A 57671-nucleotide genomic window follows, 5' to 3' on the forward strand; every position below is an offset into this window, starting at 1 on the left:
AAAGCCGTGGTAAAAACCAATGAGGATTGTCAACGGGTACAGCGCAGCCGGGGGGGATTTAACGGCGCTGCCGGTTTATGCGAACGGGGAGGGACATTCATCAATTTCATCTGTTTCTGGCAAGTTGTTGGTGTTTATTGGGTTAGTTCCTCCACAACACGCGAGTGAGAATAAGGAGGTCTTGTCGCGGATTAGTAAACGCGGCAATGTGATGTTAAGGACGTTAAGGTAAAACCTGAGGTTGATGAGGCTAATTCATGCGGTGGCTCGGTGAAGCCGCATATACGTTCTTTTCGTCAAAACTGATTGTTGACAACAACCCTGGGGCCATATACGTATAGACCAAAGCAGAATACGGGAAAATAATGATCTCGTCTATCATCCCCGTATTTCACTGCGCTTCATACAGGCTACGGCTTCGTGAAATTGCCTGCGCCTCAAAGGTTGAGATGTGTGGATTAATTTTACCTTAACAAAACTTGATTAACTTGATTGTAGTGTAATTAATACTTGAGAGTAAAAGAGGTTTACTATGTCGCGGCAAGGAACAGATTCAAAAACACTAAATTTATCGAAACTTTTAACCAATTTTATTGAGCAATGGAATCAGGCAGTGGAGCACCTTGAAATCGCTGCCGACTTCTGTTCTATCTATAAAAGAAAGATTGAAAGAATGTGAAGCAAATGAATCATACCTGAGGGCAGCTTTTCAAAAACGATCGCTTAACTCTTCGATTGAGAAGCTTAACGACCGAAGTCACAAACTTTCCTCCAGTGAATTAAGGACAATAGCTTATTAAGTTTGTAATGAATTTTATCCACCTTCCCATAACTTGCCAACAGCTTTAAATGCCTTGGCCATGATGGAAAATCTTCCTTTTCAACCTCGTAATAAAGATCTTTTTAACTACATTAAAGAATACATCGAAAAATTGCGGAACTGTTGTTATTGATTGCCTCTTAAGCTTTTGTCAGATTAAATAAATTTTTCACTGGCCCGAGCTATTTTCGAGTCTAAAAGAACACCTTGGATACATAGCCCAACTACTGTGTTAGTTTTTATATAATTGCGCCATGCAAATGCCTACCCATGATGAATTGGAAAGAATGGGAAGTGCTCAGCAATAATGATGAAGGTGGTGTGTAATTAGAAAAGGGGCGGCAGAGGAAGAGAAACCAGGAGCGTCGATGACGCGTTTAAAGCAGCAATAGTAAAGAAAACGAAGACTCTTGTGATATCCGGCGATGGAAGATCGTAAAAAGAGAAATCAGGCAATGGTGCAATGCGAAACATGTAGATTTGGAGTCAAGGAAGGAAGAAAAAACGCTTCTCCTTTTTCGTCTATGCGAGTGTTAGATTTTTATGCACGGAAAAAAATCTATTTATTGGAAAAATCTTTAAAAAGAAGATAACGAATTTTAAAAAGAAGAGGACGACAATCAACAAAAAACAGTTTAAATATTTACATACAAGCGCTCAATAGTAATTGGAAGACTAAAACATCCGCGTTATGACAACCAATTTTTATCTACATTCACTAGGAAAGTAGAGGGCTATCTTAAGCAATTAGCTGAATGTTCTTTATCAGAAAATGCAATAGTTCATCTCCAAAATGAAGCAGACAACCTTATTATGTCATTTTTGGATGACTCATTTAAGACAACGCCGGAAATCGCTGCTTCGAGGATTTATGCATTTTTATCTGTTTGTGGAGAAAACGGAGTAATTCTACCTGCTTATACTATAGAATAATGGTGATCTCTAAGCCATACAACGAAATTAGGCGACACTAGCTAGACAAATAAGATTCGAAGGCTGTCTTTGCAAAAGGTCTTGCGAGACTTGGGGGCTCTTAATAGATGTCAAAGTAATCGCCCTCTATCAGCGTAAACTCGGGATACGTTGGCGAAATACGCCGCTTAGGCAGGCATTGCGGATGTTATCTTTGTTTGCTAAGCAACAACTAAAGATTCTCACTCATCGCGACGCCGAAAGACAAAAATCATGCCCTCACTTCTTCCTTCCCAAGGGCAAGCAACAACGAGGCGTCTCAAGGAGGAAAATGAGAATTTTTTTACTTAACCCAAGCCTGTTAATTTTTACTTATTTTTTAGACTAAATCGTATATTAATAGTCAATTCTACCTGATCCGCTACGTGCGTGGCTAGTAGGCCGCCAAAAGGAGAAAATCGAAAGTGCTATTCGTTAGGTTATTTATGAAAGAGTTCGAAACTTTTATTACTCTCTGGAATAGACAAGCTAACTAACTAATATTTAGGATGTCCCTATATTCATGATCTTTATGATAGACGACTTGAAGAGAGTGGGCTGTTGATAAAGGAGAAAGGATTGGATTTAAAGCGATTAGCTGTAATTTCTCTAAGCAGGTGCTCGCTTGAAAATTTTTTTGTCAAAAAATAAAAGTGATCTTCTCTCGTTAACAAAATTGTGTGAGTTGACCGAGTCTGTCTGTAAGATCTTTGAGTTACCTTCTGCGGAATCAAAAAACTTTTATCAATTCTTACAAAGATTGGATTAATTATATGAGCAGTTAGATAAATTCAATGGGCGTTTAGAATAGGGGTCCGTTTTTTCCTCCTATGTCAGGAAATTATAAGAATGCGATTATAGAATGCTAAGCTTAGACGAAATAGCTGCATTGACTAACCAAGTCGTTTCTCTTGCTGAAGAGTTGAACAAGCTTCAACCCGACCACACCGCCCTGGAAAATTTCATAGTTACTTTGTCAATTTTTAATTTTAACTACAGAAATCGAGGTGATTTTACTCGATTTGAATATGAAAGAATGGAAGATACTAAGTAACAATAATACAAAAACATGGTTAAACCTCGAGAGTAGAAGGAAAGCAAGAAAGACAGTTGATATGGGGTCTGAAAATGCTGTTTCCTGTAACAATAGCCAGAGCTAGCGACAACTCTTAGAAGAAATAAATGCCTGGGTCACTCTAAATAAAGATTATGCTGGATTGGCGTAATTAAAGAAAAAAATCTTCTCGCTCGCTCGCCATGTATTGTTTACAGTTATATGCTTCAAAAAAACACATTATAACTACTGAATTTGAAGAGAAGTTAAGGGAGAAAACAACGAAAGTTAATCAACACCTTGTTGGGACGTCAACAAGAAAAAAAGACTCCCGATAAAAATAAATTTTTTGTGCCTGAATAGCTGTTATCTCGGGCAGAAGTCGAAGAAAAGGAGCAGATGATTCGGCTAGACAGTGCCATATCCTTCCACAAGCGGTAAGGGCTAAAAACTTAAACTCCCTCATTCCGCACAGGCGGGAGTCTAGCTCGCTTTTATAACCCAGCGCACGTGGGAACGAAACCAAAACCAGATGTTTATAAAGGTTTTATAGCTATTTCCAAGGCCTGCATAAACCATGGAGTGAAGTGGCTGGGGTTTTCTTTAAGTTCGTTTTTAAGTTCTGAAATGCGAATCCAACGGACGGCACTGATTTCTTTTTTATTGAAATCAATGGCGTCGGCATCGGTGAATCCGATGAGAACGTGGTCGTATTCGTTTTCAATTAGTTGGTTGCCGACCGTGGTTGTATAACGAAATTCACCAACTCTTTTTAAAGCAATTTTCAAGCCTGTTTCTTCGAAAAGGCGTCTTTCGCCAGCGGTAATAATGTCTTCGTCCGGACGAGGGTGACTGCAACAAGTATTTGTCCATAATCCACCGCTGTGATATTTCTCAGGATGGCGCCGTTGAAGCAATAACTGCCATTCATTATTTTTACGAGAAAAAATAAAAACAGAAAAAGCGAGGTGTAGTTTGCCTTCTCGGTGTGCTTTTATTTTTTCTTCAATGCCAAGGCGGCGGTCATTTTCATCGACTAAAACAACGTGTTCTTCCATACTTGTTTTAAAAGGAGAGATAATTTCAATTTCCGGAAAAGATTTTTTTATTTCTTCTTTGTTTGACTCTAAAAATAATAATTTAATGTTGGGCCCTGCGTCTTGTGTGAAATAAATTTCTGTTCCAGTTTCGCGAAGAGACCATATTTTTTGCGTCACTATAATAGTTTCCTGTGAAGAATATAATAACGGTGGCCAAGCAGCGAGCATGGTGGCGTGCATGGCTAAGGCGTTTGATTCAGCCGTTTGTCCTAAAAGTTTGAAATCTTTTTTTGCGATGGCTTTTTTCAGTTGCGTAAGATCGCGGTTCGCTTTTTCCGGCCAAGCAGAGTAAAGTGGGGAAGTGGTAACCGTGCGCCTCATTCCTTCGCGAGAACTCACCGTTTTTGGCTTCTTGTTAAGGATGCAAAGCCCAATGCAGAGCTCAGGCCAATCTTCTACTAATGGTTCGGCATAACTATCCATGCCGTCGAGATCTTTTCCACAATGCCACTCGACGAACCCATTAAAAACAGAACGACAAGCACTGCCGCTGCCCAGGCGCGCTAAAATAGATAAAGATTTTCTATCCAATTGCCATTCGAAAAAATTATCCAACGCTTTTACAATTGCTGCGTAAGCGCATGCCGATGAAGCAAGGCCAGCCGCGAGCGGAATATTGAAATTTAATTCTAAGTGGTATTTGACACCGAGAAAATTAAACGTCTCTAAAAAAGCTAATAATTGTTTGACGTGGGTCGATTGTATCGCTACCGATTGGTTGTTAATGATCAGTTCATGTTGATTGCTAGAAGAGGGTGAAATTGCTGCTGTTGCGCCTTTATTACCGAGAGAAATCGATAAACTGGATGTGACCGGTAAATTAAGTTCTAAATTTCGTTTCCCCCAATATTTGCATAAAGCAATATTTGAAGTGGCAAACGCGCAGCCAGACGATCGGGGCGATTTTAAGCGGTGTGAAAGTAATTGGTCGAAAATCTGGTTACGCATCGACAGTGACTCCTTCCGCCGCAACGCTAAGGACGATTTGTTTAACACCCAATTTTTTTTCGGTATTATTTCGCGGAAATCGATCGGATTTTAGTGTACCGATGCCAATGACACAGTCGCCTAGACCAGCACCGGATATTTTGGCGCCGAAAATTGTCGGCTGTTTGCGTAACCCTTCAATGAGAGACTCTAAAATTTCATTACTGACGCCCAAAGTGGTCATCAGTTCTTGCCCTAAATTTAACAAGCCCCCCAGGGCAGGCCAATTTTTTGAATTTATTATTTCAATGGATTGTACAGTTAATTCATTTATGCGTTCATCGATTTGTTGATAAAAATCCGGTTGTTTTTTTCGGCATTGGTTAACAATGTTAATCGCTCGTGCGGTTGTCAATTTTTTGCCAGAATAAATAGCGGTAATCGGCGGTCTTGACTTGAGTGAGGTAACAGAAAAGGGTAGGTTGGAAAAAGCAAGCACACCGCCGTAAATACTCGCCGCACAATCAGCGCCCGATCCTTTTCCTTGTACGGTTTTGATGACAGTTAGGGCTTGTTGCCATAAGTCGTTTTTTGTCATTGACATTTGGAGCCATGCGTTTAATGCTGTTAATAATGCAACGGTGACCGCGGCAGAACTTCCTAAGCCGATCGCCGGGGGTAAAGTAGATTTAATATTAATATCGCATCCGCTCGGTAGTTTTTTTGAAGCTAGCGTCGCGAGGACAAATTCAAAAGGGGGAGAGAGTTTAATAGATTGACAATCCAAAGTTAGGTTTCCGAGTGGTGAGTCGATATTAATTTTTTCATCACGGCGCGGACTAAGGGATATTGAAATAAATTTATCTATCGCAGCTACAATCGCTATTTTTCCTTGCAACACCGCGTATTCCCCCAACAACATTAAACTGCCCGGGGCTTTGGTTTTATAGATCACGCTAATTTTTCTCTTTAATTTTCTGCATCACAAATCAAAGTCCTTTCAATTTTAGGCTTCGCCATTCTCGCGCAGCGGGGATGACGGGTTTAAGCTGTTATTCGATAATACAAGTCCCTTGGCTGTCGGTTTGAATCGGGATGATGGAGTAGCCGTACTGTTTTGCTAAATCCGTAATGAGATCATCGGCGATGACTAAAACAATACCCCCATTATCGCCAACAACGCTACCAGCACCACAAATTTTTGCAGCACCGCCGAGTTTTTCTACGTCAATGACAAAGTCATTAATTTTATCGGGGACAACGCCAATCGTTCGCAATAGTCGATGATTTTCTCGAATGCAGCTTTTAATGCTGCTGTTATTGTGATTTTGTAAAGCTTGATCAAGAGCATTAGTCACCGCAGAAAAATCTTCGCCAATTTTACCACTCTTAAAAGAAGGAGTGGCCTGAGAGATGCATTCACCGGTACTGCTTTGTGGGCAGCCCGTTTGTATTAATTGCATGGGGAAATTAGGGATAGGACGTTTTTCAAATTGCCCTTTTTCATAACGCAGGCAACCACCGTGATAGACGGTATGCACATCGAGACCGCTTGAATAGCCATGCTGCAAATTTTCTGATTCCACACCGAGGGACAAATAGTCCTCCAAATGTAAATCCATCCCAAGAAATTGGGTCAGTGCATAGATCAAACTTACAACGCTGGCAGCGGAGGAACCCATTCCACAACCGACGGGAATGTTGGAATCAGTGCTGATATCAATTCCCGTTGGCAATTTATTTTTTAATCGATCAAGAACGTTAATGAACGTGAAAAGCGACAATTCAAAAGGTTTTTGCAGTACTTCCCGAATACTCAAGTGACCCAAGCTGTATTTATAGTATTGCTTTTTGAGTTTTCTTTTTAAGTTGCGAAGTGCCTGTAAAGTGACTTCCCGGCGAAAATCAATTCCCATAAAATGAAAAGAAAAATGCAGCGGTAAAGACCAGCGCACCGTGGCTTCCATGTAACGGTTAATAGCCAGTGAAAGCGCGGGCTGACCGTAAATCACGGCATGTTCGCCGGAAAGAATTAATTTCGCGGGTGTTCGGGTTTTTAAAAATTCTTTTTTCATGTGACATTTGTGGCTAAGGAACGCTCAAATTTTTCATGCGCGCGCATTAATTCGCCTGGATTTGTTTGGGCGGCCAACAAGGACAGTTCTCCGCACCATACGGTTGCAGCAACGATAATAGCTAAGCGTCGGGCGCTTTGGCCTGGGATTTGATTATCCAGGCAACCTAAAAGGTGCAGGTGCTTTTTTACAAAATCGTAATGCTTACCATTGCCTATTGTTCCTACAATGATATTAGGCAACGTGACGGAAAAATAAAGGTCGCCATTGCGAAATTCAGCATGCGTAAATCCTTGGGAACCTTCGACAATGTTAGCGACATCTTGGCCAGTGGTGAGATAAATTGCGTAGAGTAAGTTAGCAAAGTGGGCGTTTGCCGTGCGAAGAGCGCCGGAAACAATCGACCCCATCAGATTTTTTTTGACGTGAAGATTAACGATGGCTTCGGGTGTGGTTTTTAAACGTTCTTGACAAACAGCGCGAGGAATTAACATGTCGGCGATGACATATTTTCCGCGTCCCAAAATTCCGTTAATAGCGGAGACTTTTTTATCCACACACATATTTCCTGAAATGGAAACATAGCGAAGACCGGGATATTTTTTAAGCATCCAGTCGATGACGGCATCGGCAGCTTTGGTGAGCATATTGTGGCCTGACGCATCGCCCGTGGTCGCTTCTAGGCGCAAAAATAAGAGAGTTCCTACGATTTGGGCGTGCCAACTCACGTTCCGGCAAAAACGGCTGGTGCTTGAAACCACTTCAGTCAAGGCGCCGTGGCGGTTAAGGTCATCAAGAACCGTCTTAACTGAATAAGCATCCACACCTTCGAGTAGGACGGATCGTGTCATACGATCATCAAGGACTAGACAATGAAGCCCAGCGCAACGCCGTGTGACGCTCGCACCCCGATTAGTTGATGGCCACATCGGTGTTTCAAATGTCGCCAGTGGAACTTCAACTTCAGCGTTGACTTCAGAACCGATAATCTTAATCGGACCAATGAATTGTAGAGGTATTGGGATCGTTTGCATGCTGGAATGATACACAAATGGGAAGGGCATTGCCACTTGCGCTCAGCTAAATTAACTGTAGCCAGTATTCGGCTTCCCTATTATGGATAATCATAAATCGGGTGTTATAATGCCTGCTCATTTAGGGTCCTGAAGGGACGACCTGAAACTCTACAGCAAAATTGGGAAAAAAGGTACCCCCTATCATGAAATTTCGTAAACGTTTTCTGTTCGTTATTACCTTTATCATTTTTTGTATTCCTTTCACTTTAACCGCCTACGGTTTTGTGGCCCGTTTTATTCAAGTCCAAGGATTAAAACGTATTTCGGCAGATACCGTTCGCAGTTATTTGCCCATCCATGAGGGACAAGAATACACGGCACAACGGGGTCAACAGATTCTTCAATCGTTGTATCGAATGGGCTTTTTTGAAACTGTGCGATTAGCCCGTCGCGGGAACGCGTTAATTATTAGCGTGAAGGAGCGCCCAATTATTAGTCTCATTCGCATCAGTGGCAATAAAGCCATCAGCACAAAAAAATTGCGACCTATCTTAAATAAGCTAAATATTTCAGAAGGACGCCCCTATGACCCTGCAAAACTCCATGAAATTCAGGTCGGATTAGAGCAACAGTATGGTGCGATGGGTTATCATGCGGCGATCGTTTTTACTCGGGTAGTGAAAGAGAGCAAGAATCGAGTAGCGCTTTGCATCTATATTGATGAAGGCGGTATTGCCAAAGTAGCTTCCATTCAATTTGTAGGTAACCGGGCCTTTAGCGCGAGAACGCTGCGTAACCAATTCAAACTCACTACACCAGGGTTATTTACTTGGATCTCTCATCGTGATCGGTACTCTCAAGTTAAATTAAAAGAAGATTTGCAACATTTATCAGAATTTTATTTAAATCATGGTTATTTGCGTTTCCGCGTGGTTTCACACGATGTGCAATGGTCGCCGGATAAAAAACACGTTTATATTAGGATCCATTTAGTGGAGGGCCCTATTTATAATCTGAGTGGCTACACTATTACCGGGGAAATCCATGGATTTAACGATCAATTGTACCAATTAATTAAATTAGAAAGAGGAGATGTATTTTCTCGCCAGGTGATCATTGATACGAATAAAGCCATTGGAGATTTCCTGGGTGATAGAGGTTACGCTTTTGCTCGAGTTAATGTGATCCCGACCATCGATGACCAGCAACATTTAATGCATTTGACTTTTAACGTCGCGCCGGACGAACGCGTGTATGTTCGCCGAATCAGTTTTTTTGGTAACCAGCGTACCAACCAAGAAGTGTTGCGTCGGGAAATGCGGCAATACGAAGGCAGCCTTTATTCTTTGTCTAAGATTGAAGAATCAAACCGGCGACTCGAATTATTAGGTTATTTATCGGATGTAAAATACACGCCGCAAATCGTCGCCAACTCCCCCGATCAAGTGGATTTAAATTATTACGTAAAAGAAATCGCTGCGGGAAGGGCGAGTATCCAAGGAGGTTATTCCGATGTTTACGGGTTCTTGTATGGCGCGAGCATTTCAGAGACCAATTTTATGGGGACCGGAAAATATGTATCGATTGGATTCCAAAATAGCCAATACCAACAGAATTATTTTTTCGCGTATAACAATCCGTACCACACGGCGTGGGGATTGCAACGTGGATTTTCGATCTATTATTCACGGGTGAAACCAAATACGAAATTTAATCTCTCCTCCTATGTAGAAGACGGTTATGGGGGAGATGTTACCTACGCTTATCCCGTTTCGGAACGGAATTCTATCGGCTTTGGTTACGGTTTTGAGCATATCAAAATTAGCCAGGTTGACCCGGCCATTGCAGTGCCAAGTGTGTTAGCGTTCTTGGGAACAACCAACGGCGTTCAGAATACCAGTCGAGACTATAACCAATTTAAATTAAACGGCGGTTGGACATACAACGGCCTTGATCGGGCTATTTTCCCCAGCAAAGGATTATATATGGGTATTGGGTTGGAGATCGGTGTTCCCGTGTTAAAATCGAGTTTAGGTTATTACTTGGCGACTTATTCTGCCAAGTATTATCAGCCGATTTGGCATGGCTTTATCCTTAATCTACTAGCCACGGTGGGTTACGGTGATGGCTTTGGTCACGATCGATTACCGTTTTTTAAAAACTTTTATGCGGGAGGTATTGGATCGGTTCCTGCTTTTTCACCTAACTCGTTAGGACCTAAAAACCGTTACAATAGTTTTGGTGCTATAGGTGGTAACTTGGAAACTATTTTCGGTGTGCACTTGATATTGCCGCAATTTATTAGTAAAAGGGTACGTACCGCCATTGTTTTTGATGCTGGGAATGTGTTCCAAGTGCCATGTTTCCCCGGAGATATTGCTGTCCCTGCGAGAGCAACTATCACCGATCCAGAGGCCGCTACGCGTCCGCAGATTATTCAAGACGATCGTTTTTCGTTGAAGAACCTGCGTCCCTCCTTGGGGCTTGCTGTGGAATGGTATACGCCTTTGGCGCCGATCGACCTCACGTTGGCATTCCCATTGAACCACCGGCCCGGGGATGATTTCCAAGCATTCCAGTTTTCTTTTGGAGTGAGCTTGTAAAAAAACGGTTTGAGAAAGGTTGGTTTAAACAAAAACCTGAACTATAATGACGCCTACTTTTTTTAAGGAGAACCTCATGATTAAACGCTTGTTATTTGCTATCTGTTTATCTGTAGCCATGATTTGGAGTGTAGCTGCTGTTGCCCAAACGGTTGGGCTTGTTGATATGCGTCAGATTTTTCAAACCGCACCGCAGATTAAGGACATTAATATGCGATTAGAAAAACAATTTTCGCCGCAGCGAGAAAAAATGACTAAATTAACTCAATCACTGCAACAGAATCTTCAAAAATTAAAGCGCGATGAGGTGGTGATGAGTAAAAAAGAGGCTGGAAATTTGCGTAAAGAAATTCAAAATGATGAAAGTACGCTTCGCCAGCAACAACAACAGTTTCAACAAGAACTGTTCGTGGCGCAAAATAAAGCCATGTCTGGCTTTATGTCTAAGGTTAACGGTGCGGTAAAGAGGGTGGCTGAGAGAGAAAATCTCGATCTCGTTTTGCCTAAAGATACTGTACTTTATGCTAGAAATAGTAAGGATATTACTTCAAACGTTGTATCAGCATTGAAATAAAAATAGTTAATGACAAGAGCCTTAACTTACTCGTTAACTGAATTAGCAACCGCCATTGGCGCTACTGTCCAAGGCGATGGCGATTGCAAAATTCACAATGTTGCTCCTATTGCGGATGCTAAACCAGGTGAAATTAGTTTCGTAACGGATCGTAAGTATCGAAAATATTTAACGCAAACAAAAGCCTCTGCTATTTTGTTGGATGAAAAATTAGCCTCCCGGTGCCCGGTTAACGCTTTAGTGATGTCCAATCCCAAATTGGGTTTTGCCAAATTGTTAATTTTATTGCGACCTCAATCAGTTCCTACGTGCGGCATTCATCCGACGGCGGTGGTAGGGGAGAGTTGTCAGATCGATCCAAGCATTCACATCGGCGCTCAGGTGGTCATCGAAGAAGACGTGGTCATTGGGCCGCGTACTTTGATTGGTGCAGGCGCTAGCATTGGCCGTGGAAGCCAAATCGGATCGGATTGCTGTTTGTACAGCCGGGTTACACTTTATTCTCAAACGAGAATAGGAGATCGAAGTATTATTCACAGTGGGGCTGTTATCGGGGCTGATGGCTTTGGTTTGACCCAAGACGAGAAAGGGGAATGGCTGAAAATCCCCCAAGTAGGCCGTGTAATCGTTGGAGACGATGTGGAGATTGGTGCCAATGCGACTATTGACCGGGGGGCATTGGGTGATACGGTTATTGGTAACGGAGTAAAGATAGATGATTTAGTGATGATCGCCCATAACGTCTGCATCGGCGATCATACCGTCATTGCCGGTTGTGCTGGCGTTGCTGGCAGCACGACGGTTGGGCGCCACTGCATGATCGGCGCTTCCGCCGGATTAAATGGCCACATTGAAATTTGCGACAACGTTATTATTACCGGGATGGGCATGATTCAAAAATCGATTACCAAACCGGGCATTTATTCTTCAGGAACAGGGATGCAAACTAACCGAGAATGGCGCAAAAGCGTCATTCGTTTTTGGCAACTGGATGAGCTAGCAAAACGCTTAAAACGATTAGAGAAGCTGATACGATGAACGTCATGAATATTACAGACATTAAAAAATACATTCCTCACCGTTATCCTTTTCTGCTCATTGATCGGGTAATCAAAATAGAAAAAGATAAATCCCTAGTTGCCATTAAAAATGTCACGGTGAATGAACCATTTTTTACGGGACATTTTCCTGTGCGACCCGTCATGCCAGGTGTTTTGATTATTGAATCGTTGGCACAAGCCGCTGGCATTTTAATTGTTAAATCGTTAAATTTTCCAGAAGACCACAAAGACATTTATTTTTTTGCCGGAGTAGATAATGCTCGTTTTAAGCGCGTCGTTGAGCCTGGAGATCAATTAACTTTAGAGGTGAAAGTATTAAAAGTTCACCGCGCTCTATGGAAGTTTGAAGGGAAAGCGACAGTGGACGACCAGCTCGCTTGTAAAGCCGAGTTGATGACCATTAAGGGATAAAAGTGTGATTGATGAACGAGCCATTATTCATCCGAGCGTGACGATCGGTTCAAACGTCACCATTGGTCCTTGGACGCTAATCAAAGAAAATGCCATCATTGGCGATGGCACTGAAATCGCAGCCCATGTTATGATCGACCGGAACACTATCCTCGGTAAGAAAAACAAAATATATTCTTATGCCTCCGTTGGTTCTGATCCCCAGCACCTCGGTTATAAAGGCGAAGAATCTTGCCTTGAAGTGGGTGATAATAATATTATTCGTGAATTTGTAACGATCAACCGAGGGACAAAAGAAGGTCATTCTGTAACGCGCATTGGTGACAATAATTATTTAATGGCTTACTCGCACGTGGCTCACGATTGTGTTGTCGGAAGCAACGTTATCTTCGCGAATACTGCCTCTATTGCGGGTCATGTTTCTGTGGGTGATCATGCAATTTTAGGTGCTTTTTCAGGGGTTCATCAATTTTGTCGTGTTGGCGCTTATTGTTTTTTAGGGCGTGCCGCCAAAGTTTATCAAGATATTTTGCCTTATATGTTGGTAACGGGGAACCCGGGCGCGCCTTCAGGATTAAACACAGTTGGCCTGCGTCGTCATGGTTTTAATGGGAACACTATGCGTTCCCTGAAGCAGGCATTTCGTTTGATTTATCGAGGAAATCTAGGGTTAGAAGGTATTCGCCTTGAGCTTGAAAAATTGGCCAAAGAAACGCCCGAGGTCAGTCACTTATTGAATATGATTAATACTTCCAGCCGTGGTTTCGCGCGCCATACAAAATGAAAGACGAATGCGTGTGTAAGCGGTTTTTTTATCTACTCAAGATGCTCCTCAAAAAACGCGCCTGTTTAAAACAATTTCTTTCAAACTCAGATTATTGCTTGAGCCACATTGAGGATTTATCTCCCTCATATTTAATTCTATTTCACATTAAATTAGTAGCATTGGATTTTGACGGCGTTTTGTCAAGCCACGGACAGGCGCAGCCAGCGGAATCTGTTATGGTATGGCTAACTCAGCTTGATAAAGAATTTCCCTTAAAGCAAGTCTGTATCTATTCGAATAACCTTTTTGATCAGCGGATTCAATACCTTGAAAACACTTTTCCAAATATCGAAATCATTCGGTTTACTAAAAAAAAACCTTATCCTGATGATTTATTAAAAATCGCTGAAAAACGGCAATTGAAACCAAAAGCTATTTTAGTGATTGATGACCGCTTAACTTCAGGTATATTATCCGCCTGCCTCATAGGAGCAAAAGCGTTATTGATTACTAAACCCTTCATCAACTACCGTGCAGCCGCCATTAAAGAACTATTTTTTACTGCTATTCGTTTCATCGAAATGAAGATTATCCGATGGTTATGACCTTTATGGCGCTGCGCACGTGTGCGTTGGATCCCGGCCTGCGCTTCCAAATGCAAGTTGTTCCACAGACGAGCTCGCGGGAGAATGACAGCGTCGATGACGGTTTTTAAGTGGAATAAAACTTATCCCCGCCCATAGTAACAGGAGTTTATGTAGCCCGTATGGAGCCCAGTGCAATACGGGTTTTTGAAAATCTCAGTCGCTTGCAACCGAGATTTTCCCATTTTGAATTTCGCCTGGGCGACCCTCGCTAACGGCAGCTAAAGGGGAACATTGCATTACTCTCCTTTGGAAACCCCTTCCCTCTTGTCCCTGGCGCCAGCGCCAGAGATTTTCTCTTTAAAATAATATGGAAACAAACTTTATTCTCGTCCATAAATAGCAAAATTAGCAATGGTAGTCTGATAATGATAAGCCCGCTGCAAATGAGCAAATCGCGGATCGTGGAAAAAATAACGAATATAATCAAAAGAAATGCCAGAGAGATATTTCTTGGACGAAGCAATATCCAGCAGAACGAGTTTAGGCTTATAACGACTAAAACCTTCAACCACCATATTGTTTAAGCGTTGTTTTTCTTTATTTGATTTTTGTTTTTGCGTAGGATTTAAGCTTTTATTTTTGCGCTCAAGAATTCCTGGCAACATCCAAAAGCCAGCAAAGCGCGAGCCTGAATTAACTTTAGCATAAGTAATTAATAATCCCGCCGCTGTAACTGTCGTTGAAAACACCATAACGGATTTACCTTCCGCGCGTTCTTGAACGTAAGTTAAAATTTGATTAATTCCATTATGAGGATTCGATTTTTTTCCAATTCGAAAAACTAAGCTGAGCAATAGTAAAAATTTGCAGTCCCATGAGTAAAATACATAGAATAATTGTCTTGCTAGAGTGTCTTAATCGGAGTTGCTGATTTTAAGCTAAAAATAAAGCTAATAACAAAGTCGAAAAGCTGATCCTGGGAGGCCTGGATGGTAATACCATATTTTTCAAGTGAATAAAAATAACAGACATCGTCGCGGCAAGAAAAAACTAAAAAAAGCGGTTGATAGCGGCTTTTTCCAATCACTAATAAAAAATAGAAACGCAGCTAACTATGAAAATAACGCGGTGCTATCCGCTAGTGTGGGTAACGAATCATTAAATGTGCTTGTATAGAGGGAAATTATGAGAGGCAATACCTGCGTAATGTAATCTGGGAAAAACAAGTAAATGATGAGCAAATAAAAACAGCGATTATCATGAGTGATTCGACTCGAAAAACCAAAGCCTAGCTCTTTATTAAGTAAAATTCAAGCACGATAAATAAAATAAAAAATTGTAGATTTAATGAAAATCCCAATCCCGCTAAAAGACCAACCCATACGATCAAAAAAGGAGGCAGCAATAAATCTTTGTGCTGTGCTTGCGTGCCGATAGCTAATAAATAAGGCATAATTAATAGCATTACAAAAGGATCACGATGATCCAATTCAGAGACTGGTAAAAGCAGGTAAACCACGGCAAGCGCCAGAAGCAGCATTCCGTGCATCAGCCGATCTTTAGTACCAAACAGTCGATGCCTGAACGAAAAACAAGTAAGAAGCGAAAGGAAGGATATTAAAAATAGATAAACGCGAAAACTTAAAATAAGATTGTCTTGAAATCAATGCTGTATTAATAGCGGGGGGGTAATAAATAAGAAATTATAGGAGAAGAACGTCTAAAAAATCTTGGCTGTATGTGCCTTCCTTTAAAAGTCGTTCTGTGGCGAGTAAATGCCAGCCTACATCTCGACTCATGAAAATGTGCCATTGAATGATGGCAGCAAGCGTAAACACAGCCAAAACAATGAGCTAAAAACAGCGTTTTTCTGCCTGCAAATGCTCAGCTTTCATTGACAATCTCAGGCTAACGGCAATTGGCTTAGAGAATCGCTTAACGTGAGTTAATAGTTTATGGATGGGTTTTTCATAACCCGAATAAAGGATAATCGTGATAATATTGGTTAATAGGGACCCGGCGGCAATCACCCACTAGGAATGCGCAGGAGCAACGGTGAATTAATAATCCCCGATGATAAAAGCCATTACCAAAAATTGTAATGAATGAAAAGCATAAGAAGCTTTGCCTAAAAGCTGCATCAGTCGTGTTGGCAGAAAGCGTGTAAGTGTATTTTTTTCGAGGATTAAACCGGCTAATAGTAACGCTACAGCTAGTGGCAGTACCCAGTTGGCTAACAGCATACCTAATGGTGTATCGAAACCGAAGGTAAAGTGCCCTCTATTTTTAAATAAAAGTATTTGAATAAGAATAATGTTGAAGAATCCCACGTAGATTTTTGCTGGTAGGTGTTGTAACCAATGCCAGTACGAGAGGTTGAGGGCAAGCAACATCCCAAGAATAAATTCAAAAAGTCGGCCAGAAAAAGTATAAAACCAAAACAAATTCCAATCACCTAAAAAGTGGTGTCAACCGAGTTTTGCCGCGAGAGCAAATAATAATAAGTCACTTACATATCCGATTATTATGCTTAACCACTGTGTTTTTTTGATGAAAGAAGATAAACAGTAGTGGAGCCGAAATATAAAAAGTAAATTCTGCAGTGAGAGATCAAGTTTGGGGAATGCCCATAAAAAGAGAATTAGTAAAATAACCCTTGAGGAACGTGAGTTAAAGAAACCACCTTTTCCGAGGGTGAGCAAAGAATTGCGGATGCGCTTGCCTTAAATGAAAAACAAGCAGCAGCGCCGTTGCTAATAAGATTAATAGATAGACGGGATAAATTCGCGCGAAACGCCGCCACCAAAGACGCCAACACCAGCTGAAGGAAGGGTTAAATGACGGATAACAATTATAAGCGATTAAAAATCCATTCAGTACATAGAATAGGCTGACGTCGATATAATCCTGCGAGAATATTCACTGTAAAAAAGGGCGTGAGCCTTTAATTGGAAAATGCAAAAAACATCAAATGCCGCTAACGCTCGAAGTCCAGTTAACGGCTGAATAAGGTTATGGTTCACGGTAAAAGACGAGGGTTTAGGGTAGGAGGGTTATTGCCATCAGAGTACGTGTAGCTACCGACAAAGGGAAAATTAGTTTTCCAAAACCCCTCATTAGAGTTTATTGCGCCACCTGCGCAAGCTGTACCAAAGGTTTTAGCCGTTGCAGTGGTTAAACGTAGAAGGCTTTCCTTGAAAGTTAGATTTGTTCTTGCTGGTGCTAGCGCATTGGAGTATCACAATGTTATTACATTTAGGCTCATCAGAGGCGATGTCAAAAGTGAAGTTGGTTAACCTTGTATCAAGGCCGCAGGCCTTTCCCACAGGAGAAAGCCCCCGTACACAAGTACCGCCAAGTGGTCGTACCATTGTATCCCATTACTCAATCCAAATGGGCAGTTCCTGCGTCCGGATAGTCAGTCTTTCCAATAGGATCGTAAGTGTTAGCCCATACCAAAGAAAACGACAATGCAATCAAGCGAAAGTCAGCTAGTAATTTTTTCATAAAAACTTACATATATTCATATGGTTAAAAAAAGTAGCCCATATGAAGCGAAGCGGAATACGGAGGAACGATGCCAATTCCCGTATTTCGCTGCGCTCCATAAGGGCCCCTCCTATTTTCAGGGAAGCAGCCTTCCCCAATAAGCCAAAAACCTTAAGAAAAGATTAAATTATGTGCAACCTTAGCCACGTTTTGGGCGGCGTTCCCACGATCTAATCGGGGCCGCAGGCAGGCTAACTTCCCAATAATCGATCGACGATAATCGTGATTATTTAGCAATTGGAAAACTTCATCGGCGATGGCTTGAGGGGTAGCGTCCTGTTGCAACAATTCAACAGCAACAGGTTCTGGGGAGACTAAATTGCAAAGTCCGATAAAAGACAAATGGATTAATTTTTTCCCCAACCAAAACGTCAGTGGCGCTACTTTATAAATTACAACCAACGGAACTTGCTGCAAAGCAATTTCTAACGTCAGCGTTCCTGAAGCTGCAACGGCCGCATGAGTGATGGCTAATACGTGAGAAATATCGTTCTGGATCACCTTTATCTCAGGCGATAAAAAGGGACGAATTTTATCAAGCTCTAAATTCAATGCGAGCGGTAAGATAAACTGCACAGTGGAGATTTTCGCCTGAATGAATTTAGCGGCCTGAACCATCATAGGGAGCAGCTTATTAATTTCTTGCTTTCGGCTGCCAGGAAATAAAGCCACAATGGGCTTATCGGGATCCAGATTAAATTGCTTGCAAATTTCATTTCTGGAGAGCGATGGAGTTGGCATATTTGCCAAAGGGTGTCCCACAAAACTGACGGGAACGTTTTCCTTTTGATATAGTTTTTCTTCAAAATCGAATAATACGGCCATATGATCGACGTATTTTTTAATTTTTTTAATCCGCCCATAACGCCAAGCCCAAATTTGAGGACTGACATAATAAAGCACTTTAATTTCCGCTTTTTTCGCTTGTTTTGCCATATGTAAATTAAAGCCGGGGTAATCAATAAAAACCACCAAATCAGGTGGTGTTTTTTTAAAATACCTTTTCAAGGTTTGCATCGCGTGGCGAATATCCCTGAACTGCCGCAATATTTCAAGCAAACCGACCACCGCTAATTTGTCTGCATTAATAAAAACTTCAACGCCCGCTTCACGCATACACTTGCCGCCCATGCCCGCGAGTTTTAGGTTGGGTTCAAGAGATTTTAATGATTGAGCTAGATGAGCGCCCAGTAAATCCCCCGAAGGTTCACCGGCGATGAGCAGAACAGATTTATTCGACATTTTCAGCACTGAGGGATGAAATTGGAAATTGTTCATTGGTACGTCGCACGATTAACGAAATCTCAAGCGCAGTGGCCAGGGCGCGTTTACCTTCTTCTCCGGAAATGACGGGAGGCTTGTTATGGATGATCGAATTTAAAAAAGCCGAAATTTGATCCATCAACGCATCCCCTTTATGGAATCGCTCCACTTGGCGGGTGATTTCAGGAATGCCTGGAAACATCTCATGCGTCCCTTTACGATGAATGGCCATTTTTTTGTGATCGAGATCGATAGCGACATAATTGTCATGTTGAAAAATACGCAATTTACGCTCTATTTTCAGACTCACCCGGCTTGCTGTCACGTTAGCCACACAACCGTTTGTGAATTCAATACGCGCATTAGCGATATCGACGTATGGCGAGAGAACAGAAGCACCGCTCGCGGAAATATTCTGGATATCCGATTTCACAATGGATTGAATAATATCGATATCGTGAATCATTAAATCGAGCACGACATTAACGTCAGCACCGCGGAGCCGAAAGGGCGCCAGACGCAACGATTCAATAAAGCGCGGATTAGAGATAAGCGGCTCAACAGCCTTAACTGCGCTGTTAAAACGTTCCAAGTGACCGATTTGCAAAATCACCCAGTTTCTTTTGGCGGCTGCAATAAGATCATCCGCTTCTTCCAGCGTCGTTGCGATGGGTTTTTCAAGCAGGACGTGGATGCCGTTATCCAAAAAAAACCGCGCCACGGCGTGATGTAAGGGGGTAGGAACAGCAATACTAACCGCGTCAACTAGGCCAATTAGAGATTGATAGTTAATTACGGCCTCCGCACTCAATTCCTTAGCCTTTGCGTAACAGCGTTCGTGATGAATATCACAAACCGCCACCAGCTCAGATTGAGACAGCGCGGAATACTTCTCTGCATGGTAGCTGCCCAAATAGCCTACGCCAACCACAGCGGTTCTAATTTTTTCCATTGTGTTTTCCACACTCTCTTATACTTAGGATAAATCGTAATGGTGGCATTTTTTGTTCGGGGAATCAATACGAAAGCCTTGGCGACGCGCCTTGTCAATATTGACTATTTTGACGATAATAACTACGGTTCGTATTTAGAGAATGAAAAATTATAACTTTGAGGAAAGCCTTAGCATTTCTAAGCATTAAAAATGACCGACGAATTATTTATGCACGAAGCTTTAGTTTTAGCAAAAAAAGCTAATGAAAATAACGAAGTGCCGATAGGCGCGGTTTTGATAAAAGAGAATGAAATCGTTGGCCACGGCTTTAACGAGCCTATTACCCTAAACGACCCGACTGCCCACGCCGAAATTCTAGCCCTTCGCAATGCCGCCAAACAAGTCGGCAATTATCGTTTAGTAGACGCTACGCTCTACGTCACCCTAGAACCCTGCGCCATGTGCGTAGGCGCTATAATCCAAGCTCGCATCAAACGCCTCGTCTTCGGCGCATTCAATCCCCGCGCCGGCGCAGTCGAAAGCGTTTTCCCATTACTGAACAAACCACGCCTGAATCACCGTATTATTTGGACGGGCGGTGTGATAGCGGAGGCCTGCGCAGAACTGCTGAAGGCCTTTTTTCGGGCCCGACGCTAGAAAATTGATCCTTATAAGGTAAAAAAGACGATAATGGCGGCAGTCTCGCGAAAAACATAACGAAATCATTGTTTGTCCTATTCCGCAGGTGTTAATGGAATCACCCGATATTTTGAGTAAAAATTGACCTTCAAAGGCTAGAGCGAAGGCGGTGTACATCTAATGCTTCATCAATATTTAATTTTAGGATAAAGCAATTACTCATGTGTCATTTAATGGCTAAAATCACCGGTTTTGTAGAATAGGTGAGTTTATCGAAAGATTAATTAACCCTTTAAAAAACCTTATTCTATTAAGAATTCCTTGATAAAATTTTTGGCAAGCTATGAGAAATTAAAAGGAACTTTGATAGCCATGGATACAGCGATTTCAAATCAATTATTGCGCAAGTTTGACGATTACTCACATCATATTAAAACTACAGTATTATTATCACATGGATTTAGTTAATTTAGTGGATATATTCGAAAAGAAGTAAGAATGGTTCATATAGATAAAAAAGGCAAACTGTATGAAAGAAGAAAACCTAGATCACGAGTTATTAAAATCGAGATTATCCATTGTATTTGATGAAAATAGATTTAAAAAAGGTGAGAGATCGGCAGTAGAAGAGCAAGTTAAAATTTTTAACAATTTTTATCTCCCAGCCCTTGATGATGTTTTATTTGATTGTCATTTCCATTTAAAGTCGGAGAGGGAATTTACCAAATGGGTCAAGCGTTATCTTCAGAAAGCTTTATTTCTATTTTTTGCTGAATCGTCCCGCATTAATCAATTGTCAGAATGCTTTAAGGGGAATCTGCCTTTTGATTTCGATAAAATAAGTGATCAGAAGAAAAGAATAAGTATCGTGAAAAGAATTTTTTCTGCTCACGCTATTCAATTAGTAAGCAGATTTCAGGACTTTTCCTCGAGAAGGGAGTAAAGCTAATAAAAAGCGTATTTTGGGGTTACAACGGTATATCCAACAATATGTTCGAGGATTTCCTCTCTGTAAGGACAAAGAATTAAAGCAGGCTTTAAAAACGGCGGTAGTTAATTTTACCGTAAATATGATGAGTTAATCCGATCAGAAGATTTTCAAACGGTAATTGCAGAGGCTTACATTGAGGATGATCCAAGATGAAATAGGGTGATTAGAAAAGCAAAAAAGTAAACAAAGAATTGAAAAGAGACTTTCTGAGGTTTTAGCAGAAACTTGCCGCGATTGTCTGCATGATGATGATAATATCTCAAGACTTTTTCTAGCGCGAAAAATTTTTCTTTCAATACTGTCTATTTTTCACTGTGAAGATAAAGCTACGTATGTAAGAATTGTAAATTACGTAAGATAGAAAGAATTTAAGCTGAGCGGCAGTACTTTTTGTTTATTGACACCAAAAATGCCGGCAGGAGATATACAACTCAGTTTGAAAGAAATTTTTGCCTCGTAAAATAAGCAATTTCAAATCTTTACAAATTCTCCACAATGGGAAAAGGGAAAATATAATCTTCTTTTAGAAGATTTATTAAAAGCTGTCGAAAAATATTTAAAAGAAAGGAAAGCAGGGTATGATTTGGAAATCTATCGCTCTGGTTGCATTACCTTAGGAGCACACTATTATCAAAATGTAGAGACAGCGATTAAAATGAGAAAAATTCTTATAGCAGCACTCGAGCCGACGGCGGGTCTAAAGGAGAAAAGTGAGGCGTTACGTCTTTTCTTTTGTCAGAATAGTGCTGGTAGCGTAAAATACATGAAGTCATGCCTGATCTTCCTTTGTAGATTCGTGAGTCTATTACTCTCCCGGCAATAGACAGGCTGGCCGCACGAGCTAACCTAGTAGAACCTAAAAAAGAATTAATTAAATGGATGTTAAAACGGCTAACAAATCATAAAAACTTAATTTCTTCAGTAACTGATAATCTTGTTGCTAGGTTAAACTCATTCTTAAAGTTAGTTGAAGATCCTTCTTTTGAGGCTGGTGAGGCTTTACCAGTAATGAGCGCAGCGATTAACAAATTTGAGGGTTTGTACAGAATACGATGGAGAATTCGTCAACACCGTGGAGAAGAATATACGGACAAAGATTTTATCTTGCTGAGTTGTGAGAAAATAGTGGGCGGCATGGGGCAGTAACCATCTGCATTTTATGAAGCGGTGTATGAATTATTTACAAAAGATAAAGAACTAAAAAGTAAATTAATTTAAGAGAGAACAAACTGGAGCAAGAAGAATTCCTTGGTAGAGTGTTGCAAATTGCTCTAGGTTATCGATTAACAGGAGATGATTTTGAAGCTTATTTAGAATTTACTAAACTTTATGAAACCCCTTTAATGTTTCATAAAGTTTTAGGTCCCAAAAGACCAGCAGACGTAGTTTTATTTTTGGAAAAAGTTCAAAAAGATAATTGTAATAGGGATGATCTGCAAGAACGCATTTTTAATCGTAAGAAAGCTAAAAGATCTTCTGGGGCATTATTATTCAGCCTTCACCAGTGTACTCTACCGAATCCGGCTCAGGCTCAGGCTTCTGGTTCGGTTCCTTCTTCTCCTCCGGACTATGAGCTTCCCCCAGCGTTTGGTGTTAGTGATAGTTATACGTCTTTTGTCCACTAGCCTTCTCCTCTAGTTCGCTATAGGCACTTTTAGTTCGACAATTTTCATCAAAATATGTTGATAGGATTTATTGCAGCAAATTCCCAATACCGATGTTTGGGCAATCCCTGTCTGGCATTTGTTAGCCTGTGCAAATCCAGATATACTATCGTCCATTTAGAAATGAGAATACCCAATTCCTCCTCGGTGGAGGGTGTTGTTGTAATCGTACCATTACCACAAGCGGTAAAGGCCAAAAAACTTAAAGCCCGTCATCCTGCGAAGTCGGGAACGACGAAGTTTAAAAAAAATTAAACTGTGCTTTAAAAAGCGTTAATAATTAGGGGGACCTATGACATTTCCTGTTTCAGCCGGTAAAGGCATTGATGATTTTAATGTGATTATCGAAATACCCGCCAACGGGGGAGAGGTTAAGTACGAATACGATAAAGAATTGGGATTTTTGACGGTGGATCGGTTTATGCCGACATCAATGCGTTATCCGTGTAATTACGGGTTTGTGCCAAGTACGTTAGCGCAAGATGGGGATCCGTTAGATGTTTTAGTCCTAACGCCTGTGCCAGTTCAGCCGGGAGTGCTAATGCGTGTTCGAGCGGTGGGGATGATGAAAATGGAAGATGAAGCTGGAGAAGATAGCAAGGTTTTAGGCGTACCCGTTGTTAAAGCTTGCCGAGCTTATGAAGCTATTCAGTCTTTAAAAGATATTTCTCCCTTATCATTAGACGCCATTTCTCACTTCTTTGAACGTTATAAAGATTTAGAGCCAAATAAATGGGTTAAAGTGAAAGGTTGGGAAGATAAAGAGGCCGCGAAAAAAGAATTTGAGGAGAGTATTGTTCGTTTTAAAGAAAAGAAATGAGAAGTAGCCCGTATGAGCAAAGCGAAATGCGGGAGCAATACCGTGCATCTCCCCGTATTTCACTTTGCTTATACGGGCTACGCCGCGGGAATCAAAATTAACTTCTTGATGAGGATATATGACTGATACTCACTTGCTTTTTTTTGAAAAAGCGATAGCGCAAAATGCGATCCGACCGTCGTTAAATAAAACCTATCGAATGGATCAGACTACATGCGTTAACCACCTTCTGAAAACAATCGCTTTTACTCCCCGGTTGGAAGCAGCTGTCAGTCGTTTGGCCAAAGAGCTGGTAACGGCGGTGCGGGAACAAGAGAGTGAAAAGGGCGGTATCGAAGGTTTCATGATGCAATATGATTTATCCACTGAAGAAGGCATTTTATTAATGTGCTTAGCAGAAGCTTTGCTGCGCGTGCCGGATAAAGAAACCGAGAACCTTTTAATTCGGGATAAATTAACGAGTGCAGAATGGGATAAATACGTAGGTGCTAGAGAATCTTCGTTTGTGCATTTCGTGATGTGGGGACTTGCATTATCGGGAAAAATTTTAAAGACAGGAAAAGATGGACAATTCAAAAATGTTTGGCGTAATCTCGTTCGCAGAAGTAGCGAACCGGTCATCCGTAAAGCAGTTCGTGAAGCAATGAAATTAATGAGCGAACATTTTGTTTTGGGACGAACCATTGAAGAAGCTATCAAACGTTCACAAAGCGCTATAAAAGAAGGCTTTCGTCATTCTTACGATATGTTAGGTGAAGTGGCGCGCACCCAAGAGGACGCCGATCGTTATTATGATTCCTATCATCGTGCTATTAATGTTTTAGGAAAAAGTCATTCCACGAAATCCATTCATGCGGCGCCTGGCATTTCCGTTAAATTATCCGCTTTATACCCTCGGTACGATTTTAAAAAACGAGAATTAGCAGTGCCTTTTTTGATTGAGCGAGTAAAAGAATTGGCATTGCATGCTAAAGAACAAAAAATCGGCATGACCATTGACGCGGAAGAAGCGGATCGCTTAGATATTTCTCTCGATATTTTTGAAGCGCTTTTTACGGATGAGGTGTTTAAAAATTGGCAAGGGTTAGGGCTTGCTGTCCAAGCTTATCAAAAACGAGCCTTTTATTTAATTGATTGGTTAATTGATTTAGCCCAACGACAAAAGCGTCGCATTCCTGTTCGTTTAGTAAAAGGAGCTTATTGGGATACCGAAATAAAATTAGCGCAAATGGAAGGACTCAGTGGCTACCCGGTTTTTACCCGGAAAGTAAATACAGATATTTCTTACATTGCGTGCGCTCAAAAAATGTTGAGCGCACAAGACGCCATTTATCCGCAATTTGCAACGCACAATGCGTATTCCGTTGCGGCAATATTAAATCTTATGGATAACCGTTACGATAATTACGAATTTGAATTTCAGCAATTGCAGGGTATGGGTAAAGCGCTCCATCATTACATTGTCACTAAACTTAAATTACCGTGTCGAGTTTACGCACCTGTCGGCCATCACGAAGATTTATTGCCTTATTTAGTCCGACGATTACTTGAAAATGGTGCGAACAGTTCGTTTGTTAATCGTATTGCTAACAAAAGCGTGCCCGTTGATCAGCTTATTGAAAGTCCAGTCAAAAAAATCGAAGCCTTTGCTGATATTCCCAATCCGAAAATTCCTTTACCTAAAGGTATTTTCAAAACGCGGATTAATTCAAGTGGCATTGATTTAAGTAATTTGGCTGAATTAATGCTTTTAAATGAGGAAATTCGTCATGCTTTGGAAAAAGCATGGGAGGCAGCGCCGTTTTTACAGGAGATTAAAGATGGTAAACCTGTTTTTGATCCAACAGATAATCGTCGCCAAATTGGGGTAATTGAACTTGCGAATGAATCTGATGTAGAGAAAGCGATACAAGCGGGTCATTCAGCATTCCCAAACTGGGATCAAAAAGGGATTTCCGAACGGGTGACTATTTTAAGAAAAATGGCCGATTTATTAGAAAAACATAAAGCGGAATTAATGGCAGTGGTGGTTCGCGAAGGTGGAAGGACGCTGCAAAATGCACTCTCAGAAGTTCGAGAAGCGACAGACTTTTGTCGTTACTATGCTGAGCAGGCGGAACAGCATTTAAGTGATAAGATTTTGCCGGGTTACACGGGTGAAAGTAATACCCTGCGGATGAATGGACGTGGAATTATTTTATGTATTAGCCCTTGGAATTTTCCCATTGCTATTTTTACAGGGCAAATTGCCGCCGCTTTAGTGACTGGCAATGCCGTTATCGCAAAACCCTCGGGACAGACGCCTTTAACTGGCGCGCTGGTGACGCGGTTGTTTCATGAAGCGGGTGTGCCGAAAGAAATTTTGCAGTTAATGCCGGGTTCGGGCAAAACCGTGGGTCAGGCGCTTATCGAGGATACCAAAATCAGTGGCGTGATATTCACGGGTTTAGATGCTACCGCGCGACATATTCAAAAAACATTGGCCGCCCGCCCGGGCCCGATCGTGCCCTTTGTAGCAGAAACCTCCGGTATTAATGCCATGATCGCAGATTCGACCGCTTTACCCGAGCAGTTAGTTAATGACGTCATTGTTTCTGCCTTTGATAGTGCTGGACAGCGCTGTTCAGCACTTCGAATTTTGTATATTCAAGAAGATATTGCGGATGATGTTATTAGGATGCTAAAGGGCGCAATGGCCGAAATTAAAGTGGGCGACCCCCTGCTCCTATCCACGGATGTCGGTCCTGTTATTGATGCTAGCGCGCAAAAAACGCTGCAAAAGCACCAAGCATTGATGCAAAAAGAAGCGAAATTAATTTATAAAGTGGATTTGCCTCAGGAAACCGATTTTGGGACTTTCGTTGCGCCACAAGCCTACGAATTGCCTAATTTAGGACTGATTACTGAGGAAGTATTTGGACCTATTTTGCATGTTATTCGTTATAAGCGAGAAAATTTGACTAAAGTTATCGAAGAAATCAACGGGTTGGGTTACGGTTTAACCTTCGGCATCCAAAGCCGCATAGATGAAACAGTTGATTATATCCAGCAGCGTATTAACGCAGGAAATATTTACGTTAATCGGAATATGGTTGGCGCCGTGGTAGGGATGCAACCTTTTGGGGGTAGTTGGTTGTCTGGTACAGGTCCCAAAGCGGGTGGTCCTCATTATCTTCCCCGTTTTTGCATAGAAAGCATACTGACTATCAACACGACAGCAGTCGGCGGAAATGCTTTGCTTATGGCGATGGAGGATTAGCAGAAAGATGGATTCTCAAGCTTTCCTTGTTAAGATGGACGTCATTAAACTCATAATTCAGGAGATCTCTGATGATAAATGGGGGACTGTGTTTGACAGCTCCTATAAATGCGGGCAACCGGCGACGTTCCCCTAAAAGGGGTTATTAAAGGCTGGCAAGAAGCATTAACTCGTATGAAACCAGGGGCAATATGGGAAATTTACGTGTCGCCGCAATTGGCTTATTGTGAACAAGGCGCACCGGGAGTTATTGAGCCGAATGAAGTTTTAATTTTTAAAGTAAATTTAATTTCTGTAAAAAAGAAATAAAAATCCAGTAGCCCGTCTAGAGCGAAGCGGAATACGAGATTGCAATATTATTTCCCGTATTCCGCTTCGCTCTAGACGGGCTACTGGATTTTTGTTAAAATACGATGATTTGGGATCACTTATGCTGTTTTTGCAAGGCTCTCACGTTTATACTACCTTTCGACAGCAACAAATTCTTTCCCGTCTGAAACAAAAGCAAAATACAGTTCAATCCGTTGAAGCAACCTACGGTTATTTTATCGATGCTGAAAAACGCTTAAGTCGCGTTGATCAAGAACGTCTAGAACACTTATTGCCTAAAGCTTATTTTTCCGATTATCCAGAGTCTCCTGAAAATTTTTCAGCTTGGGTGACGCCTCGGTTGGGCACGATCTCACCGTGGTCATCTAAAGCAACGGATATCGCTCATAATTGCGAAATTCCCATTAATCGAATTGAGCGCGGTATTTACTTTATTATTGAAGGCGTTACCAAACGCGATAAAAAAGCCATTGAGAAAGTCGCTTCTGAATTATACGATCCTTTGACGGAATCGCTTTTATTCGATGCGGAAGATTTAGCTCAATTATTTCAACATCCCGCGCCAAAAACTTTCAATGAGATTCTAGTATTGGAAAAAGGAGAAGCGGCATTAAAAGAAGCCGATCAAAATTTTGGTCTCGCGTTAAGCGAGCATGACATCCATTATTTATTACGTGCTTTTCACCAATTAAATCGTAATCCCACTGAAATCGAATTGATGATGTTTGCTCAAGTTAATTCTGAACATTGCCGGCACAAAATTTTTAACGCTCAGTGGATCATCGATGGAAAAGAAAAAAAAGAATCTTTATTTGAGATGATTCGCTATACTTATAAAACTCATCCTGAAAAGATATTAGTGGCTTACAAAGATAATGCCGCCGTGATAAAAGGCTTTAATTGCGAATCCTTTTTTATTAATCCCAGCAATTATTCGTATCAAAAACAAACAGAGTGCCTCCACACCGTTCTAAAAGTAGAAACGCATAATCACCCCACCGCCATCGCACCTTTCGCAGGAGCTGCTACTGGCAGTGGCGGAGAAATTCGTGATGAAGCGGCCACCGGGCGTGGCGCGCAAAGCCTAGCGGGTTTAGCCGGTTTTTCGGTTTCTCATCTAAGAATTCCTGATTTTTTACAACCGTGGGAAGAAGAGTACTCAAAAAAATCCCTTCACTCGGACTCCAAGCCAAAAACATTGGCGTCGGCATTGGACATTATGCTCGAAGGACCAATTGGGGCTGTGTCGTTTAATAATGAATTTGGACGCCCGAATATTTGTGGCTATTTTCGAACGTTAGAGCATTTATCTTCTAAAAATTTGAAATGGGGTTATCGCAAACCCATCATGATAGCGGGTGGTATCGGACACATTCGCGAGTCTCAAATTGAAAAACAACCTTTTACGAGAGGGGCTTTGTTGATAGTGTTGGGAGGCCCTGCGATGGCCATAGGTTTAGGTGGCGGCTCTGCCTCATCTCGTACAAGTGGAGAATCAACAGAGGCATTGGATTTTGCCTCCGTTCAACGGCCCAATCCCGAAATGCAGCGTCGAGCGCAAGAGGTTATCAACGCCTGTTTATCTCTAGACGATGATAATCCCATTTTAAGCATTCACGACGTCGGTGCCGGCGGATTATCCAACGCCTTTCCCGAATTGGTTCATGCGACGGAATGTGGGGGTGAATTTGAATTGCGTCATATCCCGAATGCGGAACTGGGAATGAGTCCTCTAGAAATATGGTGTAACGAGGCCCAAGAACGTTTTGTATTAGCCATCAAGCCTGAATCTTTGAAAGTTTTTAGTGGTATTGCTGAGCGAGAGCGCTGTCCTTTTGCAGTAGTAGGGTGGGCGAAAGAGGAAAAAAAATTAATCCTCAACGATGCACATTTTCATAATCGTCCTATCGATCTCCCGCTTTCTTTTTTGTTTGAGGACATGCCGTCGATGAAGCGTGAAGATAAACTTGTTTTTTCGAGAGAAATGGTGTGGAATATTTCGAAAATTAATTGGGCTGATGCAGTCAAACGCGTTTTACAGTATCCGTGTGTTGCGGACAAAAGTTTTTTGATCACGATTGGTGATCGAACTGTTGGAGGCATGGTAGCGCGCGATCAAATGGTGGGGCCTTGGCAAATACCAATTGCTGATGTTGCTGTCACTACTCACAGTTTTACGAGTTACGAAGGGCAAGCATTGGCGATGGGTGAACGTTCACCCATCGCGATTATCCATCCTGCTGCTTCTGCTCGAATGGCAGTAGGAGAAGCGATTACTAATATTTCAGCCGCCCCGATTAGAGCTATTTCAGATATTGTTTTATCGGCTAACTGGATGGCCGCCCCCGATCAACCGGGGGAGGGCGCGGGTTTATATGAGGCTGTGCAAACCGTGGCAAAAGAATTATGCCCCGCTTTAGGCATTTGTATTCCGGTAGGGAAAGATTCTTTGTCCATGAGGACCTCATTGGAAAAAGAAATTATCACTGCGCCCTTATCATTAATTATTACCGCTACCGCGCCGGTTAGCGATGTCCGCCATGCGCTAACACCACAACTACAAACAGATATCGGTGAAACAAGATTGTTATTAATCGGCTTAAGGCAAGGCGCTAATTTCCTTGGCGGCTCTTGTTTGGCCCAGACGCATAATTTATTAGGAAAACAACCACCGGATGTCGATGATCCTCTATTATTGCGCGGTTTCTTTGAAGCGATCCAATCACTCAACCAAAAAAATTTATTACTTGCTTATCACGATCGTTCCGATGGCGGATTATTAGCAACGCTTTGCGAAATGGCTTTCGCCGCTCATGTTGGTATAACTATAAAATTGGATTCTTTAGGCGATGACGCTTTAGCCAGTGTTTTTAATGAGGAATTGGGCGCGGTGATACAGGTCAAAGAACAAGATATTGATATCGTTTTTGAAATTTTAAAATCGTATAAATTACAAGCCCACAGCCATGTTATTGGTGAATTAAATCAATTGGATGAAATTATTTTTAATTTCTGGGGTCAAACGCTTTACCAAGAAACTCGCACAACCTTGCAACGATGGTGGAGCGAAACGAGCTATCGTTTGCAATCCATTCGCGACAATCCCGAGTGTGCCAAACAACAATATGATGGTTTGCTAGATAAAAAAGACTCTGGATTATTTACAAAAATAACTTTTGATAATAACGAAGATATTGCGCTTCCCTATATTAATGGCGGTAAACGACCGCGCGTTGCAATTTTACGAGAACAAGGTACGAATGGTCATCGAGAAATAGCAGCAGCGTTTCATTTAGCTGGTTTTGAAAGCGTTGACGTTCATATGAGTGATTTATTAAATGAACGCGTTAATTTAATGGATTTTAAAGGAGCGATTGCCGGTGGGGGTTTTTCTTATGGAGATGTTTTAGGCGCTGGGCGCGGATGGGCGCAAGTTATTTTAATGCATCCCAAAATACGCGATAAATTCAGTCTATTTTTTGAAAGCAAAGATCGTTTTGCGCTAGGGGTTTGCAACGGCTGCCAGCTCTTTTCTCATTTAAAATCACTTATTCCCGGTGCTGGACATTGGCCGGATTTCCAACGAAACGCTTCGGAACAGTTTGAGGCGCGATTGTCGATGGTAGAAATCCCGCAATCGCCTTCTCTTTTTTTTCAAGGGATGGCTGGGAGCCAGTTACCTGTCGCCGTAGCGCACGGGGAAGGCCGTGTTGTTTTTGAGAAAGGTACACAAGAATTTGAAAATAAAGAACTTATTGCTTTGCGCTATGTGAATTATGCCGGCCAGCCCACCGAAAATTATCCCGCTAATCCCAATGGCAGCCTCAAAGGCATTACTGGGCTTACTATTCCTGACGGGCGCATCACTATTTTAATGCCGCATCCCGAACGCGTTTTTCGCACCGTCCAATTTTCTTGGCACCCCAAAGAATGGTCCGAAATGAGTCCCTGGATGCGAATTTTCAAAAACGCGCGAAAGTGGGTGGGTTGAGAGAGCAGGGTGGGATTTTGATTTTCTATTCAACCCAGGTTGCTCTCATTGTTATTCGCGTTTATTCACCCGAATGGTGATCCACAATAGGCTTATCCGTAAAAAGATATTCTCGCAGCTCTTTATCGAATACAGGGTTGTGGGGATGAATCCATTCTAGCACCATTGCGGCGTGTTTTTTTCTTCATCATGATTGTGGGATAAATATGAAGGAAAAAACTCAAGTCCTTGATGAGGGCTAAAGGCTAAAAATATTGAAGGAACGAAAAGTCCGAGTTTTATTAATTGAAGACGATAAGTTATCAAAAAATATCGAAAAAATATTTTTAGAAGAGTTTGGCTATAAAGTTGACACCGCCTCAAACGCCAATGAAGCTTTAGTAAAGTTTAATGAAAGCTATGAATTAATTTGTACGGATATTGGCTTGCCTGATAAAGACGGGTATGCTTTAGTTCGTGAAATTCGCTAAATGGCGAATAGCCAGAAACTGGTTCCAATTCTAGCAATGACGGCGCACGTATTTGATCGGGAGAAAAATAAATGTCTCAAGGCCGGCATGAATGGTTTTATTACTAAGCCGGTAACCGTCGAAGAAATTAGAAGAGCACTTTTAGATTATCTATTTTAATTAGAGAAGGAGATAAATATGCTAGAGGAAAAAGAGGAGGACGTTATGTACGTTGCCCTACCGAAAATGAAGGACGGTCGGACGTTCATTTCGATCCTTCATTAGGTGTAAGTGACCCTTATGTGGCCGCTTTTCTAAGTTGGATAAAAACGGCAGGAATTTTTGATCGATCTTCCTCGCAACCCGTGAGTGCAAAAATAATCCTGGCTATTCTTTATATCGTTAGCTTTGCAGGGTCAGTCGTGACAATTGAATTAGGATGGCGTTTTGGTGATACAGCCGTTGGCTTATTAAATAAAGTGTTTAATAAAATATTTAAAACAGACGTTTCTTTCGGTGATTCTGAGGGCTGGCCCTCGAAATTTTTAGGCGGTATTTTTGCTTGTACCTCTTATATTATCATATCCGGTTTAAGTGTATTTGCTTGCCATCGGCTTGTTCAGCATTGGAATGCCCGAAAAAGCGAAAAAACTGATGGAAGAGGATCATCGCGTTGTGAGGTCAACCTTAGGTGGTTTTAATAATTTTATTAACTCTCCGGCGAGTTCGCTGGCGCAAGTTTTATTCTCGCTGAAATATCTACCTTCTCCCTGGAATATGGTTTTTGCGTTCTCTGCTTTTGTATCATTAACGGTTTTGAACCGCGAGGCTTTTAACGAACTGATTAACCGCGCGGTGCGTTGGTGTTTTGCGGATGATCCTCAAATTAACAAAGAACGTAATCAATTAAAGACTCGTTTTAAAAGGGCGAGGGAATTGCAGTGGACGAGCGCGGAAGAAGCTCTTTTTTGAGCCTCAAATACCTTTGCTAGAGAAGTTAAAATACTTATAGGAAAAAGCGTGTGGAGAATGGGAAACAATTGAATCTCCGCAAAGTGAGGTAGAGGAAGGAACTCCGTTATTGTCAAACGCTTCCGAAGGCTCGCGCGCTGGTGAATGGGTAAATAAAATTATTAAAGGGAGCATCGTGGCCATGAGTCCTTCGCCTGCCTTGGTTTATGTGCTCGTTGTTTATGAAGAATTAAACCATCGTCTCGGGAAAGGAATTGCGATTTCAGCAGCAACTTTAACTGGGACAGGGAGTTTTGCATTATTTTCCGTTCAAATGCTAAAAGCTTTGTACGGTGAAAAATCAAAGGTCGATAAGAAAGTGGAATGCGTATCAACTCTTATGGGGTTCTGTGCAACTAGTCTATTGCTTTATGTTCTGATGCAATATGCATTGCGCGTTCCAGTACTATGGGTTTTTGTTCTGTTCTTAGCGATCGCTTCTACGGCAGTAAGACGTCACGGCGCGAAACAATTGTTAGACGCAACAACAGCCACCCTAGCTACTCTACTATTCGCTATTATGGCATGGAAAACTCCTACCTTGTTTCAATGGGTAATTTTAATTACAAATGCAATTTTGATGCTTATCCAGCAACGGTTAATTTATCTGGCATGCAGCAGAGAAGCGGTGAGTCAATTGAGTATAACTACTTATAGTAGCGCGTTATTTTCTCGGTTATTGTAGGGTGGATATTGTGGAAAGAAAACATTACTCTACTGACAATAATCGTAATTTTGCTGGTAATTATTGGCAGCTATCAAGTTGTTCTAACTAAACCCTCGGAACAAAGAATGCTTTTACGGAAAAAATTAATATAGTTCTGTAATTCATGGGGGTTACAGAAGACTAAAGCCTTTTTGTAAGCCATTAAAGAAATCACGTTGGGCTTTTGCTGCCATTAAGGCACCCTTTCGTAATAATTCTCGATTTATCTTACTTTCTTTTAAGTGGGGGACTAAGCTTTGTTTTAAGTTGTTTCCATGCTCTTTATCTAGAACCGAATATAATTTAAAGTGATAAAGTGATTCTTCAGTAAATCGGTGTTGATTTTGTAATCCTTTATAAATGTTGTAACTATAATGGATTAGGGCATTTTCTAAGCCGGGTAACATACACCCCATGCTTCCATAAAAGGAGCGTGGATGAGTAAATTTTCGATCTTGTTGAGAGTTTCGTTCGTATAATCATGAGGATAAGAGTTTTTTTAAATCGACTTCATTGAGACCAACAACTTTAGCAAATTGAATAAACATATTCATATGAGATTGTTCAGGGTCAATGTTCTCCGAACTGATGATACCAAGCTCATCAATTAAATTACTAGCGACAGCGGATCGTATTTTATCATCGAACGACCGCCATATACTAATCCCTAAAAAACGGGAAAAATGGTAGCCGTAGTAATAAAATTGTTGGGCAAATATTTGTAGCTCTTTATCATTAAGACGGTCAAATTGATAAATCAGAGGAGTTTCTATAATAATTTTTATAGTCTCTTTTTCCAATTTTTCAAAAAAATCATCGGCGGTCGACGTTGTGTCTACCAGCAGCTCCGTCATTATTAGGAGAAGTAAAGTAATTAGTAATTTTTTGTTTCACGGGAAAACTCCTCTGATCAGTTTTGACAGAGTTACACGTATAACTGGACCTCAGATATTAAATTATGAACTAATTTTAAGAATTTTTAAAAAAATTTATAAGCTTTAACCCCTATTTATAACAGAAGTCGATTAAAAAATTAAGTGAAAATTAAAAAAAATTTTATAAAAGAGAAAGTTCTTATTTTATAATTTACAGAATTAAAAAATAAGAAAATTTTATTCCTCATAGTTTTTATAAACCTCTTCCTATCGAGACATTTAATATTATCTTTCTTTATTTCCAGAGAAATTTTTTGAAACTAAAACAGATTGTTTAAAATTTTCTCTTTTTTTAAACGCTTTAATTTTTTAGAAAGCTGGTGTCGCTGATTATATAGAAAATAGCCCAGCGTTATGAATTTCTATCGCTGTAAAATCAGGAAGCTTTTTCGAGCGAATCAATTAGCTGCTTTAAAAACCGGGCGATTTCGCCTCCTGTAATTATTCGATGATCGCTTGTTACTGAAAGCGGCAATATCCGATGGACAGCGGGTTTGCCATCAACAGGCACGATTTCATCCCGGGTGCGGCCAACGCCGATAATGGTCACCATAGGTGGTAAGAGAATAGGATTGGCATAACGTCCCGCAAAAGTGCCAAAATTGGAAAGCATGATCGTAGCGTCGCGCAGATCTTCCGGTGGGAAACTGCGGCTTTGAGCGAGTTCTTTGAAGCGATTGATTTGGTTTCGAAGCGCTGTATCATCCTGGTGGCTGACGCCTTTTGATACAGGAACATACAGTCCTTGAGGGGTATCCACGGCTATTCCAATATTAATCGCTTCATTCAGTTTATAACTCAGAGTCTCACCGTCGAAATGAGCGTTCATAATGGGCATTACTTGGCAAGCCGCTTCGATTGCGCGGATAATCCGCAGGGTGATATCTTGTTCGCCTTTCCAGGTAGACAAATCGGCGTCATCCACCAAGCTCACGGGAACGACCTCTCGATGGGATTGAGACATGCTTTGGGCCATGGCTCGCCGCATGGGGGGTAATGGAGTAAGTTCTCCTTCAATTTTAGGGCTCTTGACCGTTTTAGTAATTTTGGCGGCTTGCTTGACTTCTTCGGCAGAAATTAGTGAGCCTTTAGGTATGATCGTGGTAAGATCAACGCCCAATTGTTTGGCCAACATACGAACGGCGGGGGTGGCTTTAAAAATTTTTTTCTCGGCCGCTTTTTTAACGGGGATACCCGCGCCTGATTCCTCCAAAACAGTGTGGCCTGTTTCAATAGCTCCAACGACAGTGGCGGCATCTTTAGGTTCTTCGGTTTCAGCTTCGCCTTCAAATCCAATCAAGGGGCTTCCCGTTTCAATAACATCGCCAACTTCACCAAATAATTTTTTGATCTTGCCAGCAAGGGGAGAAGGGACGTCCACCAATGCTTTTGCTGTTTCCATAGCCAATAAAGGCTGGTCGATCTTCACTTCATCCCCCACGGTGATATACCATTCTCGAATGGTGGCATCGGGCAATCCCTCTCCAAGGTCAGGTAATTTAAAAATTTTCATTAAGAAAACTCCATTAATGATTGGACGGTTTTGATAATTCGATCTGAGTTCGGCATGTATTTTTTTTCGAGCTTAAAATAAGGCATTATCGTGTCATACCCAGCGACTCGCTTTACGGGAGCCATTAGAGATAGCAAGCCGTGTTCAGCGATACCTGCAGCGATTTCGGCGCCCACCCCGCCAGTAAGCGGAGCTTCGTGAATGATAACGCAGCGGCCGGTTTTTTCGACGGATTGTAATATCGTATCCATATCAATTGGCTTGATCGTAGCGACATCGATGACTTCAGCCTCGATACCTTGCTCTTTCAATTGTTCGACCGCTTCCAATGTTTCTTTGATCATTGCTCCCCAAGTGACGAGAGTGATGTCGCCACCTTCGCGTAATAAAAAGCATTGATCCAACGGCAGCGCTTTCCCATCATTGGGAACTTCTTGTTTTACTAATCGATAGATCCGTTTGGGTTCAAAGAAAAGGACAGGGTCAGGGTTGCGGATAGATGCTAATAGCAAACCATACGCCCGAGCGGGTGAAGAAGGAATGACGACTCGTACGCCGGGAATGTGCGCAAAAAGCGCTTCCATACTTTCCGAGTGATGCTCCGGAGCATGGATGCCACCGCCAAAAGGGGCTCGATACACAATAGGACAATGGAGACGTCCACGGGTTCGGTTACGTAATCGGGCAGCGTGACTTAAGATATGATCGAGGGCCGAATAAATAAATCCCTCAAATTGAAATTCAGCGACGGGTTTTAAACCTTGAGTCGCCATCCCCACTGAAATACCGGCAATCATGCTTTCGGCTAATGGCGTGTCCAAAACGCGGTGTAGCCCGAATTTTTCCACCAACCCAACGGTGGCGCGGAAAACCCCACCATTAATCCCGACATCTTCCCCGAGAACGATAACGGAGTCGTCTTTAGCCATTTCGTAGAATAAGGCCTGATTGACGGCTTCAACCAGTGTGATTTTATCCATGGTGTGCCTCTCTGTTTCATATCATTACCCACGTCCTACATCCTACAGCCTTTCAATTTTAGCTTCGTCATAGCAAGGCGGGAATCCAGGCGCGCCGAAGGTGCACTGCGCACAGGTACGCCAGATCCTCGCCTGCGGCGAGATGACGGAGTTTTTAAGTTTTTTGCCTTACTCTTTGTGGGTAATGATATGCTCTATTTTTAACCCCCTCTCCCTAATTCTCTCTCCTGAGGGGAGAGGGAGAGCAGTTAATTAAATTCCCTTTCCCGCTTGCTAGAGGGGTTAGGGAAAGGGTTTATTATCAGCCAATTCCTCCCGCTGTTTTTTTAACGATACCGGAAGTTCTGCATAAAGATAATCAAACATGTCCGTGGCTTTAGGCGGCGGTATAGTTAAAAATTCTTCTACCACCCGGTCAACTTCTTGCGCAAGTTCTTTTTGTAAAACGGCTTCTTTTTCTCGTGACCAAAGACCTTGGGACTCAAGATAATACCCTAACCTCGCGATAGGTTCTTTTTGCCAAGCGACTTTCCATTCTTCTTGTGAAATATACCGGGTGGCATCATCGACAGTGGTGTGATCGCATAACCGATAAGAGAGTGCTTCAATTAGGGTCGGTCCTCCCCCATCGCGGGCTTTTTCTAAAGCTTTGGAAACGGCGTGGCGGACTGCGATTACGTCGTTCCCATCCACTTGCCAGCCTTCAAATCCCCCGGCGATTGCTTTTTGAGCTAATGTTTGGCAATGAGTTTGTTTACCGCGAGCCACTGAAATTGCCCATTGGTTGTTGTTGATAATAAAGACTAAAGGCAAATGCCAACAACCGGCTAAATTGATGGCCTCGTAAAAATCGCCTTTGGAAGTACCGCCATCCCCGCAGATGGTCAGGACCGCACGCACTTGTTTGCGGTATTTCACCGCGTAGGCTACTCCCGCGGCGTGAAGAAGTTGTCCAGCGATAGGGACACAGTTCGGAAAATTGTCTTTAACGTCGGGATTCGCGTACCGGCTGCCCCGTTCATCCCCCCCCCAATAGGTTAGAATTTCGGATAATTTGACCCCATGTTCAAATAACGCTCCTTGGTCCCGGTAATAAGGGCAAAAAATATCTTCCTTTTGCATGGCACTCCCCATCCCGATGCCCACCGCTTCCTGTCCGCGGGAGGAAGGGTAGGTCCCCATCTTTCCGGTTCGCTGTAAATTAATCGCTTTGTTGTCCAATTGGCGAATCAAAGCCATTCGGCGATATAAATAAAGCAGCGTATCAGGATCGGCGAAGTCGGGAAAGGGTTGGGTAGGATTGCTGTTAGCATCAAGAAATTGTAAATGCCGAATGGTGAAATTGGCGACGGTCGTAGTTTTTGGGGTCATACAGTTTCCAAGTAATCAGTTGTGTCGGCCAATTTTTCTTTTGCAATTAAATCAACTACCTCGCTTGTCGGCTTATTCTCTTTGGCAGCACGTTCAAATAATTCTAAAAGACGATCGTACAGTTTTTCGATGAGTTGATTAGCGATCTCGATGTTATGGTAGTCGTGGATGGAGGCTGCTTGAATCAATCCTCCGGAATTGACGACGTAATCAGGCGCGTAGAGAAATCCCCGCTGTTGCGCGATAGCACCATATTTGCGATGAGCGAGTTGATTATTGGCGGGACCCGCAATAATAGGGGCTTTAATTCGATTTAAAGTATTTAAATTAATAACGCCACCCACCGCGCAAGGCGAAAAAATATCGCATTGGACGTCGTAAATATTTTCCAGTTCCACCACGGTTGCCTGAAATTCTTTTACAAAAAGTTCAGTGGCTTCGGGTTTAGGGTCGCAAATGGAGATAGTAACGCCGTGTTGATTCAACAATTGTGCGAGATAATAAGCAGTTTTCCCCGCCCCTTGGAGAGCGACATGCAGGCCTTCAACATCATCACGTCCCCATTTAAATTTAACCGCTGCTTTAATGCACTGAAAAACGCCGCGAGAAGTAAAAGGGGAGGGATCGCTTTGCAGCTCATCCGTTCCTGCGGCACCGATCACATGAGAGGTGGATTCCGCAATAATATCCATGTCATCGGTGGTTGTTCCAACATCCATCGCAGTGATGTAGCGGCCGTTCATGTCATGAACGAAATCACCAAAAGAACGAAAAAGAGCCTTTCGATCAGGAATAACACGAGGTTTTAAAATCACGGCTTTAGCTCCGCCGTGAGGCAGGTCGGAAACGGCCGCTTTTAAGGTCATCATGTAAGAAAGACGGATAACGTCTTTTAACGCTAACCCGAGGGAAGAATATTCAAAAAAGCGACAACCGCCGATAGCAGGTCCGCGTTTGGTGCTATGGATAGCGATAATGGCTTGTAAACCCGTTTGGGAATCGTTTTTAACGTGGATGTCACCAAAACCCAGCATTCGAGCGTAGCGCATAAGCCCTTCATGCGAGTAATGATGAGCCAATGTTTTGGGCATAAAATAAAATCCTTCTAGAAAAATTCTAGGGAAAAATTGGCATAATAGTAGCAAGGATTTTGATAATATGTAAGAGTTAGGCTTGTTCTATGTCATTGCATATTAAAATGAAAACCATCCAACTTAATTTACCAAAAGTAATTGCTCATCGAGGTGCGTCATTGAGTGCCCCTGAAAATACAGTGGCAGCTCTTCGAGAAGCTAAGCGATTCGGCGCTCGATGGGTTGAGTTCGATGTGCATTTAACGCGCGATGGGCAAGCGATTATTTTTCATGATCCCTCGGGGTTAGGCCGCACGACCAACGGCCGAGGAATGGTTTCTTAAAGCGCGTTATGCTCAATATTGTTGAAATTGATGCGGAAAGCTGGTTTAACCCCTAATTTGCCAATGAACGAGTGCCTATTTTTGCGGAATATTTAAAAGAAGCGGCTTCATTAAATTTGGGAGTTAATATAGAACTAAAAGCCACGCTTTTTCAGGCATCTGATTTGGCCAAACAAGTGTTTCAAGAATTAAAAGAGCACTGGCCTGTTTGCGTGCAATGCGAGAATAAAGTGACGATTTTTTGTTAGGGTATCTTCCTAACCGATGGCGAGATAATTGGGAGGTGCTTTTGGCCGCTAATCAATGTGTGTCAATTTATCCGAATTGTAAACAATTGACGGCTGAGAGAATTAAAATGATTAAACAAACGTCTTACTATTTGTTGGCTTACACAGTGAATAACAGCCAATTAGCAACCGATTTATTATCTTAAGGATTCGATGCCGTTTTTAGCGATAATCCAGAGTTACTGAAATGAATGATTCTTCGCTTGATTATTTAAAAAAAGCGCTTTCATTAGCAGAAATAAGGCGGGGTTTTTGTGCTCCTAATCCTTCGGTGGGTGCTGTGGTGGTTAAAGATGATCAAATCCTTTCAACGGGTTTTCACAAACGCAGTGGACTCCCTCATGCTGAAGTAGAAGCGATAAAATCCCTGGGTGATAAGGCTCGCGGGGCTACTTTATATGTCACCCTAGAACCTTGCTGTCATTTTGGGAAAACGCCTCCGTGTACGGATTTAATTATCTGGTCAGGGATTAAAGCCGTTTATTACGGTTTGCATGATCCTAATTTAGCTGTTTGTGGCAGAGGTATTGAGCAGTTGCAACGCGCAGGAGTGAATTGTTTTTTAATAGAATTGCCTGAAATTAACGCGTTTTATGAAAGTTATCGTTATTGGATAAAACATAAACGCCCGTGGGTGACGGCCAAATTGGCGCTGAGTTTGGATGGGAAAATTGCAGGTAACGAAGGTAAGCCAGTTCGTTTGACTGGAAAAGGGTTAAAACAATACACTCACGAGCGGCGAAAGAAAAGCGATGCGTTATTAACAACGATTAATACAATTTTAACAGATGATCCTAAACTCAATATCCGTCTCCAGGGTGAAGAAATAAAAAAACCTATTTATATTTTGGATACGCGTTTACGTTTGCCGCTCAATGCGCTAATTCATCAAACTACTGAATCGATAATTGTATTTCATGGAAATGAAGCTGATAAAAAACAGGAACAAAGGCTAATGCAGAAAAATATTCGCTGCATTGAAATCGCTCACAGGTCTGAAGGATTAGACTTAAATGAGGTGCTTGACGTCGTCGGCAATGATGGCATTCAGGATTTATGGATTGAAGCGGGTGGAACATGTTTTCAATCTTTTTTAAAGAGAAATCTCGTTAACCGTGCTTTAATTTATATCGCCCCCAAAATTCTTGGTTCAACCGCTATGCCTGCTTTCCAACTACCATTTTCTTTTTTCGGATATCCAGTGGAGTGGCGTCAATTTGGAGAAGATGTTATGGTAGAGATTCGCTTCTGAAAAATCGCCGGAGAAGATAATTTTTCATATCCTTTCTAACGTTGCAAATAATATGAATATAGACAATGCTTTCTTTTAATTCATAAATAATTCGGTTTTTGTGAGAAATAGCTTGACGATATTGACTTAGATTTAAAGTTTCCAGCTCTGGCGGAATGCTACCAGCATATGGAAATAGTTTTAGTATATGAATAATTTTTTATTTTTTTTTCATAACTGGTGCGTCAGGTTCGTTTCGAAAAATTATTAATCATATAATTTTTGACTTCTTTAAGATCGAGTTGTGCTTGTTGGAGAAAGACAACTTTATAGTTCATTAAATTTAATCTTTATCCTAATTGCAAATACATCGTTGGTAGAACGAAATTGACCCTTTTCAATTTCTTTCTCTCCTAAGGATAGGATCTTAAGAAGAGACAAAGTTTCTTCATATTTTTCATAGGATTTTACGTCTAAAACAACGAATTCCGCTTCACCGTTTTGAGTAATCAGCATCGGTTCTCGAGTTTCAGAAATATTGCGGACGATTTCAGCGGTATTGCTTTTAAGATAAGAAATCGGTTTTATGCGGTAGGAAATTTTCATGGCCAGTCCCCTTGTATGAGACTAAATATGGTCCTTCATTAGTCCGATGTCTATATTTGCTTGAAGAACCTAATTCTGCTACATTGAAGTCACAAAAGCGCCTTCAGGGCGGGGTGCAAGTCCCCACCGGCGGTGGGTTTCTTTGAAATAAGCCCGCGAGTCTCTATTTTTAAGAGACAGATCTGGTTGAATTCCAGAGCCGATGGTTAGAGTCCGGATGAGAGAAGGTATGCCGAGATTTTATTTGTTCCTTCCAAAAATTAATCTCTGAAGTGCGTCTAACCGTAGCTCGTATGAAGCGAAGTGAAATACAGGGTTTCCCGTATTTCGCTTCGCTTCATACGAGCTACGGAATCGCATTGAGGAGAATTAGAGTGTTTACAGGCATTATTGATCATTGTGGTGAAATACGGTCGATAGAGGCATTGCCGGATCATACCGTGCTGTCCGTTGACACTCAATTTTCAGATTTGCAGCTTGGCGAGAGCATTGCCATCGATGGCGTTTGTGTAACGGTCACTCAGAAAAAACTCGGCTCCTTTTCCTGTGATTTATCGGCAGAAACATTAGCGTGCACCAAAGCACGTGATTATAAGATCGGCGGTCGGATCAATTTGGAGCGTGCCTTACGATTAATGGATCGAATGGGCGGGCATTTTGTATCGGGTCATGTGGACCAAACAGGCATTCTCGCGAGTCAAAAAAAACACGCCGAATTTATTCAGATGGATTTCAAGAATAGCTTAGGAGAGTGGTGGAATTACCTCATTCCAAAAGGCAGCGTGGCTGTGAATGGCGTGAGCTTAACTGTTAATAGCGTAGCAGATGATTGTTTTTCGGTGATGTTAATTCCACATACACTCGAGCGAACGAATTTAAGCGATTTGAAAGAAGTTCAAATCGTCAATATCGAATTTGATTTAATTACTAAAATTATTGTCCAAAAAACAAGGGAGGCATTATCCCATGCAAAAACCATTTGATAATATTGAAACGGCGATTGACGCTTTACGCCAAGGTAAAATGATTATTTTAGTCGACGATGAGTCGCGTGAAAATGAAGGCGATTTAATCATTGCCGGGGAACATGCCACGCCAGAACACATTAATTTCATGACGCTTTATGGACGGGGCCTTATTTGTTTACCAATGTGCTCTAGCGATTTTGAGCGGTTAAATATTCCCATGATGATAAACCGAAATGGGTCGCGTTACGATACCCCTTTTGGTGTATCCATTGAAGCTGCTTATGATGTTACGACGGGTATTTCAGCCCACGACCGCGCGCGTACCATTCAAGTGGCCATCGATGAGAAAAGTACACCTGAAGACATCATCATGCCCGGACATATGTTCCCATTAAAAGCCAACGACGCAGGTGTGCTCTCGCGATTCGGCCACACGGAAGGCAGTGTGGATTTATGCCGTCTGGCAGGGCTAAAACCCGCGGCTGTTTTATGCGAAATTTTAAATAAAGACGGAAGCATGGCGCGGTTGCCCGATTTACAACTTCTGTCTAAACAATTCCGTTTGCCGTTAGTGAGTATTCAGGATCTTATTACTTATCGGATTAACTATGAAACACTCATTGATGAGGTTTCAGAATCCCTCCTGCCAATTAAAAATCGAGGCCGATTTACTATTAAAGCTTTTCGCAGTCGGGTGGACCACTTAGAACATGTTGCTTTGGTTAATCAGAAAATCGAGGAAAATAAACCCTGTTTAGTGCGTGTTCATTCTGAATGTTTAACGGGCGATGTATTTGGTTCCGCGCGGTGTGATTGCGGCGATCAGTTGGAAGCAGCCTTGGATGAAATTGCAACGCAAGGGGGTGTTTTGCTTTACTTGCGCCAAGAGGGACGGGGTATTGGTTTAGCGAATAAAATAAAAGCCTATGCTTTACAGGAAGCCGGTTTAGACACGGTGGAAGCCAATCACCATCTCGGCTTTGGAGCTGATTTAAGGAATTATGGTTTGGCCGCGCAAATGTTGCGAGTTTTAGGGATCCGGGAAATTAGATTGTTAACGAATAATCCGAATAAAGTAGAAAGCTTAATGCAATATGGCATTTCTGTCGCTGAACGGGTCGCGTTGGAAACTGCGCCCACATGCGATAACATTGATTATCTGAAAGCAAAGCGGGAAAAGCTGGGCCATTTGTTGAACCTCATAGGGGAAGCAAAATGACAGAATCATCTTTTAAACTTGCCATTGTGATCAGTCAATTTAATCGTGCCGTTACGGAAAAGTTGCTGAATGGCTTTTTGCAGCGGTTGACTGAATTAGGCGTCCAAGCGAATCAAGTTAAAACCGTGTTGGTGCCGGGTGCTGTGGAAATTCCCTTGGTTGCAAAGCGGTTAGCAAAATTGAAGCATTATGACGCGGTAGTTTGTTTGGGATCGGTTATTCGCGGCGAAACCGATCATTATAACTACGTGTGTCAGCAAGTCAGTTTTGGTTGTCAGCAAGTGGCGTTGGAATATGAGGTTCCGATTATTTTCGGTGTGTTAACCACAACTACTAAGGAACAAGCTTTCGCCCGCGCAGGTGGCCAGCGAGGTAATAAAGGAGCTGATTGGGCGGATGCTGCAGTATCAATGATAAAGTTAATGAAAGAAATCGAGATCACTGATGAGTAATACGAAAAATCCAATATTACAGGACATTTCCAATTGGTTTGTGCGGCATTTTTCAGATCCAGAAGCATTAGCCTTGTTTTTCACTTTGCTTTTTGTATTTTTATTAATTGAGTTTTTTGGTAAATACTTGCTCCCCGTCGTTATTAGCGTTGTTCTCGCTTATTTGTTCGCTTCGCCAGTGCGATGGTTAGAGCGCTGGCGTTTCCCTCATTGGGTGGCAGTTACTATAGTATATCTTTTTTTCTTAGGTATTTTTTTGCTGGCCTTATTTGGATTGCTACCGTTAATGTGGAAGCAACTCGCGAGTATGGTTCATGAATTTCCAAAAGCCATTACGAAAGGTCAGGCGTGGATGACGGATTATATGCATCGTTATCCCAAACTATTTCCGACCGATCCAATCGCTAATTTAGCCGGTTATTTGCACCAACAATCGGCTCGCATTGGGCAATTCATTTTATCTTTTTCGTTAGCCTCAATTCCTGGAATTATCGAAGCAATTCTTTATTTAGTTTTGGTGCCGTTGTTGGTTTTTTTCTTCTTAAAAGACGGTGGAAGCATCAGCAATTGGCTCAGTCGTTTTCTGCCAGAACGGCGGGGGCTTATTCGTATCGTCTGGTATGAGATGAATCAAAAAATCGGTGCTTACGTTCGCGGTCGGGTTATCGAAATTATCATTGTGAGCATTGTCGCCGTTATTGTATTTGCGTTACTCGGATTGCAATACGCGTTTTTGTTAGGGGTTTTACTGGGATTATCGGTGATTGTTCCTTACATTGGGGCGATAGTGGTCACCATCCCCATCGTTATCGTGGGATTAATGCAGTGGGGCTTATCCGCTCATTTTGCGTATTTAATGATTGTTTACGCCATAATTATCACTTTGGATGGGAATTTATTAGTGCCTTTGTTATTTTCAGAAGCTATGGCTTTACATCCCATTGTGATTATCTTGTCCGTATTAGTTTTTGGCGGAATCTGGGGCTTTTGGGGAATTTTTTTCGCCATTCCCTTGGCGACCTTAGTTAAAACGGTTTTAAATGCTTGGCCAAAATCGCGAATCTCTCAAAACGAGACGAAATAACGGCTTAATTCACCTTAAAATCAGATTAATTTGCATTGAACCTTATTTTTCAGTAGCCTTTTTCAAAGGACAAAATAATATTTACCGGATTAGAATTACTGCTTTCGTAGTTTCGTCATTCCTGCGCAAGTGGGAATGACGAAATCAAAATTATTTGTTAAGGAGAGAGTTGAATGCAAGGTGATGGAGCTAGATTAGCTTCCGAAAATTTTTCAGGTGTTTTGGGAAGGTTTAGCCCACAAGCTTCACCGTCTCAGCTCTTCTCTACCCAGCAGTCGACCTGGATGTCGAGTGTCAGTTCTTGATCCCTCTTATCAGAAGCAATGTTGTAGAATCACCTAAACCAAATAATGAAATCCCACAGGAAATATATGCTCGACTAGCTGAAATTAAATTCTGTAATCACATTGCTCTTCACGTACATGGAGGTGATCTTCGAAATAGTTCGTTGTGGAACTATCTGAGAGGAATTACCGAGGAAGAACTGGATCTTTTTGGTTTTTTAGATTTAATACCTACGCGAAAAACTTTTGCTTGTATTATTGAAGAAATAGGAAACGAGAATAAAGATAATTTGATTTTGGAAGAAAAAAAAAGAAGAAGAGTCAGACAGCCTATCAGCTTTTAGATAGAGTTTGAAAGACTTTTACAATGAAGCTGAGTTGGGGGTATGTTTCTTTTACATATGCTCATTTTATGAGGCAAGAGGTGAGGTTGAATTGCTTAAAAAATTCGGGCTACGGCCCCCAAAGAATTCTTTTGCCCCACTTCACCATTGAACAGAGGCCCGTTGATTGCTATTAATGGAATTTTGCTAACTAAAATCAGAGAGTTTGCCATTTTACCTGCGGCTCATGAAAATATTTTGATTCGTATTCTCTGTACAAGCCTTTTGGAGAGGGGGATTCAGTGAGTCTTTTATTAAGGATTTTATGATGGCCAATAGGTTGAAAGAAAAAGAGGTGAAGGGTTTGAGAAAAGCATTAGAGGGAGAGATAATTAATTCGACTTTGTTTCACTATCTGAATAGATATAGCCGAAATGGAAGTAAACTGATTGGAAGTTTTTAGTTTTGGAGCTTTATAAATTTTTGTACCCCCTGTTTCAACGGATGATAGGGAGAACGTTGATGATAAAGATAGCGTTATTGATTTTTTTCGGAGTTTTATTTAAGAGATCGGGTTCCTTAATCGAAGAAACGAAACAAGAAATGGAAAGTCAAGATGATGAAGTTGAGAGTCCTAATTCTCTTATGTTGCGCCTCATCAACCACCGAGATTCACTTTGGTTAAGTCCTGAGGCTCGGAATCGAATGATAAATATGTTGAAAGAAGACGAAAACTATCAAATTTCTAAATTGATAGGCTTAGAATTACAAGAATAAAAAAATGAATAAATCATAGGAGCACCGCGATAGCAAGAAGACCGCATAATCATCCTGAGTAGAAGGATTCTCCTGTACCAAGGCAAATTCATGAGGTTGTTGAGGCAGAGCAAGGAGAGGCAACCCATTTAATCCTCCTTGGGATCGAGAGATAGTGGATTTAGAAGGGAATTTAGAGGATATAACTAAGTCATTAGGAGATCTTATAGTAACACCAGAAAGGCCGCCGGCTTTTGTGAGAGGGCTGGAATGAGGAGCGCCACCAGAAGGATAGCAACAGTCCCAAACCTTAGTGATTAATTTCCAAGACCCTGCTCAAATATTATGCACAATGTGATTACCGTTGTAGCTAATCATGGAGAAACCGCTATTCGACAGCTACCCACTTCTATTGCTAATTTTGTTAATAGTCAGCCACAAAATATTCTGAGTCAAATGGAAACCGTTTGTAAGTGGCTTGGAGGTGGAGCTGATTGGCGAGAAGGAATAATTATCCTACTTTTGAAAGTTTTAATAGAACGCTGCTTAAGAAAAAGACTAGGTGGCGAGGTGGAGGAAAAAAGTTTGAGGAAGGAAAAAGGAGGTTCAAAATTCTAGCCTTTTGTTTACTAGGCGGCCCAATGAAATTTTAATATCGGTATTGCTTGAGATTAACAACTGGTTAGCACGGAATGACGGAATTGAGAAATTGCTCCCTCCCATTCTAACTTTAGAACGTATCGCAGCGGAAAGCACGTTACCACAACTGGGAGAGACAAGTACATACTGCCTTAAGAAAAATAAGTCAAATGCGTGATCATGATGAGCATCTAAAATGTTGGATTCCGTTTTCGCTGAAGGAATATGATTCTTACCACCAAGGTGGTAATTTTGTCCCTCCATCAACTTCTGTTAAGTCTCGAAATAGAGGGAATCATTATGCGTAAACAAAAAACGACCGGGGGCATCTCTACCATCAAGATTATGGATTTTATTAAACGGATTGAGAACGGTAGAAATATAAATTTCGTGACAACTTCGGCTATTTTAATACAGATTCTCTGTACGAGTCTTACGCATACCTTGGAAAATGGGGTTCCCGATTTTCCTATTGATAGGGCTATTGAAGAGTCCGAGCTGTTGAAATTGTATTCTTTTTGTGAATCAGTTGAAGCATCGGCTCTCGCCATTCGAATAATTAAAAAATATATAGATACTTACATCTATTCTGAGGAAGGGAAAAAGAAATTTTTAAATGCTTATTTGCCGTCACGTGATGAGATCCAAACTTTCATGGAGGACTAAATCCGTAATGGCCGCTGAAAGGAGAGTAGAAATTCTATTTAAAGAAAAGTCGATACTCACGATTGTTTGGTTTAATTATCGATGTGGTGGCGCGTTTAATGAGGACACTCGGGAAATCTTAGAAGATCGGTTGTTTAATTTTGAGGTAGATGATTCAAAAGAAAGGAGATTTTAGAGCAGAGCTTTGGGCAATGGGAGTTAGAGTAGGGCGGAGCCGTTCTGCAATTATTGACTCCATTTGAGGTACTCTACGGCGGTAAAAAAATTGTTTGTGAAGCGATTAAAAAAATTTCCCTTTCTAATGAGAGGAAAAAATTCAGTCTCTTCATATGAGCAAAAAGAAGAAAAAAAGCACAATTCGCGATTATGGAGGGCGGACAAAAATCGATAGATAAAGAAATAGCTGATGTTATTGGGCAGATTCGGCAGTTGAAAATAGATAGTAATTCTCTAAAAAAAGAAAAACTCTCTCGTAAAGATTTAATGGAAGAATCTATTGAAGCTTGTAAAGAAGAAAAAAGCAACGAGACAATAATCAATAATATTCTTAATTTACTGAGGGCGTAAAATGATTACAAAATTTTAGATGAATTGGCTAATCGGTGTTTTTCGCATTTTACTTTAGATAATCATGAAGGAAAAATCGTATTTTTGTTGGGATTGTTGATTCGCCAGAAATTATCCAAAGGTAAATTTTAATAAAATATTAACGTTGAGTCGAAATTGGGAACGTGCACCTCATTAGCGCAATTTATGCAATTGCTAATTCTCCTGTGGTATTTTATAGACATATTAGCCGCTTATTTAACAGAATTGGACGAACTTCTTTCGGAAAATAGTCGTCGAGACGATGTCTTATTGGATGAATTTTATGCAGCAGGAGGCTCTCAATGTCCTCTTTATGTTCTTATAATACGTTCTCAACCCGCTTTTATAATGAACGAAGTCCTAAGGATGAGCAGGATGCCTTTTTTCACCCCTGTTGAGAGGATTTCCAGGTTAAGTTCATGTTTCTTCGTTGTCGCTCTCGTTGCCGCCAAATAAACTGCCTGCAGACATCATTTTTTCTTGGGTGATTTTTAGGATTTTTTGGTTGGCGTCGTTGAGCGCGGCTTTGATAAGATCTTTAATCACTTCTTTAGATTCTTTGAGGAGCTCATCGTCCAGGTTCATTTCGACAACTTCGTGTTGTGCCGTCATGGTTAATTTTACTATCCCAGCACCGGATTCACCCGTGACCCGTATTTTAGCAAGTTCGTCCTGGGCTTTTTGCATCATTTCTTGAATTTTTTTAGCATTTTTCATCAAAGTGCCAAGGTTAAATTTACCATCGATCATTGTTACCTCTCTTTTAGTTATCTTCGACTGGAATTCGGGAGTGTAAAGCGTGGATTAACGTGCCGCCATCGAGATATTCCAATTCGCCACCCATCGGCACCCCGTGAGCGATGCGCGAACATTTTATTTTAGTGTGATCGATGTGATTTGCAACATAGTGGGCTGTCGCTTTGCCTTCCATGGTGGCATTGGTTGCAATGATCAGCTCTTTAATCGTTTCATTGTGCAAGCGATTGAGCAAAGCTGGAATTCCTATTTCTTGGGGCCCGATCCCGTCTAGTGGCGAAAGATGTCCATGGAGGACAAAATAACGCCCCGAATAAATTTGAGTTTGTTCAATGGCCACAACGTCAGCAGGGTTTTCTACGACACAAAGCAACGTGGAATCCCTTTTAGGATTATTGCAGATGTTGCAAAGGAGCTGCTCCGTGTAAATTTGACATAATTTACATTCACTTACCTGACGAATGGCTGATTGGAGGGCGTCGGACAGTGCCAATCCTTTGGCTTGTCCTGATTTTGCAAGAAGATGGAAAGCCATTCGTTGCGCGGATTTTGGGCCTATTCCCGGCAAGCATTGTAATGCTTCGATGAGTTGTTTTGTCAGCGGGCTGAACAACGCATCAACCCTTAACCGCCACTTGCAACGGGATTGCCAATCATGTCTCGCGTTCCTTGGCCACCTTTTCCCCCTTCTCCGCCTTCTTCTACAGAAAGATTTCGGATATCTTCAGGAATATGCATGCTTTGCAGTAATTCAATGATCTTGGATTGAGTTGTTTTTTGAATAATTTCGCACAGGTTTTTCAAGGCTTCGCGTATGCGCCATTTGAATTCTTTGACACCGCCTTGCAGGGCGCGTTCATCGAATTCAATATATTTGAAATTATAAGTGGCTGTCATTGTAATTCTGACAGTTTTATTATCGGACTCACCGAGGAGTTTCAAATCAGCTAAATTGGAGTAGGTGGCTTGCATTTGTTGCTGCATATCAGTGATGCTTTTTTTAATGTCCGACAGCAACTGACGATCGGTTTCTGTTGGTAAAATAGCTGACATATTAGTACCTCCTCAATATTTTCTCTAAATATCTACGTTCGTCATTCCCAGAGATCCATAACGCACGGGGAATAAAGTCGGTAGTTAAATTTATGTCTCCTTTTTTACTTTACGCTTTTTCATCATGCGGAACAATGCTCTCTTTGACGAGCGTGGCGTTGAAAGTTTGCATTATCCGCTGAACTTGACGATCATTCATCACTCTTTTCTCGGCTTCTGTTTGACGGTCTTGTGCTTTCTTTTGAGCGAGCGCGGCGGGCGTTTCGGTTTGATGATTGCTAATATCAATTTTAACCCTAATTGTTCGATTAAAATGTTCGTTCAATGCCTCGCTTATTCGGTCAATGTGTTTTTGTTGTAATAATGGTTTTTGTTTGGGATTTAACATTAAATGTAACTGACTGTCAGTCAATTCTTTTAAACTGCATTGCTGGGCCAGCGCGAGAGTGGCACCGGTTAACTTTAATTGAGACAGTAACTGAGGCCATGATGTTTCTGAACTTTTGTGGGTTGGAGTGAGAACGGCCTCTTTTAATTCTGTTTCTGGAATTGCGTTAGCGGCAGATGGATAGAAGGCCAGCATGCGCAGCAGTGTCATTTCAAACCCCGTTTGAGGCGTTGGTGAATAAGCTAAATCACGCTGTCCGATTAAACCGATTTGATAAAAAAGCTGGACATCTTCACGGTCCAGTACTTTAGCTAAGTGGCGTAATTGCTCGCTGTCATTTTCAATGAGGGCCTCAGGCACGTTTTGGATAATAGCAATTTGGTGTAATAAAGAGAGTATATCCGCCAGCGCATTTGAGAAATCAACGCTTTGTTCCACGAGCCGAGCGACACATCCAAGAAGACGATTACCCGCTTTTGCGGCTAGTGCTTCGAGAATATCAAATAAAAGCAGCGGCTCGATGGTGCCGAGCATTGTTTTTACATCGGCAATTAATACCTTTCCGTTGCCATACGCGATGCTTTGGTCTAATAAGCTTAAAGCATCCCGTACGCTGCCGTTTGCCGCTCGCGCAATGAAATCTAGCGCCGTGTTTTCAAATTCGACCTTTTCTTCTTTTAGTAAATGCTGGCAATGGGCGGCAATTTGCAATGGTGGCAGTTGAGCGAGGTGAAATTGCAAACAGCGCGAGAGCACGGTGACAGGTAGTTTATGATGATCCGTGGTTGCTAAGATGAATTTAACGTGAGAAGGAGGCTCTTCTAAGGTCTTTAATAAGGCGTTAAAACTGTGGCCGGAAAGCATGTGAACTTCGTCAATCAAATAGACTTTAAAGCGACCTTTTGTTGAAGCGTAGGGAATATTCTCTAATAATTCACGTGTGTCTTCTACTTTCGTGCGCGAAGCCGCGTCGACTTCAAAAAGATCCGGGAATCGGCCTTCATCGATCTCACGGCAATTTTCGCAGTCGTTGCAAGGATTGGCACTGACACCTTTCTCACAATTCAAACACTTGGCAAGGATTCGGCTAATGGTCGTTTTTCCTACGCCGCGTGTGCCGGTGAAAAGATAGGCATGATGGAGGTACTGCTGATTAAGCGCGTTGCTTAAGGCTCGTACGACAGGCGCTTGACCGATGAGTTCTTGGAAACATCGGGGACGCCATTTTCGTGCTAAGACTTGGTGAGGCATCGATCACAATCCTTCTTTAAAGTAAAAAGGCAGCCACAAAAGCCGTATCTCGGCACCCAAATCCAACCGCTACCGCTGCTCCCTTCCGGGCCTGGCGGGGTTCACGGCAATTCGTCGCGAGGGGACCCCTGTGGCTGCCAGTACTTAGTTAAATGTTCGTAATTAATCATACTACGAACAATCGCTTCAGAGGACAAAGTCGCGTTACTGGCGGAGAGGGAGGGATTCGAACCCTCGGTACGTGATTCGTACACACGATTTCCAGTCGTGCCTCTTCAACCACTCGAGCACCTCTCCTCGTAGCCCGTATGGAGCGAAGTGGAATACGGGATTTTCCGTTTTTAAATGCATTCTTTCCGTATTCCACTTCGCTCCATACGGGCTACTCACTTGTTTTTGCACGAAGTGCCAAAGATTAAACTAGAATCCTCATCGGTGCAAACTAAGACGTGATATTAAAATTGGTATTTCTAGCCTCATTTTTGGATAAGCATTAAGAGGACCCGTTACTCCCTTATTTAGTTAAGTTAAGTATACTGAATGAAAATTAACAAAAGATTAATTTATTAAATTGATGTCCTTTCCTGTTTATTGACTATTTTAGGATAATAAACTAAAATAGTCAACTCTTTGGATTTAAAGAGATTTTAGCCATTTTAGGGCTAAGGTTAAGAAGAGTTTGGTCCTTCCGGTCAAGATATTGCAAGGAGCGAGACAAGGTTAGATCATTTGGGGACTCATCAGCTCATTCTTTTTGATGACCTCGGCGTCGTCAACTGGCGAATAGCAATCCAGAGCTCTTTTTTGGCCAATTTTGCGGTCCGTTGATCCTGGATGAAGCTACTTTAACCCCTAAAATTTTTCCGGAAATCAAGAAATGGGTGGATGAACAACAACGTTTATCGAGCGCCCAGAATACACACATTACCGCGGATTTGTGGATTACTGGTTCTAATCAAACCTTGCCTTACCGATCGGTGCGAGAGTCGCTGGTGGGGCAGATCTCATTATTTTACTTTAAATACCTTATCGCTTCACGAAATTGGCTAGCAATTGAAAGATCTCTTTCATTAATCTTCATTTTCCTGCATTTTCATGTGAGGAGGTTGGCCTTAATTATGTGTCACGCCGGAAATAAACCCAGTAAATTATCTTAATAATTTTATTGTGATTTTTATTGAAAAAGATATTGTTTCTGCGGCGTAGATCGAAAAAAGCAGCGTTTGCTAGGGCGTTACAATTAGCGGCGGGCAGAGTGGGGCAATTGCTTAATTATTTTGATATCGCAAAAAATATTGGTGTCGACGTTACCACGTTGCAATCGTGGATAGCCTTATTAGAAGAAAACGGAATTTTGCGCATAATCCATCCTTTTTTAATAATTTAAATCAAAGACTGATTAAGACACCCAAATTATATTTTGAAGGCGTTGCTTTGGCTGTTCGCCTTCAAGGATGGACGCAAGTAGAACCACTGGTGCTAAGTCCTTATTTCGGAGGGCTACTAGAAAACCTTGGATTAACGAAAATAACACGGTTTTTCACTAATCGTGCGCAATTACCGCAGATTTATTTTATCCGATCCGAGGAAAAAGAAGAAATCGATTTTCTCATTCGTCCTTTTAATGATCGGTGCATTGCCATTGAAGTCAAAGCTACCCCTATATGAGTCCTCGTCAACTACGATTATTAGCGTCTTTGGAGCTGAATGTGATTGATCGATGGATTGTTTCACCCACACGTTCTGTTGATTTTCCCAATGCGCATACGATTCGTATAGATACCCTGTTTGAGAATTTAGCCGCCGTCTTTCAGCTGCCTGTTATTAGCTGAAAAATCCGAGAATAAATATCAGTCAGTTTTTCTAAATCCTCGATTTGGGTATTTTCATTGACGTGGTGGACCGTTTTATTAACGGGGCCGAGCTCGATGACTTCACAGCCGGTGGTAGCGATAAAGCGGCCGTCAGAGGTTCCACCGTAGGTGTTGGGTTTGGTATCGAGGTGGCAGATTTCTTGAATGGCTTGACGAGCGAGTGCGGCTAACTGGCCATTGCCGCTAAAAAACGGTTGGCTTAAGACGTCCCATTGGATGTCATAGTTTAATTGGTGGTGATTTAAAATGTGTTCGGCTTTTTGTTGTAATTGTTGAGGCGTGTGAATGGGGGCAAAGCGAAAATTAAATTTTGCCTTTAATGTCGCAGGAATAACATTGGCAGCCCCCGCGCCTGCTTCGACATTGTAAAATTGAAATGAAGTAGGGGTAAAATACTCATTGCCTTCATCCCATTTTGTTTTTGCTAACGCCTCGAAGGCTTGGAAACTGCGGTGAATAGGATTATCTGCCAGATGGGGATAAGCAATGTGCCCTTGTTTGCCGATGACGGTTAGTTCCCCGTGCATCGAACCGCGCCGCCCAATTTTGATGGCGTCGCCCAATTTTTCGTTGCTGCTGGCTTCGCCCATGATGCAATAATCTAATTTAATGTTTTTTTGTTGTAAATATTCCAGGACTTTTTTCGTACCATTTTCGGCGGGGCCCTCTTCATCACTAGTAACGATAAATCCGATTGTGCCATTGTGGTTGGGATTCTGTTTAATGAAATTTTCCGCCGCGATGACCATGGCGGCTAACCCGCTTTTCATATCAGCAGCGCCGCGGCCATAAATATAGCCATTTTTTTCTGTGGGAGTGAAAGGGGGTGACTGCCATTTTGTTTCATCACCGGGCGGAACTACATCTGTGTGTCCTGCAAAAATAATAAAGGGCGATTGATGGCCATGCCAGGCCCAAAAATTATGAACATCGCCGAAAGGTAAATGTTCGCATTGAAAGCCTACGGATTTTAAATGATCGATTAAAATCGTTTGGCAACCTGCGTCGTTAGGTGTAATGGAAGGGCGCTCGATTAATTGTTTAAGAAGATTCAGCGTTTCCCTCATGATTTTTATCCTTCGCGTAATAATTCATTGAGAGAGACCTTGTTTCGTGTTTTTTCGTCTACTTGTTTAACGATGATTGCGCTGTAACTATTGTAGTGGCCGTCTTTAGACGGGAGGCTGCCTGGAATGACGACGGAGCCTGCTGGAATGCGACCGTAAGTAATTTCTTGGGTTTGGCGATTGTAAATCGGCGTGCTTTGACTGATGAAAACGCCCATTGAAATCACAGAACCTTTTTCAACAATAACGCCTTCGACAATTTCCGAGCGTGCGCCAATAAAGCAGTCATCTTCAATAATCGTCGGGTGCGCTTGTAATGGTTCGAGCACGCCGCCGATACCAGCACCGCCAGAAAGGTGAACGTTTTTTCCAATTTGCGCGCAGGAGCCGACAGTTGCCCAAGTATCAATTAGAGTTCCTGAATCGACATACGTACCGATGTTAATGTAGCTCGGCATCAAGACAGTATTTGGAGCTAAGTAAGCTCCCTTACGAACGATAGCATTGGGAACGACGCGAACGCCGGATTGAGGTTGTGAAGTGTTATTGGTATATTTTAAAGGTATTTTATCGTAAAAAAAGGTGTAACCTGCGTCAAACGTTTTGAGAGACTCTGTTTTAAAGTACAGCAGGATAGCCATTTTCGCCCATTCATTGGTGTTCCACTGACCGTTTTGTTTTTCGGCGATGCGGAGTTCTCCATTATCAAGGAGTTCGATGGTTTGGTGAATGGCTTGATGTATTTTTTTAGGCACCGTCTCAGTAGTAAAATTACCTTTGTTTTGGTAAGCCTCTTCAATGATGGTCTTAAGATCTGTCATGAATTACCTCGTTTGTCCAGGGGAAATTTCTCCAGTAAATAGAGAGGATAATTGCGTAACTTGCCATCTTGTTTTAGATTTATCAAGTTTGCGCAGTTTGAAAATTTCGGATTATATTTACCGACGTATACCGATAAACTTTTATTTCTGCTTGAGAGAACTGCCTTAACTTCCAATGGCTGAACGGTTCCTTCAATGAGTATTCATAGAGGGAATATACCCAAAGATTGTTTTAATGTCCAAATAGTTATATTAAAAACCTAATTTTTATCACATTTTCTATATGAAAAATGTGATTTATTTCACAATTTTTAGAGGAATCTCTGACGTTTACGGCCGAGATTTTTAAAGTTGACGCATTCAGATACCGGCAGTATGATGCCTTTCTATGCTAGGCACGGGGTATAGCGCAGTCTGGTAGCGCGCCTGCTTTGGGAGCAGGATGTCGGGGGTTCAAATCCCTCTACCCCGATATTTTCGCTTTTTAGTTCTTTTTCTGTTATGATCTAATCACGCTTTTGCACCATCGATCAGTCGTTAGCCTACAATTCTGTTTTTAGTCTTATTTTCCAGCCTAGATCGACTCAACACTTGTGGTTTGTGTGGCCGGGTTTAGGGGTTATTTTATGTCATTTGAAGTTCTTGGCTTATCGGCTGAGTTATTACGTGCTATTCGTGAAAAAGGTTACGTTGAACCCACACCTGTTCAGCGACAGGCGATTCCGGTTATCTTGCAAGCGCGGGATGTTATGCTTACTGCTCAGACAGGCACTGGCAAAACCGCGGCATTTACTTTGCCTTTGTTGCAGCGGTTATTTGTTTCTCGCATCCCCTTACAGAGCCTTGCTAAACCTGTGATTCGGGCATTGATTTTGACGCCCACGCGGGAATTAGCTGTGCAAGTCTTTGAGTGCGTTCGGGCCTACGGTAAATATCTTCCATTGAAAGCTACCGTAGTTCACGGGGGCGTGTGCATCAAGCCGCAGATGAATCATTTGCGACGAGGCGTCGATATCCTGGTTGCCACGTCGGGCCGTCTTCTTGATTTAGTAAATCAAGGTGTTTTAAATCTATCGCGAGTTGGATTCTTCATTTTAGATGAAGCCGATCGCATGCTTGATATGGGTTTTTTACCTGATATTCGCCGAATTTTGAAGCTGTTGCCGGAATCTTGTCAGAATCTCTTATTTTCAGCGACTTTTTCAAAAGAGATTAAAGAACTTACGGATAAATTATTACGTTCACCGATACTGATTGAAGTGGCGCGCCGTAACACGGCTGCAGCACGCATCACCCACGTTGTTCATCCTGTTGATCGTCAGTGCAAGCGTGAATTGCTTTCGTTTATGATTGGCTCCAAGAACTGGTGTCAAGTATTGGTGTTTACGCGAACCAAGCACGGGGCAAACCGTTTGTCACAACAATTGGAGAGCGATGGATTGTCCTCAGCGGCGATTCATAGCAATAAAAGCCAAGCGGCACGAATGCGCGCGCTCACTCAGTTTAAGCAAGGAAAAATTCGGGTGTTAGTGGCCACCGATGTAGCTGCGCGAGGGCTGGATATCGATAAACTTCCCCATGTAATTAATTT

The 57671-nt window shown here is 41.9% G+C and carries 44 protein-coding genes, 2 tRNA genes, 1 other RNA gene, 15 pseudogenes and 1 riboswitch (1 of these 63 running past the window's edge); of the genes and pseudogenes, 36 read left to right on the forward strand and 26 right to left on the reverse strand.

Going from position 1 to position 57671, the window contains the following annotated elements; genetic code table 11:
- Window positions 1–226 (forward strand): annotated as a pseudogene (locus OWO34_RS02915) (transposase); the annotation flags it as partial.
- 3135 nt (window positions 227–3361) lie between these two features.
- On the opposite strand, the gene mvaD reads toward OWO34_RS02915, so the two are convergent.
- From mvaD to OWO34_RS02940, 4 genes are all read right to left on the reverse strand, one after another.
- Complete coding sequence (mvaD, locus tag OWO34_RS02925; RefSeq protein ID WP_267256502.1) at window positions 3362–4873, reverse strand: diphosphomevalonate decarboxylase; 1512 nt, start codon at window positions 4871–4873, stop codon at window positions 3362–3364.
- Window positions 4866–5807 carry a mevalonate kinase gene (gene mvk / locus OWO34_RS02930; RefSeq protein ID WP_267256503.1) on the reverse strand — a complete coding sequence of 314 codons (942 nt, stop codon included), beginning with the start codon at window positions 5805–5807 and terminating at the stop codon, window positions 4866–4868. Before mvk ends, mvaD begins: the two co-directional genes overlap by 8 nt.
- A gap of 97 nt (window positions 5808–5904) precedes the next feature.
- Window positions 5905–6927, reverse strand: a complete 1023-nt coding sequence (locus OWO34_RS02935; protein WP_267256504.1) for a mevalonate kinase family protein — start codon at window positions 6925–6927, stop codon at window positions 5905–5907.
- Complete coding sequence (locus tag OWO34_RS02940) at window positions 6924–7997, reverse strand: hydroxymethylglutaryl-CoA reductase (RefSeq protein ID WP_267256505.1); 1074 nt, start codon at window positions 7995–7997, stop codon at window positions 6924–6926. Before OWO34_RS02940 ends, OWO34_RS02935 begins: the two co-directional genes overlap by 4 nt.
- Window positions 7998–8146: 149 nt before the next feature.
- Between OWO34_RS02940 and bamA the strand changes: the two genes are divergently transcribed.
- From bamA to OWO34_RS02970, 6 genes are all read left to right on the forward strand, one after another.
- Window positions 8147–10546 (forward strand): outer membrane protein assembly factor BamA, encoded by a 2400-nt coding sequence (bamA, locus tag OWO34_RS02945; protein ID WP_267256506.1) that lies wholly within the window; start codon window positions 8147–8149, stop codon window positions 10544–10546.
- 76 nt (window positions 10547–10622) lie between these two features.
- Complete coding sequence (locus OWO34_RS02950) at window positions 10623–11120, forward strand: OmpH family outer membrane protein (protein WP_267256507.1); 498 nt, start codon at window positions 10623–10625, stop codon at window positions 11118–11120.
- 9 nt (window positions 11121–11129) lie between these two features.
- Window positions 11130–12158 carry a UDP-3-O-(3-hydroxymyristoyl)glucosamine N-acyltransferase gene (gene lpxD / locus OWO34_RS02955; RefSeq protein WP_267256508.1) on the forward strand — a complete coding sequence of 343 codons (1029 nt, stop codon included), beginning with the start codon at window positions 11130–11132 and terminating at the stop codon, window positions 12156–12158.
- Entirely contained in the window at window positions 12155–12592 is a 438-nt protein-coding gene (gene fabZ, locus OWO34_RS02960) for a 3-hydroxyacyl-ACP dehydratase FabZ (RefSeq protein ID WP_267256509.1), read from the forward strand. The genes lpxD and fabZ overlap by 4 nt, the downstream gene beginning before the upstream one ends.
- Before the next feature lie 4 nt (window positions 12593–12596).
- On the forward strand, window positions 12597–13376 hold the full coding sequence (lpxA, locus tag OWO34_RS02965) for an acyl-ACP--UDP-N-acetylglucosamine O-acyltransferase (RefSeq protein ID WP_267256510.1): 780 nt from the start codon (window positions 12597–12599) through the stop codon (window positions 13374–13376).
- Entirely contained in the window at window positions 13373–13963 is a 591-nt protein-coding gene (locus OWO34_RS02970) for a YqeG family HAD IIIA-type phosphatase (protein ID WP_267256511.1), read from the forward strand. Before lpxA ends, OWO34_RS02970 begins: the two co-directional genes overlap by 4 nt.
- A gap of 362 nt (window positions 13964–14325) precedes the next feature.
- Here the strand turns inward: OWO34_RS02970 and OWO34_RS02975 are convergent.
- The 5 genes and pseudogenes from OWO34_RS02975 to OWO34_RS02995 all read right to left on the reverse strand — a co-directional run bounded on the left by OWO34_RS02975 (window position 14326) and on the right by OWO34_RS02995 (window position 19709).
- Window positions 14326–15795 (reverse strand): annotated as a pseudogene (locus tag OWO34_RS02975) (hypothetical protein).
- A gap of 210 nt (window positions 15796–16005) precedes the next feature.
- Window positions 16006–16389, reverse strand: a complete 384-nt coding sequence (locus OWO34_RS02980; protein ID WP_267256512.1) for a hypothetical protein — start codon at window positions 16387–16389, stop codon at window positions 16006–16008.
- Window positions 16390–17329: 940 nt separating this feature from the next.
- Window positions 17330–17452 carry a hypothetical protein gene (locus OWO34_RS02985; protein WP_267256513.1) on the reverse strand — a complete coding sequence of 41 codons (123 nt, stop codon included), beginning with the start codon at window positions 17450–17452 and terminating at the stop codon, window positions 17330–17332.
- A gap of 153 nt (window positions 17453–17605) precedes the next feature.
- The gene (gene lpxB, locus OWO34_RS02990; protein ID WP_267256514.1) at window positions 17606–18736 is read right to left on the reverse strand and encodes a lipid-A-disaccharide synthase; all 1131 of its coding nucleotides are present in this window, start codon (window positions 18734–18736) and stop codon (window positions 17606–17608) included.
- A complete protein-coding gene (locus OWO34_RS02995) occupies window positions 18726–19709 on the reverse strand; it encodes a Gfo/Idh/MocA family protein (RefSeq protein WP_267256515.1) in 984 nt (327 codons plus the stop codon). The genes lpxB and OWO34_RS02995 overlap by 11 nt, the downstream gene beginning before the upstream one ends.
- Before the next feature lie 192 nt (window positions 19710–19901).
- Here OWO34_RS02995 and tadA point away from each other — a divergent pair, with 192 nt between their 5' ends.
- The 9 genes and pseudogenes from tadA to purL all read left to right on the forward strand — a co-directional run bounded on the left by tadA (window position 19902) and on the right by purL (window position 31385).
- On the forward strand, window positions 19902–20348 hold the full coding sequence (gene tadA / locus OWO34_RS03000; protein ID WP_267256516.1) for a tRNA adenosine(34) deaminase TadA: 447 nt from the start codon (window positions 19902–19904) through the stop codon (window positions 20346–20348).
- 43 nt (window positions 20349–20391) lie between these two features.
- Window positions 20392–20475, forward strand: a pseudogene (locus OWO34_RS03005) (hypothetical protein); the annotation flags it as partial.
- A 384-nt stretch (window positions 20476–20859) separates the two neighbouring features.
- Window positions 20860–21273 (forward strand): hypothetical protein, encoded by a 414-nt coding sequence (locus OWO34_RS03010; RefSeq protein WP_267256517.1) that lies wholly within the window; start codon window positions 20860–20862, stop codon window positions 21271–21273.
- Between the two features lie 927 nt (window positions 21274–22200).
- Window positions 22201–22467: a hypothetical protein gene (locus OWO34_RS03015; RefSeq protein ID WP_267256518.1), complete on the forward strand. Its 267-nt coding sequence runs from the start codon at window positions 22201–22203 to the stop codon at window positions 22465–22467.
- Between the two features lie 110 nt (window positions 22468–22577).
- Window positions 22578–22946 carry a hypothetical protein gene (locus tag OWO34_RS03020; RefSeq protein ID WP_267256519.1) on the forward strand — a complete coding sequence of 123 codons (369 nt, stop codon included), beginning with the start codon at window positions 22578–22580 and terminating at the stop codon, window positions 22944–22946.
- Between the two features lie 331 nt (window positions 22947–23277).
- Window positions 23278–23805 carry an inorganic diphosphatase gene (gene ppa / locus OWO34_RS03030; RefSeq protein WP_267256520.1) on the forward strand — a complete coding sequence of 176 codons (528 nt, stop codon included), beginning with the start codon at window positions 23278–23280 and terminating at the stop codon, window positions 23803–23805.
- A gap of 118 nt (window positions 23806–23923) precedes the next feature.
- On the forward strand, window positions 23924–27064 hold the full coding sequence (putA, locus tag OWO34_RS03035) for a bifunctional proline dehydrogenase/L-glutamate gamma-semialdehyde dehydrogenase PutA (RefSeq protein WP_267256521.1): 3141 nt from the start codon (window positions 23924–23926) through the stop codon (window positions 27062–27064).
- A gap of 82 nt (window positions 27065–27146) precedes the next feature.
- Window positions 27147–27373 (forward strand): annotated as a pseudogene (locus OWO34_RS03040) (FKBP-type peptidyl-prolyl cis-trans isomerase); the annotation flags it as partial.
- A gap of 121 nt (window positions 27374–27494) precedes the next feature.
- Entirely contained in the window at window positions 27495–31385 is a 3891-nt protein-coding gene (gene purL / locus OWO34_RS03045; protein ID WP_267256553.1) for a phosphoribosylformylglycinamidine synthase, read from the forward strand.
- Between the two features lie 61 nt (window positions 31386–31446).
- On the opposite strand, the pseudogene OWO34_RS03050 reads toward purL, so the two are convergent.
- Window positions 31447–31589: pseudogene (locus OWO34_RS03050) on the reverse strand (ferritin family protein); the annotation flags it as partial.
- A gap of 5 nt (window positions 31590–31594) precedes the next feature.
- On the opposite strand from OWO34_RS03050, the pseudogene OWO34_RS03055 reads away from it, so the two are divergent.
- From OWO34_RS03055 to OWO34_RS09725, 3 pseudogenes are all read left to right on the forward strand, one after another.
- A pseudogene (locus OWO34_RS03055) lies at window positions 31595–32014 on the forward strand (response regulator); the annotation flags it as partial.
- Window positions 32015–32032: 18 nt separating this feature from the next.
- Window positions 32033–33341, forward strand: a pseudogene (locus tag OWO34_RS03060) (CBU_0635 family Dot/Icm T4SS effector); the annotation flags it as partial.
- A pseudogene (locus OWO34_RS09725) lies at window positions 33333–33664 on the forward strand (EamA family transporter); the annotation flags it as partial. The pseudogenes OWO34_RS03060 and OWO34_RS09725, both read left to right, overlap by 9 nt.
- An 18-nt stretch (window positions 33665–33682) precedes the next feature.
- Here the strand turns inward: OWO34_RS09725 and OWO34_RS03065 are convergent.
- The 5 genes and pseudogenes from OWO34_RS03065 to OWO34_RS03085 form a co-directional block, all read right to left on the reverse strand.
- A pseudogene (locus OWO34_RS03065) lies at window positions 33683–34405 on the reverse strand (iron-containing redox enzyme family protein).
- A gap of 457 nt (window positions 34406–34862) precedes the next feature.
- Window positions 34863–35999, reverse strand: a complete 1137-nt coding sequence (locus tag OWO34_RS03070; RefSeq protein WP_267256522.1) for a dihydrolipoamide acetyltransferase family protein — start codon at window positions 35997–35999, stop codon at window positions 34863–34865.
- Window positions 35999–36979, reverse strand: a complete 981-nt coding sequence (locus OWO34_RS03075; RefSeq protein ID WP_267256523.1) for an alpha-ketoacid dehydrogenase subunit beta — start codon at window positions 36977–36979, stop codon at window positions 35999–36001. The genes OWO34_RS03070 and OWO34_RS03075 overlap by 1 nt, the downstream gene beginning before the upstream one ends.
- Window positions 36980–37261: 282 nt before the next feature.
- Complete coding sequence (pdhA, locus tag OWO34_RS03080) at window positions 37262–38350, reverse strand: pyruvate dehydrogenase (acetyl-transferring) E1 component subunit alpha (protein ID WP_267256524.1); 1089 nt, start codon at window positions 38348–38350, stop codon at window positions 37262–37264.
- Window positions 38347–39495 carry a Leu/Phe/Val dehydrogenase gene (locus OWO34_RS03085; protein ID WP_267256525.1) on the reverse strand — a complete coding sequence of 383 codons (1149 nt, stop codon included), beginning with the start codon at window positions 39493–39495 and terminating at the stop codon, window positions 38347–38349. The genes pdhA and OWO34_RS03085 overlap by 4 nt, the downstream gene beginning before the upstream one ends.
- A 35-nt stretch (window positions 39496–39530) precedes the next feature.
- Here OWO34_RS03085 and OWO34_RS03090 point away from each other — a divergent pair.
- Together OWO34_RS03090 and ribD are read left to right on the forward strand one after the other, a co-directional pair.
- Window positions 39531–40200, forward strand: a pseudogene (locus OWO34_RS03090) (glycerophosphodiester phosphodiesterase family protein).
- A gap of 41 nt (window positions 40201–40241) precedes the next feature.
- On the forward strand, window positions 40242–41306 hold the full coding sequence (gene ribD / locus OWO34_RS03095) for a bifunctional diaminohydroxyphosphoribosylaminopyrimidine deaminase/5-amino-6-(5-phosphoribosylamino)uracil reductase RibD (protein ID WP_267256526.1): 1065 nt from the start codon (window positions 40242–40244) through the stop codon (window positions 41304–41306).
- Here the strand turns inward: ribD and OWO34_RS03100 are convergent.
- Both OWO34_RS03100 and OWO34_RS03105 read right to left on the reverse strand, forming a co-directional pair.
- A pseudogene (locus OWO34_RS03100) lies at window positions 41284–41623 on the reverse strand (type II toxin-antitoxin system RelE/ParE family toxin). The gene ribD and the pseudogene OWO34_RS03100 overlap by 23 nt on opposite strands.
- The gene (locus tag OWO34_RS03105; RefSeq protein WP_267256527.1) at window positions 41613–41891 is read right to left on the reverse strand and encodes a type II toxin-antitoxin system Phd/YefM family antitoxin; all 279 of its coding nucleotides are present in this window, start codon (window positions 41889–41891) and stop codon (window positions 41613–41615) included. Before OWO34_RS03105 ends, OWO34_RS03100 begins: the two are co-directional and overlap by 11 nt.
- A gap of 95 nt (window positions 41892–41986) precedes the next feature.
- A riboswitch (FMN riboswitch) is annotated at window positions 41987–42124 on the forward strand.
- Window positions 42125–42250: 126 nt separating this feature from the next.
- On the opposite strand from OWO34_RS03105, the gene OWO34_RS03110 reads away from it, so the two are divergent.
- The 9 genes from OWO34_RS03110 to OWO34_RS03150 all read left to right on the forward strand — a co-directional run bounded on the left by OWO34_RS03110 (window position 42251) and on the right by OWO34_RS03150 (window position 48849).
- Window positions 42251–42874 carry a riboflavin synthase gene (locus tag OWO34_RS03110; RefSeq protein WP_267256528.1) on the forward strand — a complete coding sequence of 208 codons (624 nt, stop codon included), beginning with the start codon at window positions 42251–42253 and terminating at the stop codon, window positions 42872–42874.
- Window positions 42858–44078 carry a GTP cyclohydrolase II gene (gene ribA, locus OWO34_RS03115; RefSeq protein WP_267256529.1) on the forward strand — a complete coding sequence of 407 codons (1221 nt, stop codon included), beginning with the start codon at window positions 42858–42860 and terminating at the stop codon, window positions 44076–44078. Before OWO34_RS03110 ends, ribA begins: the two co-directional genes overlap by 17 nt.
- Window positions 44075–44530: a 6,7-dimethyl-8-ribityllumazine synthase gene (ribH, locus tag OWO34_RS03120; RefSeq protein WP_267256530.1), complete on the forward strand. Its 456-nt coding sequence runs from the start codon at window positions 44075–44077 to the stop codon at window positions 44528–44530. The genes ribA and ribH overlap by 4 nt, the downstream gene beginning before the upstream one ends.
- Window positions 44523–45614 carry an AI-2E family transporter gene (locus OWO34_RS03125; protein ID WP_267256531.1) on the forward strand — a complete coding sequence of 364 codons (1092 nt, stop codon included), beginning with the start codon at window positions 44523–44525 and terminating at the stop codon, window positions 45612–45614. Before ribH ends, OWO34_RS03125 begins: the two co-directional genes overlap by 8 nt.
- A gap of 301 nt (window positions 45615–45915) precedes the next feature.
- A complete protein-coding gene (locus OWO34_RS03130) occupies window positions 45916–46242 on the forward strand; it encodes a hypothetical protein (protein ID WP_267256532.1) in 327 nt (108 codons plus the stop codon).
- Between the two features lie 501 nt (window positions 46243–46743).
- Window positions 46744–46998 (forward strand): hypothetical protein, encoded by a 255-nt coding sequence (locus OWO34_RS03135; RefSeq protein ID WP_267256533.1) that lies wholly within the window; start codon window positions 46744–46746, stop codon window positions 46996–46998.
- A 324-nt stretch (window positions 46999–47322) separates the two neighbouring features.
- The gene (locus OWO34_RS03140; RefSeq protein ID WP_267256534.1) at window positions 47323–47595 is read left to right on the forward strand and encodes a hypothetical protein; all 273 of its coding nucleotides are present in this window, start codon (window positions 47323–47325) and stop codon (window positions 47593–47595) included.
- A 246-nt stretch (window positions 47596–47841) separates the two neighbouring features.
- Entirely contained in the window at window positions 47842–48282 is a 441-nt protein-coding gene (locus OWO34_RS03145) for a hypothetical protein (protein ID WP_267256535.1), read from the forward strand.
- Window positions 48283–48648: 366 nt separating this feature from the next.
- On the forward strand, window positions 48649–48849 hold the full coding sequence (locus OWO34_RS03150; RefSeq protein WP_267256536.1) for a hypothetical protein: 201 nt from the start codon (window positions 48649–48651) through the stop codon (window positions 48847–48849).
- A gap of 438 nt (window positions 48850–49287) precedes the next feature.
- On the opposite strand, the gene OWO34_RS03155 is transcribed toward OWO34_RS03150, so the two are convergent.
- The 6 genes from OWO34_RS03155 to OWO34_RS03180 all read right to left on the reverse strand — a co-directional run bounded on the left by OWO34_RS03155 (window position 49288) and on the right by OWO34_RS03180 (window position 52615).
- Window positions 49288–49620 carry a YbaB/EbfC family nucleoid-associated protein gene (locus tag OWO34_RS03155; RefSeq protein WP_267256537.1) on the reverse strand — a complete coding sequence of 111 codons (333 nt, stop codon included), beginning with the start codon at window positions 49618–49620 and terminating at the stop codon, window positions 49288–49290.
- A gap of 13 nt (window positions 49621–49633) precedes the next feature.
- Window positions 49634–50239, reverse strand: a complete 606-nt coding sequence (gene recR, locus OWO34_RS03160; RefSeq protein WP_267256538.1) for a recombination mediator RecR — start codon at window positions 50237–50239, stop codon at window positions 49634–49636.
- 11 nt (window positions 50240–50250) lie between these two features.
- Window positions 50251–50679: a YbaB/EbfC family nucleoid-associated protein gene (locus OWO34_RS03165; RefSeq protein ID WP_267256539.1), complete on the reverse strand. Its 429-nt coding sequence runs from the start codon at window positions 50677–50679 to the stop codon at window positions 50251–50253.
- 109 nt (window positions 50680–50788) lie between these two features.
- On the reverse strand, window positions 50789–52318 hold the full coding sequence (gene dnaX / locus OWO34_RS03170; RefSeq protein WP_267256540.1) for a DNA polymerase III subunit gamma/tau: 1530 nt from the start codon (window positions 52316–52318) through the stop codon (window positions 50789–50791).
- 33 nt (window positions 52319–52351) lie between these two features.
- Window positions 52352–52449, reverse strand: an RNA gene (ffs, locus tag OWO34_RS03175) — signal recognition particle sRNA small type.
- A 77-nt stretch (window positions 52450–52526) separates the two neighbouring features.
- Window positions 52527–52615 (reverse strand) — tRNA-Ser (locus tag OWO34_RS03180).
- A gap of 402 nt (window positions 52616–53017) precedes the next feature.
- On the opposite strand from OWO34_RS03180, the pseudogene OWO34_RS03185 reads away from it, so the two are divergent.
- From OWO34_RS03185 to OWO34_RS03200, 3 genes and pseudogenes are all read left to right on the forward strand, one after another.
- Window positions 53018–53368 (forward strand): annotated as a pseudogene (locus tag OWO34_RS03185) (AAA family ATPase).
- A gap of 205 nt (window positions 53369–53573) precedes the next feature.
- A pseudogene (locus OWO34_RS03195) lies at window positions 53574–53986 on the forward strand (DUF4143 domain-containing protein).
- Window positions 53987–54015: 29 nt separating this feature from the next.
- Window positions 54016–54150, forward strand: coding sequence for a hypothetical protein (locus tag OWO34_RS03200; protein ID WP_267256554.1), 135 nt, complete (start codon window positions 54016–54018; stop codon window positions 54148–54150).
- Here the strand turns inward: OWO34_RS03200 and dapE are convergent.
- From dapE to OWO34_RS03215, 3 genes are read right to left on the reverse strand one after another with little or no spacing between them, the layout of a single operon-like run.
- On the reverse strand, window positions 54129–55259 hold the full coding sequence (dapE, locus tag OWO34_RS03205) for a succinyl-diaminopimelate desuccinylase (RefSeq protein WP_267256543.1): 1131 nt from the start codon (window positions 55257–55259) through the stop codon (window positions 54129–54131). The genes OWO34_RS03200 and dapE overlap by 22 nt on opposite strands.
- 5 nt (window positions 55260–55264) lie before the next feature.
- On the reverse strand, window positions 55265–56080 hold the full coding sequence (dapD, locus tag OWO34_RS03210) for a 2,3,4,5-tetrahydropyridine-2,6-dicarboxylate N-succinyltransferase (RefSeq protein WP_267256544.1): 816 nt from the start codon (window positions 56078–56080) through the stop codon (window positions 55265–55267).
- On the reverse strand, window positions 56077–56256 hold the full coding sequence (locus tag OWO34_RS03215; RefSeq protein WP_267256545.1) for a hypothetical protein: 180 nt from the start codon (window positions 56254–56256) through the stop codon (window positions 56077–56079). Before OWO34_RS03215 ends, dapD begins: the two co-directional genes overlap by 4 nt.
- A gap of 29 nt (window positions 56257–56285) precedes the next feature.
- Between OWO34_RS03215 and OWO34_RS03220 the strand changes: the two are divergent.
- The 3 genes and pseudogenes from OWO34_RS03220 to OWO34_RS03230 form a co-directional block, all read left to right on the forward strand.
- A pseudogene (locus OWO34_RS03220) lies at window positions 56286–56429 on the forward strand (hypothetical protein).
- Between the two features lie 49 nt (window positions 56430–56478).
- Window positions 56479–56552, forward strand: a tRNA-Pro gene (locus tag OWO34_RS03225).
- A 126-nt stretch (window positions 56553–56678) separates the two neighbouring features.
- A pseudogene (locus tag OWO34_RS03230) lies at window positions 56679–57671 on the forward strand (DEAD/DEAH box helicase); it runs 277 nt beyond the window's last position.

Source organism: Coxiella endosymbiont of Ornithodoros maritimus (genome assembly GCF_907164965.1).
Taxonomy (GTDB): Bacteria; Pseudomonadota; Gammaproteobacteria; order Coxiellales; family Coxiellaceae; genus Coxiella.

What these genes read in the sequence shown, in the direction of transcription:
- mvaD (WP_267256502.1), bottom strand. Translation starts at nt 4,873, where the DNA reads ATGCGTAACCAGATTTTCGACCAATTACTTTCACACCGCTTAAAATCG.
- OWO34_RS02935 (WP_267256504.1), bottom strand. Translation starts at nt 6,927, where the DNA reads ATGAAAAAAGAATTTTTAAAAACCCGAACACCCGCGAAATTAATTCTT.
- bamA (WP_267256506.1), top strand. Translation starts at nt 8,147, where the DNA reads ATGAAATTTCGTAAACGTTTTCTGTTCGTTATTACCTTTATCATTTTT.
- OWO34_RS02950 (WP_267256507.1), top strand. Translation starts at nt 10,623, where the DNA reads ATGATTAAACGCTTGTTATTTGCTATCTGTTTATCTGTAGCCATGATT.
- lpxD (WP_267256508.1), top strand. Translation starts at nt 11,130, where the DNA reads ATGACAAGAGCCTTAACTTACTCGTTAACTGAATTAGCAACCGCCATT.
- fabZ (WP_267256509.1), top strand. Translation starts at nt 12,155, where the DNA reads ATGAACGTCATGAATATTACAGACATTAAAAAATACATTCCTCACCGT.
- OWO34_RS02970 (WP_267256511.1), top strand. Translation starts at nt 13,373, where the DNA reads ATGAAAGACGAATGCGTGTGTAAGCGGTTTTTTTATCTACTCAAGATG.
- OWO34_RS02985 (WP_267256513.1), bottom strand. Translation starts at nt 17,452, where the DNA reads ATGAAAAAATTACTAGCTGACTTTCGCTTGATTGCATTGTCGTTTTCT.
- lpxB (WP_267256514.1), bottom strand. Translation starts at nt 18,736, where the DNA reads ATGTCGAATAAATCTGTTCTGCTCATCGCCGGTGAACCTTCGGGGGAT.
- OWO34_RS02995 (WP_267256515.1), bottom strand. Translation starts at nt 19,709, where the DNA reads ATGGAAAAAATTAGAACCGCTGTGGTTGGCGTAGGCTATTTGGGCAGC.
- tadA (WP_267256516.1), top strand. Translation starts at nt 19,902, where the DNA reads ATGACCGACGAATTATTTATGCACGAAGCTTTAGTTTTAGCAAAAAAA.
- OWO34_RS03010 (WP_267256517.1), top strand. Translation starts at nt 20,860, where the DNA reads ATGAAAGAAGAAAACCTAGATCACGAGTTATTAAAATCGAGATTATCC.
- OWO34_RS03015 (WP_267256518.1), top strand. Translation starts at nt 22,201, where the DNA reads ATGTTAAAACGGCTAACAAATCATAAAAACTTAATTTCTTCAGTAACT.
- ppa (WP_267256520.1), top strand. Translation starts at nt 23,278, where the DNA reads ATGACATTTCCTGTTTCAGCCGGTAAAGGCATTGATGATTTTAATGTG.
- putA (WP_267256521.1), top strand. Translation starts at nt 23,924, where the DNA reads ATGACTGATACTCACTTGCTTTTTTTTGAAAAAGCGATAGCGCAAAAT.
- purL (WP_267256553.1), top strand. Translation starts at nt 27,495, where the DNA reads ATGCTGTTTTTGCAAGGCTCTCACGTTTATACTACCTTTCGACAGCAA.
- OWO34_RS03070 (WP_267256522.1), bottom strand. Translation starts at nt 35,999, where the DNA reads ATGAAAATTTTTAAATTACCTGACCTTGGAGAGGGATTGCCCGATGCC.
- OWO34_RS03075 (WP_267256523.1), bottom strand. Translation starts at nt 36,979, where the DNA reads ATGGATAAAATCACACTGGTTGAAGCCGTCAATCAGGCCTTATTCTAC.
- pdhA (WP_267256524.1), bottom strand. Translation starts at nt 38,350, where the DNA reads ATGACCCCAAAAACTACGACCGTCGCCAATTTCACCATTCGGCATTTA.
- ribD (WP_267256526.1), top strand. Translation starts at nt 40,242, where the DNA reads ATGAATGATTCTTCGCTTGATTATTTAAAAAAAGCGCTTTCATTAGCA.
- OWO34_RS03105 (WP_267256527.1), bottom strand. Translation starts at nt 41,891, where the DNA reads ATGAAAATTTCCTACCGCATAAAACCGATTTCTTATCTTAAAAGCAAT.
- ribA (WP_267256529.1), top strand. Translation starts at nt 42,858, where the DNA reads ATGCAAAAACCATTTGATAATATTGAAACGGCGATTGACGCTTTACGC.
- ribH (WP_267256530.1), top strand. Translation starts at nt 44,075, where the DNA reads ATGACAGAATCATCTTTTAAACTTGCCATTGTGATCAGTCAATTTAAT.
- OWO34_RS03125 (WP_267256531.1), top strand. Translation starts at nt 44,523, where the DNA reads ATGAGTAATACGAAAAATCCAATATTACAGGACATTTCCAATTGGTTT.
- OWO34_RS03135 (WP_267256533.1), top strand. Translation starts at nt 46,744, where the DNA reads ATGATAAAGATAGCGTTATTGATTTTTTTCGGAGTTTTATTTAAGAGA.
- OWO34_RS03140 (WP_267256534.1), top strand. Translation starts at nt 47,323, where the DNA reads ATGCACAATGTGATTACCGTTGTAGCTAATCATGGAGAAACCGCTATT.
- OWO34_RS03145 (WP_267256535.1), top strand. Translation starts at nt 47,842, where the DNA reads ATGATTCTTACCACCAAGGTGGTAATTTTGTCCCTCCATCAACTTCTG.
- OWO34_RS03150 (WP_267256536.1), top strand. Translation starts at nt 48,649, where the DNA reads ATGGAGGGCGGACAAAAATCGATAGATAAAGAAATAGCTGATGTTATT.
- OWO34_RS03155 (WP_267256537.1), bottom strand. Translation starts at nt 49,620, where the DNA reads ATGATCGATGGTAAATTTAACCTTGGCACTTTGATGAAAAATGCTAAA.
- OWO34_RS03165 (WP_267256539.1), bottom strand. Translation starts at nt 50,679, where the DNA reads ATGTCAGCTATTTTACCAACAGAAACCGATCGTCAGTTGCTGTCGGAC.
- dnaX (WP_267256540.1), bottom strand. Translation starts at nt 52,318, where the DNA reads ATGCCTCACCAAGTCTTAGCACGAAAATGGCGTCCCCGATGTTTCCAA.
- dapE (WP_267256543.1), bottom strand. Translation starts at nt 55,259, where the DNA reads ATGAGGGAAACGCTGAATCTTCTTAAACAATTAATCGAGCGCCCTTCC.
- dapD (WP_267256544.1), bottom strand. Translation starts at nt 56,080, where the DNA reads ATGACAGATCTTAAGACCATCATTGAAGAGGCTTACCAAAACAAAGGT.